Annotated in this window: 50 protein-coding genes and 2 tRNA genes (1 of these 52 running past the window's edge); 16 read left to right on the top strand and 36 right to left on the bottom strand. The window is 66.5% G+C overall.

The window, feature by feature from the left end; all coding sequences use genetic code 11:
• From Q0568_RS03500 to Q0568_RS03480, 5 genes are all read right to left on the bottom strand, one after another.
• Nucleotides 1–5: the 5' end (the start) of a GDP-mannose 4,6-dehydratase gene (locus Q0568_RS03500; protein ID WP_298862308.1), read on the bottom strand. It extends 1,021 nt beyond the left edge of the window; only the first 5 of its 1,026 coding nucleotides appear in the window; it begins with the start codon at nucleotides 3–5; the stop codon falls past the left edge of the window.
• Entirely contained in the window at nucleotides 2–787 is a 786-nt protein-coding gene (locus Q0568_RS03495) for a sugar phosphate nucleotidyltransferase (RefSeq protein WP_298862482.1), read from the bottom strand. Before Q0568_RS03495 ends, Q0568_RS03500 begins: the two co-directional genes overlap by 4 nt.
• Before the next feature lie 281 nt (nucleotides 788–1,068).
• Nucleotides 1,069–2,205, bottom strand: coding sequence for a UDP-N-acetylglucosamine 2-epimerase (gene neuC / locus Q0568_RS03490; RefSeq protein ID WP_298862305.1), 1,137 nt, complete (start codon nucleotides 2,203–2,205; stop codon nucleotides 1,069–1,071).
• The gene (locus Q0568_RS03485) at nucleotides 2,205–3,236 is read right to left on the bottom strand and encodes an N-acetylneuraminate synthase family protein (RefSeq protein ID WP_298862302.1); all 1,032 of its coding nucleotides are present in this window, start codon (nucleotides 3,234–3,236) and stop codon (nucleotides 2,205–2,207) included. The genes neuC and Q0568_RS03485 overlap by 1 nt, the downstream gene beginning before the upstream one ends.
• 15 nt (nucleotides 3,237–3,251) lie before the next feature.
• On the bottom strand, nucleotides 3,252–3,872 hold the full coding sequence (locus Q0568_RS03480) for a NeuD/PglB/VioB family sugar acetyltransferase (RefSeq protein WP_298862299.1): 621 nt from the start codon (nucleotides 3,870–3,872) through the stop codon (nucleotides 3,252–3,254).
• 71 nt (nucleotides 3,873–3,943) lie between these two features.
• Here Q0568_RS03480 and Q0568_RS03475 point away from each other — a divergent pair, with 71 nt between their 5' ends.
• The 3 genes from Q0568_RS03475 to Q0568_RS03465 are packed head-to-tail and all read left to right on the top strand — an operon-like array spanning nucleotide 3,944 to nucleotide 6,386.
• Complete coding sequence (locus Q0568_RS03475; RefSeq protein ID WP_298862295.1) at nucleotides 3,944–4,903, top strand: Gfo/Idh/MocA family oxidoreductase; 960 nt, start codon at nucleotides 3,944–3,946, stop codon at nucleotides 4,901–4,903.
• A gap of 2 nt (nucleotides 4,904–4,905) precedes the next feature.
• Entirely contained in the window at nucleotides 4,906–5,610 is a 705-nt protein-coding gene (locus Q0568_RS03470) for an acylneuraminate cytidylyltransferase family protein (RefSeq protein ID WP_298862292.1), read from the top strand.
• Nucleotides 5,607–6,386 (top strand): SDR family oxidoreductase, encoded by a 780-nt coding sequence (locus Q0568_RS03465; RefSeq protein WP_298862289.1) that lies wholly within the window; start codon nucleotides 5,607–5,609, stop codon nucleotides 6,384–6,386. The genes Q0568_RS03470 and Q0568_RS03465 overlap by 4 nt, the downstream gene beginning before the upstream one ends.
• A gap of 6 nt (nucleotides 6,387–6,392) precedes the next feature.
• On the opposite strand, the gene Q0568_RS03460 is transcribed toward Q0568_RS03465, so the two are convergent.
• Entirely contained in the window at nucleotides 6,393–7,517 is a 1,125-nt protein-coding gene (locus tag Q0568_RS03460) for a hypothetical protein (protein WP_298862286.1), read from the bottom strand.
• A gap of 79 nt (nucleotides 7,518–7,596) precedes the next feature.
• On the opposite strand from Q0568_RS03460, the gene Q0568_RS03455 reads away from it, so the two are divergent.
• On the top strand, nucleotides 7,597–9,129 hold the full coding sequence (locus Q0568_RS03455; protein ID WP_298862283.1) for a DUF6418 domain-containing protein: 1,533 nt from the start codon (nucleotides 7,597–7,599) through the stop codon (nucleotides 9,127–9,129).
• An 81-nt stretch (nucleotides 9,130–9,210) separates the two neighbouring features.
• On the opposite strand, the gene Q0568_RS03450 is transcribed toward Q0568_RS03455, so the two are convergent.
• The gene (locus Q0568_RS03450) at nucleotides 9,211–10,605 is read right to left on the bottom strand and encodes a hypothetical protein (RefSeq protein WP_298862280.1); all 1,395 of its coding nucleotides are present in this window, start codon (nucleotides 10,603–10,605) and stop codon (nucleotides 9,211–9,213) included.
• 200 nt (nucleotides 10,606–10,805) lie between these two features.
• Between Q0568_RS03450 and Q0568_RS03445 the strand changes: the two genes are divergently transcribed.
• Nucleotides 10,806–11,870, top strand: a complete 1,065-nt coding sequence (locus Q0568_RS03445; protein ID WP_366941332.1) for an acyltransferase — start codon at nucleotides 10,806–10,808, stop codon at nucleotides 11,868–11,870.
• On the opposite strand, the gene Q0568_RS03440 is transcribed toward Q0568_RS03445, so the two are convergent.
• Together Q0568_RS03440 and Q0568_RS03435 are read right to left on the bottom strand one after the other, a co-directional pair.
• Complete coding sequence (locus tag Q0568_RS03440; protein ID WP_298862274.1) at nucleotides 11,867–12,913, bottom strand: hypothetical protein; 1,047 nt, start codon at nucleotides 12,911–12,913, stop codon at nucleotides 11,867–11,869. The genes Q0568_RS03445 and Q0568_RS03440 overlap by 4 nt on opposite strands.
• A gap of 359 nt (nucleotides 12,914–13,272) precedes the next feature.
• Nucleotides 13,273–13,809: a VanZ family protein gene (locus Q0568_RS03435; protein ID WP_298862272.1), complete on the bottom strand. Its 537-nt coding sequence runs from the start codon at nucleotides 13,807–13,809 to the stop codon at nucleotides 13,273–13,275.
• A gap of 190 nt (nucleotides 13,810–13,999) precedes the next feature.
• On the opposite strand from Q0568_RS03435, the gene Q0568_RS03430 reads away from it, so the two are divergent.
• From Q0568_RS03430 to Q0568_RS03415, 4 genes are all read left to right on the top strand, one after another.
• Complete coding sequence (locus tag Q0568_RS03430) at nucleotides 14,000–14,443, top strand: adenylyltransferase/cytidyltransferase family protein (RefSeq protein ID WP_298862269.1); 444 nt, start codon at nucleotides 14,000–14,002, stop codon at nucleotides 14,441–14,443.
• A gap of 226 nt (nucleotides 14,444–14,669) precedes the next feature.
• Nucleotides 14,670–16,202 carry a sugar transferase gene (locus Q0568_RS03425; RefSeq protein WP_298862266.1) on the top strand — a complete coding sequence of 511 codons (1,533 nt, stop codon included), beginning with the start codon at nucleotides 14,670–14,672 and terminating at the stop codon, nucleotides 16,200–16,202.
• 4 nt (nucleotides 16,203–16,206) lie between these two features.
• Nucleotides 16,207–17,394 (top strand): DUF1972 domain-containing protein, encoded by a 1,188-nt coding sequence (locus Q0568_RS03420; RefSeq protein WP_298862263.1) that lies wholly within the window; start codon nucleotides 16,207–16,209, stop codon nucleotides 17,392–17,394.
• Between the two features lie 97 nt (nucleotides 17,395–17,491).
• A complete protein-coding gene (locus Q0568_RS03415) occupies nucleotides 17,492–18,595 on the top strand; it encodes a glycosyltransferase (RefSeq protein ID WP_298862480.1) in 1,104 nt (367 codons plus the stop codon).
• Here Q0568_RS03415 and Q0568_RS03410 read toward each other — a convergent pair.
• From Q0568_RS03410 to Q0568_RS03380, 7 genes are all read right to left on the bottom strand, one after another.
• Complete coding sequence (locus tag Q0568_RS03410; protein ID WP_298862257.1) at nucleotides 18,588–20,342, bottom strand: right-handed parallel beta-helix repeat-containing protein; 1,755 nt, start codon at nucleotides 20,340–20,342, stop codon at nucleotides 18,588–18,590. The genes Q0568_RS03415 and Q0568_RS03410 overlap by 8 nt on opposite strands.
• Before the next feature lie 180 nt (nucleotides 20,343–20,522).
• Complete coding sequence (locus Q0568_RS03405; RefSeq protein ID WP_298862254.1) at nucleotides 20,523–25,538, bottom strand: PKD domain-containing protein; 5,016 nt, start codon at nucleotides 25,536–25,538, stop codon at nucleotides 20,523–20,525.
• Nucleotides 25,539–25,726: 188 nt separating this feature from the next.
• Nucleotides 25,727–26,362 (bottom strand): hypothetical protein, encoded by a 636-nt coding sequence (locus Q0568_RS03400; RefSeq protein WP_298862251.1) that lies wholly within the window; start codon nucleotides 26,360–26,362, stop codon nucleotides 25,727–25,729.
• 47 nt (nucleotides 26,363–26,409) lie between these two features.
• The gene (locus Q0568_RS03395) at nucleotides 26,410–27,552 is read right to left on the bottom strand and encodes an O-antigen ligase family protein (RefSeq protein ID WP_298862248.1); all 1,143 of its coding nucleotides are present in this window, start codon (nucleotides 27,550–27,552) and stop codon (nucleotides 26,410–26,412) included.
• Nucleotides 27,553–27,655: 103 nt separating this feature from the next.
• Complete coding sequence (locus Q0568_RS03390; RefSeq protein ID WP_298862246.1) at nucleotides 27,656–29,029, bottom strand: hypothetical protein; 1,374 nt, start codon at nucleotides 29,027–29,029, stop codon at nucleotides 27,656–27,658.
• A gap of 76 nt (nucleotides 29,030–29,105) precedes the next feature.
• Nucleotides 29,106–30,308: a hypothetical protein gene (locus Q0568_RS03385; RefSeq protein WP_298862244.1), complete on the bottom strand. Its 1,203-nt coding sequence runs from the start codon at nucleotides 30,306–30,308 to the stop codon at nucleotides 29,106–29,108.
• Nucleotides 30,305–31,786 (bottom strand): hypothetical protein, encoded by a 1,482-nt coding sequence (locus Q0568_RS03380; protein WP_298862241.1) that lies wholly within the window; start codon nucleotides 31,784–31,786, stop codon nucleotides 30,305–30,307. The genes Q0568_RS03385 and Q0568_RS03380 overlap by 4 nt, the downstream gene beginning before the upstream one ends.
• Nucleotides 31,787–31,994: 208 nt before the next feature.
• On the opposite strand from Q0568_RS03380, the gene Q0568_RS03375 reads away from it, so the two are divergent.
• The 5 genes from Q0568_RS03375 to Q0568_RS03355 all read left to right on the top strand — a co-directional run bounded on the left by Q0568_RS03375 (nucleotide 31,995) and on the right by Q0568_RS03355 (nucleotide 36,714).
• A complete protein-coding gene (locus Q0568_RS03375; RefSeq protein WP_298862238.1) occupies nucleotides 31,995–32,750 on the top strand; it encodes a CDP-alcohol phosphatidyltransferase family protein in 756 nt (251 codons plus the stop codon).
• Between the two features lie 145 nt (nucleotides 32,751–32,895).
• A complete protein-coding gene (rfbA, locus tag Q0568_RS03370; protein WP_298862235.1) occupies nucleotides 32,896–33,768 on the top strand; it encodes a glucose-1-phosphate thymidylyltransferase RfbA in 873 nt (290 codons plus the stop codon).
• A complete protein-coding gene (gene rfbB, locus Q0568_RS03365) occupies nucleotides 33,765–34,760 on the top strand; it encodes a dTDP-glucose 4,6-dehydratase (protein ID WP_298862232.1) in 996 nt (331 codons plus the stop codon). The genes rfbA and rfbB overlap by 4 nt, the downstream gene beginning before the upstream one ends.
• Nucleotides 34,757–36,172 (top strand): bifunctional dTDP-4-dehydrorhamnose 3,5-epimerase family protein/NAD(P)-dependent oxidoreductase, encoded by a 1,416-nt coding sequence (locus tag Q0568_RS03360; RefSeq protein ID WP_298862229.1) that lies wholly within the window; start codon nucleotides 34,757–34,759, stop codon nucleotides 36,170–36,172. Before rfbB ends, Q0568_RS03360 begins: the two co-directional genes overlap by 4 nt.
• Nucleotides 36,173–36,483: 311 nt before the next feature.
• Entirely contained in the window at nucleotides 36,484–36,714 is a 231-nt protein-coding gene (locus Q0568_RS03355; protein WP_298862477.1) for a hypothetical protein, read from the top strand.
• A gap of 37 nt (nucleotides 36,715–36,751) precedes the next feature.
• Here the strand turns inward: Q0568_RS03355 and Q0568_RS03350 are convergent, their stop codons facing one another.
• The 6 genes from Q0568_RS03350 to rplM all read right to left on the bottom strand — a co-directional run bounded on the left by Q0568_RS03350 (nucleotide 36,752) and on the right by rplM (nucleotide 40,228).
• Nucleotides 36,752–36,979, bottom strand: coding sequence for a hypothetical protein (locus tag Q0568_RS03350; protein WP_298862224.1), 228 nt, complete (start codon nucleotides 36,977–36,979; stop codon nucleotides 36,752–36,754).
• Between the two features lie 2 nt (nucleotides 36,980–36,981).
• On the bottom strand, nucleotides 36,982–37,461 hold the full coding sequence (locus Q0568_RS03345; protein WP_298862221.1) for a hypothetical protein: 480 nt from the start codon (nucleotides 37,459–37,461) through the stop codon (nucleotides 36,982–36,984).
• Nucleotides 37,462–37,477: 16 nt separating this feature from the next.
• Nucleotides 37,478–37,795: a hypothetical protein gene (locus Q0568_RS03340; protein WP_298862219.1), complete on the bottom strand. Its 318-nt coding sequence runs from the start codon at nucleotides 37,793–37,795 to the stop codon at nucleotides 37,478–37,480.
• Between the two features lie 92 nt (nucleotides 37,796–37,887).
• The gene (glmM, locus tag Q0568_RS03335; protein ID WP_298862216.1) at nucleotides 37,888–39,249 is read right to left on the bottom strand and encodes a phosphoglucosamine mutase; all 1,362 of its coding nucleotides are present in this window, start codon (nucleotides 39,247–39,249) and stop codon (nucleotides 37,888–37,890) included.
• Between the two features lie 17 nt (nucleotides 39,250–39,266).
• The gene (gene rpsI, locus Q0568_RS03330) at nucleotides 39,267–39,752 is read right to left on the bottom strand and encodes a 30S ribosomal protein S9 (protein WP_298862213.1); all 486 of its coding nucleotides are present in this window, start codon (nucleotides 39,750–39,752) and stop codon (nucleotides 39,267–39,269) included.
• 29 nt (nucleotides 39,753–39,781) lie between these two features.
• Nucleotides 39,782–40,228 carry a 50S ribosomal protein L13 gene (rplM, locus tag Q0568_RS03325; RefSeq protein ID WP_298862210.1) on the bottom strand — a complete coding sequence of 149 codons (447 nt, stop codon included), beginning with the start codon at nucleotides 40,226–40,228 and terminating at the stop codon, nucleotides 39,782–39,784.
• 420 nt (nucleotides 40,229–40,648) lie between these two features.
• Here rplM and Q0568_RS03320 point away from each other — a divergent pair, with 420 nt between their 5' ends.
• Nucleotides 40,649–41,629 (top strand): hypothetical protein, encoded by a 981-nt coding sequence (locus Q0568_RS03320; protein ID WP_298862207.1) that lies wholly within the window; start codon nucleotides 40,649–40,651, stop codon nucleotides 41,627–41,629.
• Between the two features lie 406 nt (nucleotides 41,630–42,035).
• Here the strand turns inward: Q0568_RS03320 and Q0568_RS03315 are convergent, their stop codons facing one another.
• Both Q0568_RS03315 and truA read right to left on the bottom strand, forming a co-directional pair.
• On the bottom strand, nucleotides 42,036–42,704 hold the full coding sequence (locus tag Q0568_RS03315; RefSeq protein WP_298862204.1) for an endonuclease/exonuclease/phosphatase family protein: 669 nt from the start codon (nucleotides 42,702–42,704) through the stop codon (nucleotides 42,036–42,038).
• Nucleotides 42,705–42,741: 37 nt separating this feature from the next.
• Nucleotides 42,742–43,584, bottom strand: a complete 843-nt coding sequence (truA, locus tag Q0568_RS03310; RefSeq protein WP_298862201.1) for a tRNA pseudouridine(38-40) synthase TruA — start codon at nucleotides 43,582–43,584, stop codon at nucleotides 42,742–42,744.
• 55 nt (nucleotides 43,585–43,639) lie between these two features.
• On the opposite strand from truA, the gene Q0568_RS03305 reads away from it, so the two are divergent.
• The gene (locus Q0568_RS03305; RefSeq protein WP_298862198.1) at nucleotides 43,640–45,487 is read left to right on the top strand and encodes an acyltransferase family protein; all 1,848 of its coding nucleotides are present in this window, start codon (nucleotides 43,640–43,642) and stop codon (nucleotides 45,485–45,487) included.
• A gap of 24 nt (nucleotides 45,488–45,511) precedes the next feature.
• Here the strand turns inward: Q0568_RS03305 and Q0568_RS03300 are convergent, their stop codons facing one another.
• The 12 genes from Q0568_RS03300 to Q0568_RS03245 form a co-directional block, all read right to left on the bottom strand.
• The gene (locus Q0568_RS03300) at nucleotides 45,512–48,844 is read right to left on the bottom strand and encodes an ATP-binding protein (protein WP_298862195.1); all 3,333 of its coding nucleotides are present in this window, start codon (nucleotides 48,842–48,844) and stop codon (nucleotides 45,512–45,514) included.
• Nucleotides 48,841–49,458 carry a DUF4194 domain-containing protein gene (locus tag Q0568_RS03295; protein ID WP_298862474.1) on the bottom strand — a complete coding sequence of 206 codons (618 nt, stop codon included), beginning with the start codon at nucleotides 49,456–49,458 and terminating at the stop codon, nucleotides 48,841–48,843. The genes Q0568_RS03300 and Q0568_RS03295 overlap by 4 nt, the downstream gene beginning before the upstream one ends.
• Before the next feature lie 175 nt (nucleotides 49,459–49,633).
• A complete protein-coding gene (locus tag Q0568_RS03290; RefSeq protein WP_298862191.1) occupies nucleotides 49,634–51,109 on the bottom strand; it encodes a DUF3375 domain-containing protein in 1,476 nt (491 codons plus the stop codon).
• Between the two features lie 106 nt (nucleotides 51,110–51,215).
• Nucleotides 51,216–51,536, bottom strand: a complete 321-nt coding sequence (locus tag Q0568_RS03285) for a hypothetical protein (RefSeq protein ID WP_298862187.1) — start codon at nucleotides 51,534–51,536, stop codon at nucleotides 51,216–51,218.
• A 304-nt stretch (nucleotides 51,537–51,840) separates the two neighbouring features.
• Nucleotides 51,841–51,914: transfer RNA gene (locus Q0568_RS03280), tRNA-Met, on the bottom strand.
• Nucleotides 51,915–51,944: 30 nt separating this feature from the next.
• Nucleotides 51,945–52,016: transfer RNA gene (locus Q0568_RS03275), tRNA-Thr, on the bottom strand.
• 67 nt (nucleotides 52,017–52,083) lie between these two features.
• Complete coding sequence (locus Q0568_RS03270) at nucleotides 52,084–53,244, bottom strand: peptidoglycan DD-metalloendopeptidase family protein (RefSeq protein WP_298862184.1); 1,161 nt, start codon at nucleotides 53,242–53,244, stop codon at nucleotides 52,084–52,086.
• Nucleotides 53,245–53,489: 245 nt separating this feature from the next.
• Entirely contained in the window at nucleotides 53,490–54,290 is an 801-nt protein-coding gene (locus Q0568_RS03265; protein ID WP_298862181.1) for an inositol monophosphatase family protein, read from the bottom strand.
• Nucleotides 54,287–55,390 carry a hypothetical protein gene (locus Q0568_RS03260; protein ID WP_298862176.1) on the bottom strand — a complete coding sequence of 368 codons (1,104 nt, stop codon included), beginning with the start codon at nucleotides 55,388–55,390 and terminating at the stop codon, nucleotides 54,287–54,289. The genes Q0568_RS03265 and Q0568_RS03260 overlap by 4 nt, the downstream gene beginning before the upstream one ends.
• A gap of 87 nt (nucleotides 55,391–55,477) precedes the next feature.
• Complete coding sequence (locus tag Q0568_RS03255; protein WP_298862173.1) at nucleotides 55,478–56,275, bottom strand: enoyl-CoA hydratase/isomerase family protein; 798 nt, start codon at nucleotides 56,273–56,275, stop codon at nucleotides 55,478–55,480.
• Nucleotides 56,276–56,327: 52 nt separating this feature from the next.
• Nucleotides 56,328–56,819 carry an FBP domain-containing protein gene (locus Q0568_RS03250; RefSeq protein WP_298862170.1) on the bottom strand — a complete coding sequence of 164 codons (492 nt, stop codon included), beginning with the start codon at nucleotides 56,817–56,819 and terminating at the stop codon, nucleotides 56,328–56,330.
• 74 nt (nucleotides 56,820–56,893) lie between these two features.
• Nucleotides 56,894–57,559 carry a GntR family transcriptional regulator gene (locus Q0568_RS03245; RefSeq protein ID WP_298862167.1) on the bottom strand — a complete coding sequence of 222 codons (666 nt, stop codon included), beginning with the start codon at nucleotides 57,557–57,559 and terminating at the stop codon, nucleotides 56,894–56,896.
• Between the last annotated feature and the right edge of the window lie 112 nt (nucleotides 57,560–57,671).

Here is a 57,671-nt window from a genome sequence, read left to right as displayed (position 1 = left end):
GTCATGCCTCTCCCTTCGCCCGCGCCAGGTCAGCGGGCGTTCCTACGTCGATCCATTCCGATGCGATCGGCCAGGCGAAGACGCCCTGCCCCTCGTCCAGACATATCTGCGCGAGCTCCGGCATCGTGCTCGGCTCCCCTTCCGGCAGCTTGCGCACGAGCGCGGCATCGATGCAGTAGACAGCCGCGTTCACTTCCACAGCCAGCTCCGGCTTCTCTGCGATGCCCTGCACACGGCGATCCGTCGCGACTTCGACGACACCGAACGGAACCGTGTGCTGGTACAGCTTCGTGCCCATCGTCATCACAGCTCCCGAAGTCTCGTGCGAGCGCAGCAGAGATCGAGCATCGAAGTCGACCATGATGTCGCTGTTGAGCACGATGATCGGCTCGGAGGCATCCGTGACGAGGTCGTTCGGCAGAAGCGTCAGCGACCCCGCGGTGCCCAGCGGATGACCGACATCCTCGTGCAGATACTGGATCTCACAGCCCAGAGCACTGCCGTCGCCCAAGCGGTCCATGATCTGGTCTGCCATGTGGTTGACGCTGACGAAGATGCGGGTGACGCCGTCGCCCACGAGCCCGAGGATCACCCACTCGATGATCGGGCGCCCGGCGACCGTCATCAGCGGCTTCGGCGTGTTGCGCGTCAGGTCCCCGAGGCGCGTGCCCTTCCCTCCGGCCATGATGACCGCGTAGTTCGGCAGCGAGTGCCCCCCTACGATGTCCGACAGGGTGTGCAGTGCGACGAGCCGACCCTCCGCGTCGACCTCGGGAACTGCACTCACTCGAAGCGATTTCATGAGGTCAAGCACGCCGGCTCTGGAGGTACCCGACGGAACGGTCCGGGGGTGACGCTGCGCGACCGGCAGCGCAATGTCCGAGAGCTCGCCTCCGGCAAGGAGCGCGCGGCGAACATCACCGTCCGTCAGCACAGCGACGAGTCTCGCCTCATCGTCGACGATGCAGCAGATGCCTGTAGCACTGCGATCGATCACTTCCAGAGCATGAAGGATTGTTGAGCCCGGCCCGGTGCAGGCCACTGCGAGAGTGTCTTTCAGCTTCACGTCTAGTCCTGATCCACGAATTCCTTCTGCACGGGAAATGTCCCTACGAGAGATGCGGCCGCCACGATCCGCCGCGCGGAGTCTCCCTCGCCGTATGGGTTGACGACGCCGACGAGCATGCCATCACTACGCGCAAACTCCAACGCGCGTTCGACGGCTGAACGTATCTCCTCCTGAACGTCGCCCGCGTGCACCACACTAGCGGCTCTCAGCCTTCCCGCCTGGCGCGACCCGATATCCACAGCGGGAACCCCGGCGGACGCAGCCTCGATCACACCGGACGACGAGTTGCCCACGACCACATCAACCGCGCGCAGCGTCATCGGGTAGCGAGCACCCAGGCTCGGGATCCGAACGATGCGATCGTCCGACACCGCCATCTCATCAAGCGTCGCGAGAATCCTCTCACGCCCTTCGTCGACACCAGGATCAGTGACGATCACGGTTCCGCACACCGCGAGCGCGGCGCCCAAAGCCGCCCGGGTCCACTCCTCGAGTGGAGCATCACGCGTTGCCGTCGGCGGATGATATGTGAACAGGGCGAGCGGGCGGACCACCTCCCGACCAAGAAGTGCCGAGAGTTCCGCATCCGTTGCAGGCGCGGCGGAGGCGATCCTGTCGAGGCCCGGGGCTCCTGTGACGAAGATGCGATCACGCGGCTCCCCCATCTGAGCGATCCTCGAGGCCGCATCGGCGGAGGCGGCGCAGTGGATGTCGGCGAGCTTGGTCACCGCGTGCCGAACCCGCTCGTCGATGGCGCCCTCCGTCACCTCTCCGCCGTGAATGTGAACAATCTTGATTCCGGCCAAGAACGCCGCAGGGACGACGGAGAGAAGTTCCCACCGATCACCGAGCACGACGCAGACATCGAAGGCGATATCCGCGAAGAGGTCGCCGAGGCTCTTCATGATGGCCGCGCTCTGCTGCGTCATGGCTGCCGGGGTCAGCTCAACCACCGGCTGAGTCAATGAGTGGATTGTCGTCCCGGGGATATGCTCGGTGCGCGCTGCGAGCGAATCCGCGTCGAACGCCACTCCCGTCAACAGGTGCGTATCATGACCCGCCTCGGCGAAGGCGGCGATGACCGGCTCGAGCGGACCGAGATCCGCTCGAGTGCCGACGAAGATCGCGACGCGCATCACGCACTCAGCGAGATGGCATCGACCGTGATTGCACTGCCGCCGGAGATGCTCGTCGTCACGGTAGCACCGACCAGATCGATGTAGGGGCTCACGCCTGCTTCCGGCCGCAACGCGATCAGGTCATCCGCCGTGATGACGTGCCCGGCGGCGAGCGGCCTGGCGGCGTGCCACGAGCGTCGCACCAGCGTCGCGTTGACTTCTTCCGCCGGCATCCGACGCTTCACACCGTCACCGAGCATCAAGGGAACCGCGCGCAGACCATCGACGTAGTCGGTCAAGGCCGACGGTTCCAGACTCGCCTGGTGATCGGGGCCCTCCATGGTGCGATCCAACGTGAAGTGCTTCTCGAAGAGGCGAGCTCCGAGAGCCGCAGCGACCATGGCCGACTCGATGCCGGGCGTGTGGTCCGACCAGCCGACGGGCCGCCCCAGCAGATTCGCGAGCGCGGGGATGGCCGTGAGATTGCACTGTTCGACGGGCGCAGGGTACGAGGAGACGCAGTGGAAGAAGCCGACGAAGTCGGCGGCGGACGTCGCGTCAGCTGCTCGCAGAACCTCATCCTCGGTTCCCATCCCCGTCGACACAAGCATGTCCACACCCATATCCGCAATCGCACGCAGGAACGGAATATTCGTGAGCTCGCCAGAAGACACCTTCATGGCCCTGACTCCGAGATCGGCCAGGAGATGCGCGCTGTCCAAATCGAACGGCGTCGAGAGGAATCCGATTCCCTGCGATTCAGCATGGTCCTTGAGCTCGCCCCACACCGAAGGCGCCAGCGCCAGCTGCTCCAGCAGGTCGCTCTGAGTGGTCGCGCCGCGTTCCTTCTGATAGGGAGCCGCGGCAGTTCCCTTGGCCACGAGCTTGCTCGGCTCGAAGGTCTGGAACTTCACGAAGTCCGCGCCGGAGGCGACCGCGACATCGATGAGTTGATGCGCCAGCTCGGCGGACCCGTTGTGGTTGACGCCGGCCTCGGCGATGACGATCACATCGTCACCGCCGTTGACTGCCCTTCTCAGATCGACCATGGGTGTCCTCTCCTCTCAACGAAGGCGTCGGGCGGGTACTCCCGCAACCGTCGCCCCGTTCTCAACATTCCTGGTTACCACTGCACCAGAGCCGATGACTGCTCCGGCTCCGACAGTGACCCCCGGAAGCACCGTTGCCCCCGCTCCGACGAAAGCCTCTCGCATGACAGTCACGCCGCCGAGCAGTACGGCTCGTGGGGCGACGTGCACATAGTCCCCGACAGAGCAGTCGTGCTCGATGATCGCGCCGGTGTTCACGATGCACCCCTGACCGACGGTGCTGTTCGGCCCGACGTGAGCATGCTCGAAGACTATTGTCCCGGCTGAGATCCGCGAGACTTCGCCCGTTGCCGTCGAAGCGAGCACCGCGGCCGCAGGAGACAGCAGTTCTGGTTGCAGCCGCGCTCGCGCGGAGTTGGAGCCTATCGCGACGATCGACGGCAATAACTGCAGACGCTCATCCGCCGCGTACACACCCGCCCGGATCACCACGTCCGAATCATCGCCCACAGCGTCGTCGACGAATACCTCCACCCGGGAGCCGAGCCGCCCGATGACATCTGCCACGCTCGCAGCATGGCCGCCTGCGCCTATCAGCACATAAGACGTGCCAGACTGGACGATATCGCGGGCCACGGACCAATCCTAGGTCACCCCATCGACGCCCCGTGGGACGCCACCGCTCGGCGGTGTGGGAAGGGCAGACCGTGCGCGCATACATCACCGGACACGGCTCCATCGCCCGTCGGCACGCCGACAATCTGCTGGCGCTCGCTCCGGACGCGGAGATACTCCTCCAGCACACGGATCGTCCCCTTTCGGGCGCGCTGTCCCGCGCTTCGATTGTCCGCTCCGCTACGGATGCCATCGAGCAGGGCATCGATGCGGCCATCGTCGCGTCCGCTACCGCGGCCCACCCCACAGCGTTGATGCCTCTCGTCCAAGCGGGCGTGCCGATGTACGTCGAGAAGCCAGTCGTGGCCGACCGAGAGAGTCTCGACTTCCTGTCAGCGTCTATTGCCGAGCATGCGTATGACGCTCCGACGATCGTCGGATGCAACCTTCGTTTTCTGCCCTCGCTGCAAGCACTGCGGTCGGACCTCATCAGTGGTCGCATAGGCCGGGTCGTGCGAGGACTCTTCGAAGCCGGACAATGGTTGCCTGATTGGCGACCGGATCGCGATTATCGCACCGGCTACAGTGCCCACGCCGACCAGGGCGGCGGAGTGATCCTCGACCTCGTGCACGAGATCGATGCGGCCCGCTGGCTGCTCGGTGAATTCCAAACGGTGACGTCGGACTTCGGTCACCGTTCGTCTCTCGACCTGCACTCCGAGGACACCGCAGGCATCCTCATGTCCCGCCCTTCCGGTCCCCTTGCGATCATCAGCCTCGACTACGTCTCCCGTCGCCCTGTGCGCCGATACAGCATCGTGGGCGAGGAGGGGACCCTGGTATGGAGCCTTCAGGAGAAATCACTCGCGCTGCACTCCCCAGCGGGCGTGGAGCATATCGACCTGCCTGACGGCTCGTACGACGTATCGTCGACCTATGTGGTCGCGATGAGCGAATTCCTCAAGGCGGTACACGACCACAAGCAGACATCCCAACCATTGAGCGAAGGAATCCGCTCGATGGATCTGGCGCTTCGCAGCAAGGGGCTTTGACAATGAGTACTATCGCAACGATCTGCGCCCGCGGCGGATCCAAGGGCGTACCGGGAAAGAACTTCCGCCCAATGCTCGGGCGCCCACTTATCTCCTACACGATCGAGCAGGCGCTCAGCGCACCGTCGATCGACGAGGTCTTCGTATCGACGGATTCCGAGGACATCGCGACAGCCGCGACCCAGGCCGGCGCGAAGTTCCTGGGGTTCCGCCCCAGCGAGCTCTCCGGCGACTCCGTGCCGAAGGTCCCCGTGATCGAGCAGCTCGTCGAGTCGGTCGAAGCCTCCGGAATCTCCGTCGACCGAGTCATCGACATCGACGCCACCTCGCCATTGAGGACAGTGGACGACATCGAGAGCGCCATCGCGCTTCTCGACCGTCAGACTGACGTCGTGATCACGGGTTACCTGGCCGACAAGAACCCCTACTTCAACATGGTCGAAGACAAAGGCAACGGGCTATACGGGCTGGTGAAGCCTCCCGCGAGCGCGGTGGTGGGACGTCAGTCCGCACCTCAGGTGTATTCGATGAATGCGTCGATCTACTGCTGGTGGAGATCCACGCTCTCGCTGGGGCTCTGGTCGGGACGAGTTCGACTGCACGAGATGCCCCGCGAGCGTTCGATCGATATCGACGACGAGCTCGACTGGAAGCTCGTCGAGATGATCATGCGCGCGAACGCGGACAAGAATGGAGAACGAGCATGACCGAGACATCCGTCGTAGTCCTCACCGGGGGTGCAGGCATCCTCGGCTCAGTGATGTCTGAGCGTCTTGTGGAGGAGGGCCACCCTCTGGCCGTCGTCGATCGCGGTCAGGCACTTCTGGACACCTTGATGGAGCGGCTGGGTCACCCCTCGAACGTGCGCGGATACGTCGCCGATGTGACTGATCGCGCGCGGATGGAAGAGATCAGGCTCGACGTCGAGAAGGAACTCGGAACGGTCGAGGTGCTTATCAATGCCGCGGCGGGGAAGACGGACAACTTCTTCGACCCATTCGAGGCGTTCCCACTCGACGACTGGAACGAAGTCATGCGGCTGAACGTCACCAGTGCGATGACCTGCGCACAGGTCTTCGGCAAGCCGATGGCCGACCGGGGCGCCGGCACGATCATCAACATCCTGTCGATCTACGGCATCGTCGCCCCCGACCAGCGGATCTACGAAGGCTCTGAGTACCTCGGCCGCCCGATCAACACTCCGGCGATCTACAGCGCATCGAAGGCAGCCCTCTGGGGCCTCACGAAGTACCTGTCCGCCTATTGGGGTGCGAACGGCGTCCGCGTCAACGCTGTCACCCCGGGAGGTGTCTTCAGCGGGCAGAACGACACATTCGTCGAACGCTACTCCGCCCGCGTGCCGATGGGCCGAATGGCTCAGCCGAACGAGATCGCTGATGCAGTCGCATTCCTGGCGTCGTCGCACGCGACGTACATTTCGGGCCAGAACATCATGGTCGACGGTGGCCTGAGCGTCTGGTGAACCGCCTCACCCAGCCTCGACAACCGCCTTCTCCGCGCCCATCACAGCTGCGGGGAAGGCGGTTTCGTCGATAGGCGACAGCACCTCCACGGCCAAGGACTGCGTCACGGCATAGTCACCCGCCACAAGATCATCCGCAGTCGCAGGTTGGATCGCCAGCTTCTCGTAGACATGGAAGTAGGCCTTCGTGGCCTTCTCATCCGCGTAGAACACGACTCCGTGGCCCAGGAAGATCGCCTCGAATGCGAGCGTGGAGAGGGGCGCGATCAGAACGTCATCGTCGCTGAGGCCCGCCAGAAAATCAGACGGCAGCGTCCTATCGATGTAAGTCCCGGCGAAAGCCGGGTCTGCCTCATAGTCGTGGTGGTCGCGTGGGTGCACGCGCAGCGCGAACCGCTGTGAGCCATGCCACTCCGACGCAAGCCGACGCGTGAGTGCAAGTTGCGCCTCGTGCTCCTCGAGCATCCCATGTGCCTCCCACGCGCCCGTGATGAAGTACGCGCGAGGCGACCTCTCAGGCGAGGGTGCGTCGTGCTGCGCTCCTTCCAACCAGACGGGGCCGGAAACGTATACGGCGTCAGCCGGAATGCCCCGTCCGACGAGAAATTGCCTGTTGACCTCTCCGACCGTGACCACAGCGTCAGCGGAATATGTGGCGACGACACGAGAGGGAATCAGCTTCCGAAACGCCCCGAAACGAAGTTTGTCCGAGATTCCCACAGAGACCGCGGGGTCGAAAGCGACGCCCCGGATGTAGGCGACGTGGGGAATCTTGAGAATTCCGCTTACAACTCGGTGTTTCATCATGCTGAACCCTGAGATCAGCAATTCCGAGCGAAAGCGAGCCAGCCTCCAGAAGAATGACAATAAACCCGCGAGCTTCCCCACCACGTTGATCCCCACCCGATGGCTGTACGGGAACACCCGGACAGGGATGCCGTTCACCTGATCGGGGATCGACATCCCCGCCAGGACCATCGCCGGGGCATCGATCCGCAACTGAGACCACCGGCGTTCCGATCGGGCGATCATCAACAGAATCTCAGAGATCTCCTCCCGAATCTCGGCGCTGACCCACACCGCCCCCGCGGAAACCGAGCTCTGACCGCGTTGGTCGTACATCCCATCCATACTCAAACCCTACTTGGCGGCGTGATCCGTCGCCTCCGCATCACTGAGCATCGCCGCGCGAAGCCCATATACTCATCCTGTGGAGAACGAACATCAGCCCGCCGGTGAGAAGTTGGCTGATCGCGCCACGGCCCCAGAGCGCAAGACTCGACTTCAACTCACGCGGCGTGTGACACTCACCCGCGCGACGAGTCCTGGCCATCCAGCGACTGTCACCCTCGCTGGGGGGAAGTTGCTGGCGGGCATTCAGGTTCCTACCGCCGCGCTTCACATCACCGCTGCGCTGTCGGTAGTCTGCCTCGACTGGCTGGCTGGCGCCGTTGCGGGATACACCTGGTTTCACGCACTTGTTGCCCTCATACTCGTCGCCTATTCGCTCATTGCCTGGCTCATCTGCGACCCATTGGTATTCTTCCTTGGTTTCTCCCTGTTTGCGACTCTCGCACCAATGGTCACATCGGATTTCTATATCGAACTCGGGAACCGTATCTCAGAACAAGGCGTATCCGGATTTCCGTCAGGTGCAACCACACGCCTGGCCTTCTACTGCTTAATATATTTCCTGATTATCTACATCGCCTTGCGCACCGGCGCGAAGCGTCTTCAGCGAACAGCCGCTGATCTTCGAATCGAAACATTCACGAAGATCACATATGCGCTCCACGCAGCGGCCATCGTCGGCGGCGTCGGCCTGCTTCTCGTACACGGTTCACCGCTCCTGCGGAGAGAAGACCGTTTCGAGTACTGGGCAACCCTGCCAGACATATTCAATCGCTACCCATTCCTCCTTGCGATCCTCTCTTTCCTGACCGTGTGCATAGTCGCGGTGCGCCCGACCAGAACTTCGCGTTGGTGGACTATCGGGCTCTTGGGCTCGAGCGCGGTCGTTCTCGTGCTCTTCTCTGAGAAGTTCACCGGACTGTTCTCGATTTTCGTCCTCAGCGTCACGGCATGGTACGCAGCGTCGATCTACCATCGGGATGCGCCAGTGAGGCCACTCCGGCTTCTTGCCCTCTGCTCCGGGGTCGGCGTTATCCTGCTCGGGCTCGCAGCAGGCGGCTACATCGTTTTCTACGGTTACAACATCCAGACAGTGTGGGCGAAGCTGGCCGACCGCGCCTTGGCTCTCCACGGCCATGTCTGGTTTGGGATGGACCGCGCGCTTCAGGCTGGCGCCGCAAATGGGCCGATCTCAGCGCTCTTCCCTGCACCAGGTGCGGGGGGACTGACCGGAATCCAGCAGATGATGTACCTGGTTGCCCCGGACGACTTTGTTGACCGGATGATCGCACAGGGAGTCCGATTCGCAAACGTCGGATTCCCGCTCCCTGTTTGGGTGCTCGGATACGGGTGGGCGATCCCGTATTTCGTCCTTGCTGGAGCATTGACCGGCGCAGTTCTCACCTACCTGTTGTGGGGTGTCGCGCGCCTCCGCCCGATCACGATTCTCCTCGCGCTGAACTTGTTCCGTCAGATGACAAATGCGTTCCTTGTTGGGGACGTGAGTGACCTTTACAAGCCCCTCATGATCGCAACGCTCATCTTGGCCGTCATTGACCTGGGCTACGCATTCACACGCAAGCGCTTGCGACGACGCCAAGGTGCTGGCTGACTCCAACGCACCACTGCTTGTAGCCTGCCTCATCAGCACGACCGTTGCGCATCAACGCATGCCGTCCGTCATGAGATCAAGTCATTCGCGCAGCTGCGTACGTCTGCGCGCCAGGAACACCGCGACAATAGCTACCGCTGCAATCGCCGAGGCCAGTGCGCTCAGCAGCGGTTGAGGCGTCAGCCAAGCCCCCTGCACTGCGATTGCGAAACCAAGCGCCAGCACAGGCAGGGACCACCGGATTCGCACAGGCGAGAAAGGACCGAAGCGCGCCATCAGGTAGCTGAATACTGCCTGCCACAGGTAGAAGACCGGCCATACCATCGCGAACCCGATGATCGGCTCCTCAAGAATCTCGGACATGAGATATCCGACGATGATCGCCATGACTGCGGAGAGCGGCGTGAGCACCGCCAGGGGTGCTGTCCTCTTACTCACGAATGTCAGATGAATGTTCGCGAGGTACAGGACGTGGAATGCCGCCGCGGCGGCGATCACCATCGCGGCCTGCGTCGGCAACGAGTCCGTCACGACGCCACGACCGATAAAAGGGACCAGGAACCGGGCGACGACTGCGAACCCGGCGATGAGCACGACACCGAACATCGAGACGAAGAAGGTGGAGCTCTCGAGCGTGCGCGGACGCTCTTCAAGTGTGGCGTTGAAGATCATCGGCGCCCAGGCGTTATTGACCGCGTTAAGAACCGTTACGCCGGCGGTCCCGAGCATCACCGCCACCTGAAGCTGGCCAGCGAGCGCCACGCCCTGCGTATGAATCACGACCGACATCGTGACTGACAGCAGTGCCGGCACGGCGAGGCTGTGAGGCACCGTGGGCAATCCGACCAGGATCGCCTTCCACGTCTTCGCGATGTCGAGTGCCGGGGCTGCGTGGCGAATTGCGATGAGGAATGCCGCCGCCGCGACGACCAGATAACCACCTGCGAGACCCGCAGCATAGAACAGCGGTGATGGCGAGAGGAAGAAGATCAACGCCAGACCGATCGCCGGTGGCAGGAGCGCCGCGAATGTTGCGATCGCGACGAACATCCACACCCGCTCCGCGGCCCGCAGCACCGCCTGCGAGAGGGTGACGATACCGAGGCCGGCGCCCGCGATGAGACCGAACACTACAACCATCGGCTCGACGCCAGGGAACGCGGCAGGCACCCACAGGGGCGCGACAGCCGCCGCAATTACGGCGAGAATCGTCGCCAACGCCGTCCCCATCACCACATAGCCCGTCGCCCCGGGAAAGCCGCCCTCTTCCATGAGCGCATCCCGCGTCACCATACTGGGCAGGCCCAAGACGAGCAGCACGGAACCCAGTTGATAGATGCTGATCGCGACGGCCACTTCACCGTAGGAGTCCTTGCCGAGCAGAGTGGTGACCACGGGCGTGACAGCCAGCAGCGCCAGGATCGGCGCGACTGTGGCGAGCGTGTAGAGCCCGCCGCGCCCCAAGAACGACATCATCGGTGTTGCCCCGCAGAGATTGGTGAATGGCCGTGCGGCTTGACGCGCCAGTTTCGATGATCACTCGGTCGAAGAGGACGGCGGAGGTCGCGCGGCGACAGTGGGCCAGCTCCGCCCATGCGTGGTTCAGGTTATCTCATCCGATGATGCGTCGAACACGGCAGCGGTCGACGGTCTTTGCCGGTGGCTGATATCAATAGGTGGTGGCCATACGGCGTTCCCCCTCTCAGCACCTTCTCTTCCTCGATTTCGTCCGAGGTGTGTCGGCGTTCCTCGTCGTCGCGGGGCATGCCACCCTCTTCTCATTCCCGGAACTGATCGGGCAGAAGAACTTCTTCTATGTGCAGTCGTGGGCGGTCGTCGTCTTCCTGGCGTTGTCGGGCTACCTCATCACGCGGTCTGTCCTTCGTCGGATACAAAAGGGCACGTTCACGCTCTCCGGCTATGTCAAAGATCGTGCGGCACGCATCCTCACGCCCCTGATCCCGTTGATTCCTGTGGTCGTGCTCGGTGATCGGCTGTTCCTTGGCGTTCCTCCGACCACGCCTTATGTCCAGCATGTCGATGACGGGTGGGGCGCGATCCTCAGCAATGCACTCCTGCTGCAGGATAACTGGGTGGCGCAGGTTGCCGACCGCGTCCTCGGCGCAGACATCTCACGCCGCTCACTGGGAACCGCAGCACCCTGGTGGACTGTCGCGTTGGAATGGTGGGTGTACATCGCGTTCGGCTGCCTACTGGCAGTGCTGATCAGCTCCACACGGCACAAAGTGCTCGCGATGAGCGCCGGGCTCTTCGCACTCGCGACCGTCGCCGGAACGACATTGTCCGGCAACGCACTCATCCTGGCGTGGGTGGTGGGCGCGCTGTTCGCATGGGTGGACCCGAAGCTGTCCAAGACGGCATGGGCGGGGGTCGCGGTGGTCAGCGCTGCGGCACTCCTCGGCTTCGTGCTGCTCCGGCACAACTCCGTGTATTCGATTCCGGTCGTCACGTTCACCGCCGTCGGGATCTTCGCGGCATTCAAGGCTGCGTCGTGGGATGTTCTCGTTCCGGTCCATCGTCCCGTCGTCTTCGTCGCCGACTACTCGTACTCCCTGTACCTCATCCACTTCCCGATCCTGGTGTGGATGGCGGCACTGATTCCGACGCTTCGAGGTGTCGGCTTCCTCGCCCTGGGCTTTGTGCTCAGCAACGCCATCGCCATCGTCTGGTGGTTCCTGTTCGAACGCCATCACCGCAGGGTTCGAGCTCTGCTGCGCTAAGCGAGTGCGTACGTACCGACCAGGTGAATCGAACGCGCGGTGACAGCGCTCGAAACGGTGATCGCCCCTGTCGGCAGAATCGTGATCGGCGTCACGATTGCCTGTCCCGGCGTTGTGGCCGTCAATGAGGTCTGCCCCTCCGGGAGATACCCGCTTGGCAACTGCGCAATCGTCGTACCCGAGCCGACCGCCGGGCCAGATGCGGCAAGATCGAGCACGCCAAATCCGTCGGAAGTCCTGCGCACCGTCGGCTGCACGTACGGCTTCCCGAGTGGCTTCCATCCCGCCAACAGGCTGATCGGCACGGCGAGCGGCTTCGCCGAACCGACCCCTGTCGAATACGCGATGCCGGTGAATGAACTGTCCCCGGAAAGTGAGAAATCGGCGATCGCGCCGTTCAGGACGAGTCGGCCACTCGCCACTGTCTTGCGAATGGAGAGGCGAGAGATCGCCGAGGCTGTCAGCGCCTCCTTCCCTGTGGTGACGATCGACACGTTATCGATGAGCACATCCTCATTCAGGAAATCCGTGTCCTTCGTGCCCCAGAACGCCACACCCACGCCAACGTCTCTCAGGTCCATGTCGCGCAATACGACCCGCTTGCAGTCCGACTCGACAGTCGCGCCCCAGCCGTCCGAGTGCTCGACGACGATGCGTTCCCACACGATGTTCTCGACTCCGAACTGCGCGCTGATGCCTTTCCAGACCGCCGAGAGGGAGATATCCGCAGCATAGACATTCTTGAACCGAACGAATCCGAGGGCATTCTCGTCTCCTGAATGCGTTGTCACGATACGACCACCACGCCACATCGCTCGTTCTCGCTGCGGAGAGACAGCCTCGTTCGGTTCGAGCACGCCGTGTCCGATGAATGCCACCGCCGCTCCGACGGTGGTCTCATTCGTCACGTAGAGAACAGCACCGACGTGGCATATGACCTCGACGTCCTCGGCGTCAATGACCCATGTGTCGCTGAGATGGTATCCACCCGGCTTGTCGATGTAGATGGTGCCCTGACCCCCGTCGCGCACCAGCGCGTCCACGGCCGCATTGAAGGCAATAAGGTTGTCCGTTCCCGATCTGCCGTCGGAGTCAGCGACCGCTCCGTATGTCGATACGTGGTACCAGCCGGTCGTGGCGTCAGGGCCCGTCGGTTTCACCGAGGGCGTGGGAGTCGGAGTCGGAGTATGCCCCGGACCTGGCGTTCCCGCGACTGCGGCCGTCACACCTGCCCCCGCGGCAGCCCCGAGGACCACCGCCCCTGACAAGGCAGAAGTGAGAAGCGTTCGCCGTGGAACTGACTTCTTGTGAGGTGCTGCTTTCTCGTCGACCATCGCTCCAAACCTATCTTGCGAGATACAGTCTCCCTCCGCCTTCGCGAGTGGTCGGACACAGCAACGCGTCACCGCCTCCGGTGCCGAAGATCCCACTCCGCCTGTGCGATCACCTTCTCATCCCTGGAGTGCACCATCGCACGGATGATGAAGGCCGCCAGCAGGCCGCACCAGCCTCCGACGCTGTTGGCGATCACATCCTCGACCGTCGCGAAGCGCTGCGAGAGCATGGCGGCCTGCGTCAGCTCGATCCCGCCGGAGAACGCCGGCAGCAGGAACAGCCCCAGCCAGGCGACGCGCGTGGGCAGGGCGAGCCCCACCAAGAACCCGAGGGGCACGAACATCGCGATGTTGGCGGTGAACTCCAACTTGGAGTATCCGAACCACTCGGGAATGCCGTTGCGATGCAGCACGCCAAGCACCTTGTCGATCGAGCTCGCGTACCCGCGGTCGAGCGGCGTGGGCGACATCGTCATGGCCAGCACGACTCCTACATACAGCAAAAGGAGGATCAGGGCGATTCCGACGCGCACGTGGCTCTTCCCTGGCCGCTCGGCAGTGCGTTGCGGCGCAGCATTGAGCAGCCGCGTGATCTCGTCGGTCACGGTTTCCCCTGTCTTCGGCCCCGGTACTCCATGCTACCGGTGACCGACGATGAGCCACTGGATAATGCGCCACGCCGCAGTGCAATGATCGTTGCGCTACGCGGGTAACTCCCAGTAGACTCGCATCTACGGCATTGGGAGCCGTAGGCGGATGGGGATCCGCTATTGGGGAAACAGATCTGGGGAGATCATGGGGATGCGCATCGGGTATGCGGCAGGGGCTTTCGACCTTTTTCATGTCGGCCACCTGAACATCTTGCGAAACGCGCGCGAGAACTGCGATCGGCTCATCGCCGGCGTCGTCAGCGACGAGATGCTTCGCGCGGTCAAGGGCATCGAGCCCGTCATCCCGACCGCGGAGCGGGCGGAGATCGTCCGCAGCATCGTCTACGTCGATGACGTGTACGTCGAGACGAGCCCGAACAAGCTGGATGCCTGGGAAGACGTGCGCTTCACGCACTTCTTCAAGGGCGACGACTGGCGTGGAACCGAGAAGGGGCTGCGGCTCGAGTCCGACTTCAGGATGGTCGGGGTCGAAGTCGTGTACTTCCCGTACACCGCGCACACATCCAGCACCAGGCTGCGGCACGCGCTGGACGCGCTCACGCACAATCCACTGGCGGTGAGCGGATGACCCGCAACGCCACACGAAGCCCTCCGCTGCCCTGACAGCGGAGACAGCGGACCGGCTGGGGAGCCGAGCCCGCCGCGCGATCCGAGGATCGCTCAGCCCAACCGTCGAGGGGTCGATGAGGGCGAAGGTCACCGTCTGGGGCGGTGAGCACTGGGGAAACTGGGGAAACTGGGGAAATCATGTCGCACTGGGGAATGTGCACATCGAAAGCTCGTGAGGCTGCAGCATGACCTCCGTCGGCGAGGTCCTGAACCTCCATCGGGGCGCGGCGACGGTTCGCCATGCCTCAGCACCACGAGCCCTGCACGTCGTGCCCGAGACGATCGCGGCACCGCGTGCGACCATCACGCTGGAGCAGCGCCGCCGCTGGGAGCGGCGCTACAAGATGCTTCTCCACATCACGGATGCCGGGATGATCGCCCTCGCAGTGGGCCTCACCTCGGTCATCCAGCTCCAGCTGGGGGCGCTCCTGCTCGACACCACACTGCGCGCATCCCTTCTGTGCGCCCTGTGGTGGACGATGCTGGGGGGCACCCACACACGCGATGCTGCGCTCTTCCGCCCGAGTGTGGTCGAGTACCGCGGTGTCGCGCACGCCACCGGCTTGGCATTCGGCGTTCTGGCCATCGGCGACGCGCTCCTGAGCCTGCATGGAATGCAGCTGCTCCTGCTCGTCGCTCTCCCCTCCGGGCTGGGACTGCTGCTGCTGAGCCGGTGGTCGTGTCGTCGCTGGCTGACCGTGCAGCGCGGACGAGGTCGTTTCTCGTCACGCACGCTGGTCGTCGGGAACCGTGAGGACGTCGAGTATGTCGTCACGACGCTGAACAGATCCCGCGCCGCGGGGTTCGGCATCGTCGGCGTGACGCTGCTGGACGGCAATGCCAGGGAGCTCATCGTGGGCGACGGCGCCTATCCCGTGCTGGGGAACATCAACACCGTCGGCGGGGTCGCCCGAGACCTCGGGGCAGACGCCGTCGTGGTGGCCAGTCGTCCCCAGGGCGATGCCGAGTTCGTCAAGCGTCTCAGCTGGCAGCTCGAGGGCACGGCCGCAGAGCTGGTGCTGTCCAGTCGGCTCACCGACGTGGCCGGCCCCCGGCTGTCGTTCGAGGCACTGGACGGCCTGCCGCTGATCCGCGTGGAGATCCCGAGGTTCACCGGCGGACGCCACATCGCCAAGCGTGCCCTCGACATCGCCGTCGCCGCGATCGCGCTGATCCCGATCGCCCTGATCTACCCGCTGCTGGCGCTGCTGATCAAGGCCGACTCGCATGGCCCCGTCTTCTTCTTCCAGGAGCGGGTGGGCAAGGATGGCCAGTTGTTCAGGATGGCCAAGTTCCGCTCCATGCGCACGGATGCCGAGCAGCAGCTCGCCGCACTCCAGCGGCAGAACGAGGGTGCGGGCCTGCTGTTCAAGATGAAGGACGACCCGCGGGTCACACGTGTGGGTCGAATCCTGCGCAAGCTGTCGCTCGACGAGCTCCCCCAGTTCTGGAACGTGCTCACCGGTGACATGAGCGTCGTCGGGCCCCGTCCACCGCTGCCCACGGAGGTCACTGGCTACGACGGCAAGGTCTTCCGCCGCCTGTACATCAAGCCGGGCATCACCGGCCTGTGGCAGGTGTCCGGCCGCAGCGACCTGTCATGGGACGAGAGCGTGCGCCTGGACCTGCGCTACGTGGAGAACTGGTCAGTCGCCAGCGATCTTCAGATCATGTGGCGCACGGCGAAGGTCATGCTGCAGCCGAGCGGGGCATACTGATCTGATGAGGACACGGAGACGCCTCACCATTGCGATGGTGGGCACGAGAGGCGTGCCTGCGGCGTACGGTGGGTTCGAAACCGCCATCGAGGAGGTCGGGAAGCGCCTCGTCGAACGGGGGCACGACGTCGTCGTGTACACGCGTGGCTCGAAGAGCAGCGCCAAGGAGTATCTGGGGATGCGGGTGGTGCATCTGCCTGCCGTTCCAATTAAGCAGGTCGAGACGCTCAGCCACACCGGCCTGTCCACGCTGCACCTGATGCTGCACCGGCGCCCCGACGCTGCATTCGTGTTCAACGCGGCCAATTCCCCGTTCGTGCCGCTCTTGCGCATGCGGCGCGTGCCGACGGCTCTGCACATGGATGGGCTGGAGTGGCGCAGGTCGAAGTGGGGTCCGCGCGGACGCGCCTACTACCGCTGGGCGGAGCAGTTCGGCGTCCGCACTGCGGATGCGATGATCTCCGACGCTCCCGGCATCGCCGATTACTACACTCACCAATTCGCGGTGCCGACGGAGCTGATCCGCTATGGCGCACCGATCCTGGAGAGCTCGCCCGGCCGATCGCTCGTACAGTACGGCGTCGAACCCGGCGGGTATCACGTGGTGGTCGCGCGCTTCGAGCCGGAGAATCATGTGCTCGAGATCGTCGAGGGATACCACCGCAGCACCGCACAGAAGCCGTTGCTGGTGGTGGGATCGGCACCGTACAGCGCCGAGTACACCGACCGGATCGCCGCGGTCGCGGCATCGGACCCCCGCATCCGATTGCTGGGCGGCGTGTACGACCAGGAGCTGCTGGACACGCTCTACGCCGACGCCACCACCTATGCGCATGGTCACTCCGTTGGCGGCACCAATCCGTCCCTGCTGCGTGCGATGGGTGCCGGAACAGCCGTGATCGCATTCGACGTGCCGTTCAACCGCGAGGTGCTGAACGGGAACGGGTGGTTCTTCCGCTCGGTTGACGAGGCAACCATCGCATTCGAAGCGGCAGAGTCGTCGCCCGCGAAGGTGGCCGAGTTGTCGAGTGCCGTGCAGGAGCATGCGCGAAATCACTTCCGTTGGGATGACGTCGCCGTCGCATACGAGGATCTCGCCCGCAGGCTGGCCGAAGGTGCCAGTGTCCATCGAACCGCTCGCAAGGCACGCCGCCGATCCGAGGACTGGGTGTTCGCGGAGCCCAGCCCATGAGCGCATCCCTTCCGGAGCGATCGTGACGCCCAGGCGCGTATCAAGCGGAACCGTGCTCGTTGCGAATCCGTCTGCCGATCTCTACGGTTCCGACCGGATGATCATCGAGGCCGTTCGAGCACTGGTCGGAGGCGGACGACGGGTGGTGTTCACGAGCTCGGTGGAAGGTCCCCTGCTGGAGCAGATCATCAGCGCAGGCGCCGAGGTTCGGGTGCTGCCAGTTCCGGTCATCCGACGTTCTATCCTCAGTCCCCGCGGCCTGGTGAAGGCCGGGGCTGAGACCGTTCGTGCATGGCCGGCCATGATGCGCATGATCCGGGATGTCGACCCTGACGTCGTGATCGGCAACACTCTGACGGTCCCGCTGTGGACGCTCGCTGCGCGGGTGCGCCGCCGCGCAGCACTCGTCTATGTGCATGAAGCAGAAGCCGGGCTGTCCTGGGCGGCGCGGACCCTACTCACCGCACCGCTCATCACAGCGACCGGCGCGATCTTCAACTCGAAGACGAGCCGCGACGTCTGCGACTCGCGCGGACTGAGCAGACGCGACCGCACGCGCGTCGTTCCGAACGGCGTCGCGGGCCCGGATGCCGCCGTTCCGCCGCGAGATCGAGCCGAAGTTCCCTTTCGCCTGCTGTACATGGGGCGGCTTTCGCCGCGCAAGGGCGTTGATCTCGTGCTCCGAGCGGTTGCTCTCCTGCGCGACCAGGGAGTGGAATCCGTGCTCGACATCGTGGGAGACGTCTTCCCGGGTTACGAATGGTACGAAGACCAGTTGCGCGCGCTGGCAGAAGAACTCGCGATAACCGATCACACCAGGTTCCATGGTTTCCAGCCGAGCGTCTGGGCGACAGCCCAGGCGGCCGATGCCATCGTGGTCCCCTCCCGCGCAGACGAATCCTTCGGAAACGTCGTCATCGAGGCGCTGCTCTGCTCGCGTCCTGTCGTGCTCGCCGATCACAGTGGCCTCCGCGAGGCCGGCGAAGGCTTCGCCTCAGTCATCGCCGTGCCCGTAGACGACCCCCAGGCGATCGCAGACGCGGTCCACGATCTCATCAGCAGATGGCCGGAGTATGCGAGACGTGCTTGCTCCGACGCGGCGCGCGCCGCCGTGGACTACGGACTGGCGCTGTACGGCTCCAGGTTCGTCGCCGCGGTCGACGAATTGGGAGAAGCGTCACGGGGTGCCATCGTCACCTGAAAGACGCACCGACTCGCGTCGCCGCGCCCAGCGCCGCGACAGCTTCAGGCGGGTTTACGGGCCTCGTCGCGAGCCCTGCCAGCAGCCGGCCGGTCGAGTCCACTACGGCACGACCGTCGACGCTCAGCGAGGACGCATCCTGTCCGGTGGAATTCGTGTATGACGCGAGCGTCGTATAGACCGCGGGGTTGCGATTGATCGCCCCCCGAGACCACACGACGAGCCAGGCCGGCGCATCAACAGCAGCGCGTTGCAGCAGATTGCCGTTGGACGAGATCCCCATCTGCGCGGCAGTGAAACGGAGTGAGTAGTCTTCGACGCAATAGGTGCAGTCGCCCGACGACGCCGCGACGACGTTGTTACCCACCCCCACACCGTTCACGAGCCACGGCATGGCAGGGTCGGGGAACGGGCGGCGCTTGTCGTGGCCGGGCACGGATGAATCATCGGCGCGTCGAGCGTCCTGCACGATATTGAGCGGCCTATCGGCGCCCACGATGGTGTTGTTCCACAACTCGACGCTGCCTGTGTTGTTGATCTTCACGCCGCTGCCCCCACTGTCGAGCACGAGGTTGTCGATCACATCGGCACGCTGCGACAGTTCGAGAAGTATCCCTGAACCGGTGTTGCCCAGGATGTCATTTCGCAGAATATCGATGTCGTACACCGACTCATCCACCCATATTCCAGGGCCGTCGTTACCCAGGAAGGCGGAATCCGCCACGGAGAGCCTGCGGGACTTCGTGATCTTCAGACCGCCGGAGACGGGTGCCCTGTTGAAGCCCTCACTGTTGTTCTGCACCACCAGCAGACCGCCCACGCGCAGATTGTCTGCATTGTTGGCACCCACACCGAGAAGACCGTTGCGTGCCACGGTCAGGTTCATCAACGTCGCATCCGCAGCTCCGACGAAGACGCCCGTGGTCGCGGAATCGTAGACGGCGACGTTCTCGAGCGTGGCGTTCGGGGCCTCGATCGTCACAGCACCCATCATCCAGACCGAGGTCGCATATCTTCGGATGCCGATACCTCGGACGGTCACGCCGTCGCCTCGCAGTGACATCGCCTTGGTGAGGACGGCGGCACGGACCTCTCGGCCGACAGGACTGGACCCGATGTAGAGCCGCTTGGCTGCTGTGTCTGCGAAGAACGTGCCCGGCTTGACCTGCGCGAAGCTGCCCACTTCCTGCAACGGGCTGCCGTCGATCCAGATCTGCTCGGGATGAGCCGCCATCGGCTTCGCAGGGTTCACCCACTGCCATCCGGCGCTTGTGCCATCCGGCGCACCCTTGGTGTCGGTCGGCGACGAGTCGAAGTGATGGTTCCATCCCGTCGAATACCACGCCGTCCCGAGCCGGTGCCAGCTCGTGAGCCGCTTGGACCCGTCGAACCAGACGGCCTCGCCGGGGTAGGACTGGATCGTCAGACGCTTCCCGGCGGGGACCGTGAGCGACTGGTTGTAGGTGCCGCCGCGCAGCACGACCGTGCCGCCGGAGGACGCTTTGTCGATGGCCTTCTGAACACTCGCGAACGGTGCACCGACTGCCCCGGTCGCGTGAGTCGACCCATGTGAGCCATCCACGTAGATCGCGCCCGCGGGTACGGCATACCGAGCGGTGCCGACCGGCGCGGAGCCCCGCCCGGCGCGGACCCCGCTGGTGTTCCAGGCGGGCATCGGCTCCGGAGCACTGGTCCCGGCGTCAGGTGCGAGCGTCAGTGCGGCCAGTGCGAGCGCGAACGCGCTCACTGCGACGATGAGTCGAGCAGGAACGGAGAATCGTCGTCGCCTGGGGCTGAAGCGGCCTCCCCTACAGGGCACCACCAGGCGGTGTCTGCCAATTGTCACAGTACGTCCTCAGCCTCAGGCCAGGGGCTCGGCGAACGACCGCTCCTCACAGCCCTTCGTGCGTGTTGCCATTCGCTTGAGTCACTGCGGGCCGCCCACGCTCGGGCCGGCCCAGAGGTTGTCGAACCGGGTCACGAATGGGACATTCGTGGAAGCTCCGCCGAGGTACACCCCGAGACCGATATCGCCCGCGGCCTGCAGAGCAGCCGTCGAGTCCGTCGTCGACGCCGTCCACGTCGTCGGCACGGTTGCACCGACCTTCCACGCCTTCACCCGCAACGTCGTCGGCGAAGTACCCACCGCCTCCGTGCGCAGACGGATCGACTCACCCGCAGCAACCGTCCAGCCGGTCGCGACGTTCGAGAGCACCGTGTCGTTCCGCAGCAACTGCACGGTCACTGCGCCCGAAGGCGAGATGATCGTCTGCGACTTGTACTCGTCAGACCCCACACGACGAACGTGCACCGTCGTGTACGAGCTGCCGCCGACCGGGAGCGCCGGCAGCGCCACATCGACCTCGACCGCCGTGTCCGACGAAGACACGCTGGGCAGATACGCGAACCGCTGCGAACCCCCTGCCGGCTGCACGAACTCCGCAACCGAACCATTCACCCGATAATTCGCAGCACTCTGCTTCAACGACCACGCCCCACCAAGGTCCGCAGACCCCAGCCCCGACGCCACCGTCCGACCGAACGCATCCTGCGCGAACGCCACCGGAGCGGGCGGGGTGACGTCGGAGACCGTCACAGCCCCGGTCACGGAACCTGGAGCGCCCGCGTTATCGGTGACAGTGAGAGTCACGGTGTAGGTTCCCGCGGTCGCATAGGTGTGCGAGGCAGTCTTCCCGGCTCCGGCTGCGGTGCCGTCACCCCAGTTCCACGCATACGACGCGATCGTGCCATCGGCGTCGGCCGAACCGGATGCGTCCACGGATGCAGTCAGCACGGAGACCGTCGAAGTGAACGCGGCGGTCGGCGCCGTGTTCGGCGCCGGATCCGGTGCCGGACCGGGAACCGTCGCCGTCGATCCGGCCCAGAGGTTGTCGAACCGGGTCACGAATGGGACATTCGTGGAAGCTCCGCCGAGGTACACCCCGAGACCGATATCGCCCGCGGCCTGCAGAGCAGCCGTCGAGTCCGTCGTCGACGCCGTCCACGTCGTCGGCACGGTTGCACCGACCTTCCACGCCTTCACCCGCAACGTCGTCGGCGAAGTACCCACCGCCTCCGTGCGCAGACGGATCGACTCACCCGCAGCAACCGTCCAGCCGGTCGCGACGTTCGAGAGCACCGTGTCGTTCCGCAGCAACTGCACGGTCACTGCGCCCGAAGGCGAGATGATCGTCTGCGACTTGTACTCGTCAGACCCCACACGACGAACGTGCACCGTCGTGTACGAGCTGCCGCCGACCGGGAGCGCCGGCAGCGCCACATCGACCTCGACCGCCGTGTCCGACGAAGACACGCTGGGCAGATACGCGAACCGCTGCGAACCCCCTGCCGGCTGCACGAACTCCGCAACCGAACCATTCACCCGATAATTCGCAGCACTCTGCTTCAACGACCACGCCCCACCAAGGTCCGCAGACCCCAGCCCCGACGCCACCGTCCGACCGAACGCATCCTGTGCGTAGGTCGCAGTGACGGGGGGATCGGTCGCAGTAACGTCCTGGACCAGCACGCCGGTGGCTCCGTCATCATCGGTGACGGTCAGCTTGACCGAGTAGACGCCCGCCGTCGCGTAGGTGTGCGAGGCCGTCTTCCCGGCTCCGTCCGCGGTGCCGTCACCCCAGTTCCACGCATACGACGCGATCGTGCCATCGGCATCCAGCGAGCCGGATGCATCCGCGGTGATCTTCAGATCGCTTGGCGTGGTCGCGAACGCAGCGGTGGGCGCGACGTTGGCGACGGCACTGACCGGCGCGGATGCCGTTCCGCTTCCTCCGTCGTTGTCGGTGACCGTCAGAGTCACCGTGTAGTTCCCGCCCGCCGCGTAGGTGTGGGTCGCGGTCACTCCCGTACCGTCAGGAGTCCCGTCGCCCCAGTTCCACGCGTACGACGCGATCGTCCCATCGGGGTCGGTCGACGCCGATGCGTCCACGGCGAGGGCGAGCTTCGCGACCGATGAGGTGAACGAAGCGGTCGGAACGACGTTCGGAGCCTTCCCCGTCGTGCCGAGGGAGTAGTGCAGAGCGACGTCGTCGGCCGTGATCGGCACGGAGTAGACCGCAACCTCATCGACCGTGCCTGCGAAGGCATTTCCACCGGGCCCCCACGTGACGTCACCTCCGACATGCCAGTAACCGGTGTACGACTGCGCCCCTGTGGTCGTATTCGATCCGGCCTGCACGCCGTCGACATACAACCGCATACCCGCCGGGCCCTGCGTGGCGACGACCTGGTGCCACTTGCCGTCGTTGTAGCTCGCTGTCGTCGTCAGCCTCACCTGGGTGCCGGGATACGTCCCGTAAACGAGCTGCCCGGTGTTGGTCATGTACACGTGACGATCCGTGCTTCCGGAGTTCGTGGTCGAACTGCTCGAACCGAACCCGATGATCTTGCCCCCGGCCGTCGTGGTCGTCTTGAACCAGGCCTCCAAGGAGTATGTCTTCGGATCGACGAACGAGTTCTTGCTGACCAGTTGCCCGCCGGTGAATGTCACACCCGGGTTGTCCACACCGACGAGAGGTCCCGTGACGCCCCTGGTGCTGCCGCCCAGGTAACTGCCTGGCTGGTCGTTCCCGGAGTAGTCGTTCGCGAGGCTGCCTGTCGTCTCATCCATCCGCCAGTAGAGGTCGGGGTGCAGACCGAACACCGCCGCACCGTAGACATCGGCCGGGCTGACGGCTCCGGGCGCGGTGCGTCCAGCTGCCGTGTAGTGCGCTGCGATGCTCTGTGGCGAGAGCACGGAGTCGTACACGGCGACGTCTTCGAGGTAGCCCTTGAAGTAGGTGTTGCCGCCCCACGTGCTGTCGCCACCAACACGCCAGTAGCCGTAGTAGTACTGGCCGCTGTATACGTCAGTCCGCTGCGCGACGCGCACTCCGTCGACATACAGGCTCATCCCACTGTCGCTCAGCGTTGCCACCACGTAGTGCCACTTCGCATCGTTGTAGGAGCCCGAGGAGGTGATTGTCTGTGTGGAGCCTGGATACACACCGAATGTGATCCGACCGTTGGGCTCCATGTAGATGTGCCGATCGTAGTTCGATGAGAGCCCGGTCTGGGCATTGCCGAACCCGACCATCTTTCCTCCGGGCCCACCGTTGGCGTCGGTGCGGACCCACGCCTCGATCGTGAACACCTGGGGCGCGACGATCTTCTCAGAGGACGCGCCGTACGCGTTGCTGCCGTTGAATCGCGTGCTCGTCTTGCCGGTCTCGTCTGCGAGCGCACCGGACTGATTGCGCGTGTAGGACCCGTTCAGAGTCATATCCGATCCGCCCGCCCAGTCGTAGGCAGTCGCGCCGGATGCCTCACCGAGAGGCCAATAGTTCCGCGGCGAATCCTTCAGCACGGCGGCGCGATACGCACTGTCAGTGGACGCGCCCGATGCCGTCGCCGTGACCGTGCCGCTCATCGCTGCGTGCCCCTGCTGGTCTGTCGCTCGTACGCGATAGGAGTAAGAAGTCCCGCTCACCACGCTGGAGTCCACCCACCCGAATGCGGGTACACCCCAGTCCGCCTTCTTCGAACGCAATGAATCGAACGTCTTCACCACCACGCCGTCACGGAGCACTTCGTACTTCAGGTATTCGCTGTCGCGATCCCAGTTCGACGGCCAGGAGATCCGCAGGGCACCGCCCGCGACGTTCGTCGCGGTGGGCATCCAGTCGGCGTTCCACATCTGCGGCCCCTGCTGGTTGGTGGACTTCGCCGGAACGGCGAATCTCACCAGGCCCTGCTGGCCCTTGTCGTTCACTCGCGTGAACTCTCCGCCGTAGACGAGATATTCCGAGTTCCCGTTGACTGTCCACGGCCCCTGGTACGCGCCACTGACCGTGCCGGTGTTCATGGCGGGGAACCAGTGCAGAAGCTTCGGCTGAGGGTTGCCCGCGAACTCCGCATATCCGTTGTTCAGGCTGGGAGGAGTGATCCGCTGCACATCCTTGCTCACGGCCAATGCGCGGTAGAAGTTCCAGTCGGGGTCGCTCTGGGGGAAACCGTCCACGAGACTGCCGCAATAGTGGGAGTGTCCGGCCTGATAGAGCGCGTCGCCGAATGGCTGCACGTCGTATGTGTCACCGTGGCAGTCATTCACCCACACCAGGTTGCCCGACGCCCAGTCCGCACGGAAGCTCCCTTCCAGGTTGCCACCGTCCCCGAAGACGTAACCGGATCCGTAGAGCGATTCCCCATCGCTCTTCAACGAGAGGATGGCGGAGTCATTGCCCGCGTCGCGCACGATGCCGTTCGTGCTGAAGGGCAGCAGGGCCCCGGTCTGAGCGTCGACCATCCCCAGGCCATAACCCGGGTTGGCACTGCCGTTCAGTGTGGGGAATGCGCCTCCCAGCACCACTTTGCTCTGGTCAGGCGAGACCAGGACGACCTTTCCCTGTCGGTCACCGAGCACCGGAGCCCACGGCAACAGTGCTCCGGCTCTGGTCAGTGCCGCCGCTCCCTCTCGATCCTGTCCGGAGACCCTCCAGAACGATCCTGTGATGTAGACCGCCGAGTTCGTCGCATCGACGCCGGAGGCCGCCCCACTGACATTGGGGTTGAAATCGGAAAGCGCGCCGCTGGGCAGATCGAACGCCGCGACGCGGTTCCGGGTCTGACCGTTGACGCTCGTGAAGTCACCCACGATGTAGAGCCGGGTGCCGTCCGGCGATGCAGCGACCTGCCGCACCTGCGCGTTGATCGTCGGCGCGAACGACGTGATCAGTTCACCCGTCGTCAGGTTGTACGCGAGTATGTTGGACCGCGGGGTCTCGTTCGTGCCTGCTGCAGCACCCGCGGGGCGGGCAGAACTGAACTGCCCGACCGCGTAAACGACGTTGCCGACGATCTCCTGATCCCAGACGATGCCGTTGATCTGCACCGTGGGGAGGGCATCGGCGGTGACGGTGGATGCCTCGCCATCCGGCGGGGTCACGTCGGCCCGAGCCGACTCACCTACTGTGAGCAGAGCCGTGATAACAGCGACCACGGCCAGGAGCGCCAAGCCCACAGACACACTGCGCCGTCGCGCAGGTACGAAGAAATCGCCCACCAGCATTCCCCAGCTACTCAGACGTGCGACGCTTCCCAGGCGTCACCCGCAAATCCCCATGTGCCCTCGTTTTACGGGCGTGGCCCAACGAATACGACGTCGGGTCCCGACGGCAACAGGTCGACAGTAACACGAACATCCCCTGTCACCGCAAGAGGCACGGCGAAGAAATACACTGCCGTCGCCTTCTTCCCCGGCAGAATCCGAGCGGGCCAGTTGACCGCTCTCGCGTCGGTCAGGACCACCGCCGGCGTGCGGTCGTCACCGCCATAGGTCAGGGTCACGCCCGAGTTCCCGCTGTCGATCGCCTTGTCCGAGTCGTTCACGAGCTGGACCGCCACCTCGACTGCGGGACCGGACTTCTCGCCTGGGATGTCCCGTCCGGCGGTCACGGCCTGGATCGACGCAAGCGTCACGAACGCGCCCGGCATCGGCTGAGCCGTCGCCGTGGGAGACACTTCGATGGGCTTCGCCGATTTGTCGACGGGAGCGGTTCCTCCAGCCGTCGGCGTGGGAAAGACAGCCGGTGTGGTGGGAACTGGCGTGCCGGAGGCCGTGGGAATTGCTGAGGCGCCCGCATCCGCCGGGGTGCGCGCGCCTCCGGCGAGGACTGCCCAGGTGATCCCGCCGGCGACAAGCACCACGGCAATGACCGCGATTATCAGCCATCCACGTCGAGGACCCTTGCCAGCAGTCGAATCGGACACCGCGCCACCTCGTCTCAAGCCGCACAGGGTGCGCGACGTCGAAGATCCTACGCCAGTGGCGATGAGCGGGACCGGTGCGTGAGCACGCTTGCCGCAGTGAGGAAGACGACGAACGGGACCGCGCTGTCGACCAGGCCGCTCTCCGTGAGGGATCCCACGAGGATGAGCGTGAGCAGCGGCAGCATCAGGCCGCGTCTCTCACGAGAGAGCAGGGCATTCAGCGCGCACCATACGAGCAGTGCTGCCGAGAGGACGAACCCGATGATCCCGCTCTGGGCGAGAAGTGACACCCAGCTGCTGTCGAGCACCTGCACGGGCACCCACTTGTCATCGACCGCGACCTCCTTCACCGAGAGGCCGACGCCTATCCACTTCTCCCAGGAGGCCCACGCCCACGCGAGTACCGGCCGCCATGCGTTGAATCTCGAATCCAGAGTCCCCGTCGCCTCCGTCGCACCGCCCCGGGACGCGAGGCTCTCGAAGACGTCGGTGAACGAAGCGATCGCATACGAGAACGGAAGCGCGACCAGGAGTGCTATGACGACGCCGCGCCCTAGTCTGCCGTTCGACAGCAGTGCGACGACGACGGCCAGAGCGACCGCGAGCAGCGCCGTCCGGGAGCCGGAAGCGACCACGATGGCGAACAGCACCACCACGACAGTCAGCGCCCACAGCCGCACCCCTCTGCGAAGCACGAGCACGATGCCTCCGATCAGCGGCACCGCCGAAAGCGAAGCCAGCTCGTTCGGATGGATCTCGGGTAACCCGCCGCCGAGTCGCCCCTCGCTGAGAATCGTTCCGACACCAGTCGAGGCTGCGAGCACGGCCACCAGCGCCATCGCAGAGAGCAGGCACGACACGGCGTGCAGCCATGGCACAGCAGAGAGGAGGAGGAGCACCGTGAGCATCACGATGAACATGCGGACGACCAGTACCGAAGTCGCCGTCGCATTCCCCGCGACGACCGAACCGAGCAGCGAGATCAGAAGCACCAGGGAGATCGCGAAAGCGGGCCCGATACCTATCGGCACGCGTACGCGGGTGCGCAGCCAGAGCAGCACCGCGCCGCCCAAGGTCACGAGGGAGACCCCGGCCTTGATCACGACGACCGGGTCGACTCCGCCCGTGTAGATGGAATCCTTGCGCCAGGGGACCACGGCGACCACCAGGAGCAGGAAGAGCAATCCCACGACCGCGATGCGGTCACGACTCGGTGCGCGCGCGTCTCCGTGTCGTGGTGACGGCAGCCGCTCTGGAACTTCTCCCCCCGCGGAATCCGGAGGAGTTCTGACGTCATGGAGTCGGTGCATCGCCCTGCGACGCGGACGCGTAGCGGTCCGACGCCCTCCAGGATTCCGCGACAGCACCATCAGTCCCGTTCAAGGCCCCCGTCATGAGAACGCCCAGAGCGCGGATCCCCATCACCTGCAGCCGCATGCTGACGGAGATCAAGTCGGTCACCGTCGTCTCGCCGGCACGGCAGCTGATGATGATCGGGATATCGTGCGCAGCGAACTCCGCCACTGCGCCCGTCATGCCCGGCTCCAGAAGAGCGATCGCGATATCATCTGCGGGATCAAGCGCGTCGATCCTGCTCAGGACGTCGGCGACGGGAACGGCTGCGTGCCGCGGCGCGGAATCGGGATAGGCCTCGACCTCCGGGTAGGCCTCGACCTCCGGGTCGGCCTCGACCTCCGAGTCGGGCTCGACCTCCGGGTCGGGCTCGACCTCCGAGTGGGGCTCGTCATCCTCCGCCCGCAGCGCGACCTGCTCGGCGGGACTCCGCAGATCCTCGATCTGCGCGTTCCGTCCCAGCTCGGCGTACGCGAGAGCCAATCCCTCCACAGCCTGGGGCTCGAGCGGCAGCGGTGAGGCCGACATGATCGCTATCCCCCGGTGGTCGGCGCCCGCAAGCGCCACCACGTTACTGACGGTCTCCGCATATGCCGCGTTCTGCACTTCCTGCGAACGTCGCCCGCTCGGACTTATCCGGGAACGACGCGGAACCCGACCGACGACCGGAAGTCCGCAGGCCTTGCGCACGTCGGAGATCGTGTGAAGCCGTCGATTCGTCGTCGTACGGTACACCGAAACGATCGCGCCGATGGCAAGGCCGAGGATGAGCCCGAGCCCGACGATCGGCAGCGTCTGCGGCGAGATGGGGGACACCGGCGCGGTCGCCGGCAGCACCTGTCGCATCGTCACGGTGTAGCGCGTATCGCCTGGCGTGTTCTCTGTGTCCTCGATGAGGGCGGACGTGTGCTTCGCCGCTGAATTCGCCATCTCCTCCGACATCTTGGCCGTCGGCGCCTGCGCCGACACGACCAGGAGCACTGTGTCGGTGGTGTTCTCCGCTGACAGCATCTTCATGATGTCGCGGTCGCTGTATTTCGCGGGATCGAGCTCAAGATCCCGGCGGACACCGTCGACGACCTCTGGGCTGTCCACGAGCGGCGGATAGGACTTGATGCGCGCCTGACTGAACTGGTTGCGCTCGAACAGGGAGGCCTGCTCGGACTCGACCTGCAGGATCAGCGTCGACGACGCTGCATATGTTCGCGGCATAGGCACTGTGATGCCGTAAGCGACTGCCGCCCCCAGTATCGTTGCGAGAAGGATGATGGCCCACCCTTCTCGCAGGATGCGGCCATACGGAACGTCCTCCAAGAGCCCTCCCCTAGTCGGCACAGGTGTCATACGGCACTGGCTGAATCAACTTAGCATCCAGCGACAGGCCCGACCTTCACGCCCCGCGCCCGGCTTCACCTCTGGCTGCGACCACCCTGAGGCCGACGCCTCCGAGCAGTGACGCAATCGCCAGGAGGAATGGCACCAATGCGAACGGCACGCCCAGTGCCAGCGCCAACGCCGAGAGGAGGATGCCGAGCATCGTGTCGCCGAACCGGATGAGGAACACGACCATCTGCCGACCCGAAACAGCGCTCAGCGCACCGTACGGCGTCACCATCGCCACCGACATCCCGTATGCGACCCAGCTGATGACGGAGGCCAGATCGAGATCCACGTTGAATACCACGGGTCCGACCACTGGAGCCGCTGCGAGTGCAACACCTCCCAGCACAACCGACAGCAGCAGCAGCAGGATCACGACACGATCCGCTTCCCGAAGCGATCCGCGACGGCCGGCCTTCGCGCGGTCGGCAAAGCGGACGAAGAGCAGAGACGAAAAGCTGCCTACGACGAGGGTGAGCGGTGAGACGTAAGTGCGCGCTGCCTCCAGGAGTCCCACCGCGGCGATGCCCGCGAACGCCTGGACGAGCATCCGGACAACGGTGAAAAGACCCGGCCGAAGCGTCTGCTGGAGAGCACGCCAGAATCCGTACCGCCAGACCGTGCCGAAATCAGGTGACCTCGGCAGCACCAGGAACCGTTCCTCCCTCGGCAGCATCGATACACCGACGATGATCGCAACGGCCTGCCCCATCGCCATGGCCAGCAGGAACGTCGACAAGGCAAGCCCTCGCCCGTGCCAGAACGGGATCACCACGGCCATCGCGCAGATGAAGCCGACGACGTCGCCCAGCGCGGCACGGATGAACCTCATATGAGCCACCAGCAGCCGCCGCACGACCTCCATCACGGTGAACAGAATCAGCGCGACTCCGAACGCCGCGGCCTCGGCTGCGTCGACGAACCCAGTGAGCAGTGCCGCACTCGCAGCGAGGATCGCCATGCCTGCACTCGTCCACAGCGTCATCAGCTCCAGGGCCGCCCTGATGTCACGATGCTCGCGATGGAGGACGACCAGAGAATCTCCGACGAGCCCGGAGACCAGGGCCATCGCGAGCACGATGACGCCGTACAGGATGGCGAAGCGGCCGTAGTCGCTCACACCGAGCAGTCGCAGGACGAGGATCTGCAGTACGAAGCTGACGACGGCCTGAACGCCCTGCGCTGTCACTGCCGCGAGAGCGAACCGCTTCATCCCGCGTCAGCCGGGTGGGGTGACACTTCGCGACGACGACGGAACCGCGGCGCGTAGGCCGATCCGTCTATGGTCTCAATGCCCCCGGCGATGTTCAGAGTGTGCAGGCGGGTTCCCCGCCACGCCTCACCGGGAGCAAAGCGACGAACGACGCGCTGCTCGAACGCATCGTCATCCAGTCGAGTGATCTCCGCGATCGCAAGCGCCGCGCCATAGCCTGCACTGCAATCCTGCACCGGGCGAAGGAGGCGTCCCTCGTGACGAACCACTCTTCCTGCGGGGCGCGCGCTGGAGATGTCGACGAGAACCGGGTTGTTGCGGTGCGCCACCCACGGCCCCCTCAAGTCGGGAGCCGACCAGACCCAGAGACTGTCGGACAGCGATCCGCCATCGCCCACTGTGGCGGTGAGCCACCAGCGCCCATCATGTTGGAACGGTGTGCTGTCACTGGCCTCCACGCCGGTCACCAGAACGCTGTGCCGTTCCCATGTCGACGGAAACTGAACAGCTCGGTACAGCTCGATGGTCCTTGCGCCGGAAGTCTCCGGAATCATCCAGATGTCGCCATCATGCTCGAGCACGAAGGGGTAGGACAGATGCACGTCGTGTGCGAGGACGCGCACCGGTGCACCGTCAGGGCCCTCCGCCGTCCAGGGCACGACCGAGATCCCCGCGCGGCCGACCGCGTGGTCGAAATCCTCGACGAACAGATATGTTCGTCCCTCATGCTCAAAGGGGAAAGGGTCTGCGTAGAAACGACGCCCGTCATCGGGGAGATCGTGCCACGGACCCTGCGGAAGCGAGTCCTGGACGATCGCACCGGCATCGTCGATGCTCCGCCATCCGACACGCCAGTGCGGTGCGCGATACAGAATGCTGTACGCCTTGCGCACCAACGCACCGGCCACCCGACGGATACCGACCTCCACCAGGGAGCGTGGCCGGCTCGGAGCGCGGAGAGCGTCCGCCGGGGGCGCGAAGCGTCGTCCGGCGACCGCGCCGACGATCAACGTCACCACTCCGGCGCTCAGGTCGGCGAGTGCCGAAGCGTACAGCCCTGGCAGTTCGCTGCCAGGGCGGCCCTGGGCACGAACGGCCCCCGCGCCGTCGACGACGGTCACGATCGGAAAACCCCCTGCACGCAATGAGGAAGCAGCCGCGGGTTCGCCGTAGCCGTCCTCGTAGCGCACAGTCCAGGCACCTGAGATCGGCGCCGTGGTCAGATCGAGAATCGTGTCAGGCTCCCAGCCATCGCGCGCAGTGGACCTCACCTGCGTCGCTGCCAGCAGCCCCTCCTCGAGACCATGCAGTCGCCGCTCCAAACGGAGCAGCCTCTCCCAGCTGGCCTGCATCGGCCACCGGGGTTCATCGACGACGCGTACCGCGACCTCGACGTCATCCAGATCAGACAGCCGTCCGATCAGCACCTGCTGCCAGCGCCTCAGCGTGCGCCGTCCCAGCCGTATTTCCAAGCGCATTAGCGATCCCCTCATGTGCCTGTCCGCAGGGGATCAGCACAAGCCCAGACGACCGGCTCAGCCGATTCCCCTCGCGACGCCGATCAGCGCAAGCGTAACAGCCACCTCGTCATCGGGGACACATGGATCGATATACTCGCGATGATGCCGTGATGAGCCACCGCGTGATGAGCGACAGCCTACGGCAACCTGGGGAGGATGCGTGAAGATGAGTATTGGCACGTCCGGAGGCTTCTTCACCGCGCACCGTGCTGCCGTTCAGCGGCTCGAAGCTGCACAGAAACCCTCAGCCGGCACCCCCGCGTACTCGCGCTATGTCAACCGCCCGCTTGGCCGCCAGATTGCAGCGTGGGCGTACATCGCCCGGCTCACGCCGAACGGAGTGACCGGCATCAGCGCACTGCTGACATTCTCCGCGGTCGCCGTGCTCGCGATCATGCGTCCGGAGTGGTGGGTGGGCGTGACAGTGTGCATACTCCTCCTGCTCGGCTACGCCTTCGACTCTGCAGACGGACAGCTCGCACGCTTGCGTGGAGGAGGGTCGCCTCAAGGAGAATGGCTGGACCACACGGTCGACGCCGCCAAAGTCACGGCACTCCACATGGCAGTGCTGATCACGGCGTACCGAGACTTCGATCTTCCGGTCGTGTGGCTCCTCGTCCCGATGCTCTATGTCTTCGTCGACAACCTGACGTTCTTCGGCATGGTCCTCAAGGATCTGCTGTCCGTGCGTGAAACGGGTGGAAAGACAAGAGCCTGGACCACGTCTACGAGCGCGCTTCACGCCATTGCGGTGATCCCCACCGATTACGGCGTCTTCTGCGCAATGTTCCTCCTGCTCGGACAGCATCTGCTGTTCTTCGGTGCGTACACGCTGATGGCATTCTGCAATGCGATCATCCTCGTCCTCGTCCTCGTCAAGTGGTATCGCGATATGGGAGCGCTGCGGCAAGCGGATCGATGATGCCCGGCGAACGGCAGATGCGTCCACCGACAGAACCGGCTGGCGAGGCCGTTCCAGCGGCAGGATCCTCACTATGCTGGAGACGCGCGGTGTGGGGCCGTGTCGAGTTGCTGCGGAGAGTCGCGCGCCGCGTCGAGAGGAATTCATGAAGGGCATCATCCTTGCAGGGGGTTCCGGCACGCGTCTGCATCCGATCACACTGGGCGTGTCCAAGCAGCTGATCCCGGTTTACGACAAGCCGATGGTCTACTACCCGCTGTCAACGCTCATGCTCGCGGGCATCGACGACATTCTCGTGATCACCACGCCGCACGACGCCGCGCACTTCGAGCGCCTGCTGGGTGACGGATCTCAGTTCGGTGTGCGGATCACGTTCGCGCAGCAGCCGTCGCCGGATGGTCTCGCGCAGGCGTTCACGATCGGCGCCGACTTCATCGGCGATGACTCCGTCGCGCTGGTGCTGGGTGACAACCTGCTTTACGGCCCAGGCCTCGGCACGCAGCTCAAGCGGTTCTCCGGCATCGACGGCGGCGCGGTGTTCGCCTATTGGGTGGCGGAGCCTTCCGCCTACGGCGTGGTCGAGTTCGACGCATCCGGCGCCGCCGTGTCCCTCGAGGAGAAACCCGCGCAGCCGAAGAGCAACTACGCGGTGCCCGGTCTGTACTTCTATGACAACGACGTGGTCTCCATCGCCGCATCGCTGCAGCCGTCGGCGCGCGGTGAGTACGAGATCACCGACGTGAATCGCGAGTACCTGCGTCGCGGCAAGCTTCAGGTGGACGTGCTGCCACGCGGCACCGCCTGGCTGGACACCGGAACGTTCGATCAGATGACGGATGCCGCAGACTACGTGCGCACGATCGAGCGCCGCACCGGCATGAAGATCGGCGTGCCGGAGGAGGTCGCGTGGCGTCAGGGCTTCCTCTCGGATGCCGAGCTGCGCGAGAGGGCGGACAAGCTGGTCAAGTCCGGCTACGGCACGTACCTGCTCGAGCTGCTGGAGAGGGGCGCGCGTTGAGGCTTCTGGTCACCGGCGGTGCCGGGTTCATCGGATCCAACTTCGTGCACCATGTCGTGGCGCGCACCGACCACCATGTGACGGTGCTGGACAAGCTCACCTACGCCGGCAACCTGGCGTCGCTGGCGGGACTGCCCGAGGACCGGGTCAAGTTCGTGCAGGGCGACATCGCGGACGCGGCACTGGTCGACTCCTTGTTCAGCAGGACGGATGCCGTGGTGCACTACGCCGCGGAGTCGCACAACGACAACTCGCTGAACGATCCGTCGCCGTTCCTGAACACCAACATCGTCGGCACGTACACCCTGCTGGAGGCCGCCCGCCGGCATGACGTGCGGTTCCACCACATCTCGACCGATGAGGTCTACGGAGACCTGGAGCTGGACGACCCGAACAGGTTCACCGAGCACACGCCGTACAACCCGTCCTCCCCGTACTCGTCGACGAAGGCAGGGTCGGATCTGCTGGTTCGGGCATGGGTGCGGTCGTTCGGTGTGCGCGCCACGATCAGCAACTGCTCCAACAACTACGGGCCCTACCAGCATGTCGAGAAGTTCATCCCGCGTCAGATCACGAACGTGATCCGCGGCATCCGCCCCAAGCTGTACGGCGCGGGACTGAATGTGCGCGACTGGATCCACGCCGACGACCATTCCTCGGCGGTCCTGACAATCCTCGAGAAGGGCGAGATCGGGCAGACCTACCTGATCGGCGCCGACGGCGAGAAGAACAACAAGGACGTCGTCGAACTGATCCTCACTCTGATGGGGCAGGATCCCACGGCGTACGACCATGTCACCGACCGCGCCGGGCACGACCTGCGCTACGCGATCGACTCCACACGACTGCGCACCGAGTTGGGTTGGCAGCCGACCTACCGCGACTTCGAGGCCGGCCTCGCCGCGACCATCGAATGGTACCGGCAGAGCGAGGCATGGTGGGGGCCGTCCAAGGATGCCACCGAGGCGTTCTACGCGGGGAAGGGCCAGTGAGCGTCGAGTTCGGCAAGCGGCTGGTCGTCGCCGAGACCCCGATCCCCGGCCTGCTCATCGTCGACCTGCCGGTGCATGGCGATTCCCGGGGCTGGTTCAAGGAGAACTGGCAGCGCCAGAAGATGACGGATGCCGGTCTGCCCGACTTCGGACCCGTGCAGAACAACATCTCCTTCAACGACGCGGTGGGCACCACGCGCGGCATCCACGCCGAGCCCTGGGACAAGTTCGTCTCCGTGACCACCGGTCGCATCTTCGGCGCATGGGTGGACCTGCGCGAAGGCCCGTCATACGGCACCGTGTTCACGACCGAGATCGACCCCTCGCGCGCGGTCTTCGTGCCCCGCGGTGTCGGCAACTCGTACCAGACACTCGAACCCGACACGGCATACGCCTACCTGGTGAACGATCACTGGTCGCCCGACGCGGAGTACGCGTTCCTCAACCTCGCGGACGAGACGGCGGCGATCGCCTGGCCGATCCCGCTCGCAGAGGCCGAGATCTCGGAGAAGGACCGGAACCATCCGCGGCTCGAGGGCGTCACGCCGATCGCTCCGCGCAGGATCCTCGTTCTGGGCGCGAACGGACAGCTCGGACGCGCACTGCACGCCGAGTACGGCGAAGCAGCACACATCGAGTACGCCACCCGCGCAGACCTCGACGTGACCGCACCTGGACTGGACTCCGTACGCCGCTGGCGGGACTACGGCGTGATCATCAACGCCGCCGCCCACACCGCCGTCGATCAGGCCGAGACGCCCGAAGGCCGGGCATCCGCTTGGGCAGCCAACGCGACCGGCCCCGCGGCTCTGGCCCGCATCGCCGCCGAGCACGGGATCACGCTCGTGCACGTCTCCAGCGACTACGTGTTCGACGGATCCTCCGCATCGCCGTACGGCGAGGACGCCGCGTTCAGCCCGCTGGGTGTGTACGGGCAGTCCAAGGCTGCCGGTGACATCGCCGTGGCCACCGCACCGCGGCACTACATCCTGCGCACCTCGTGGTTGATCGGTGCTGGCAGCAACTTCGTGGCGACCATGGCATCGTTGGCCGAGCGCGGCATCGATCCGCGCGTGGTCGACGACCAGACCGGGCGGCTGACGTTCACAGCCGACCTCGCCCGCGGCATCCGGCATCTGCTGGAGGCCGACGCCGCCTACGGAACGTACAACCTCACCGGCTCAGGTCCCGCGCGAACCTGGGCCGACATCGCGCGCGACGTGTACCAGGCCACAGGCCACGATCCGGCCCGGGTGCACGGCGTCTCAACCGCGGACTACTTCGCATCGGCGGCGGGCCCGGTCGCACCGCGACCGCGGAACAGCATGCTGGATCTGGACAAGATCACGGCAACCGGTTTCACCCCGAGCGACGCGAACTCAGCACTGAACGCATACCTCGCCGCGCGGTGATGAGCACCAGTGGGAACGCTCCCACTCCTATACTGGCCACGTGGCATCGTATACACGTGCCACTGGCGCGGAACAGCATCCCCAGTGCACCGCGTCAGGTGCAGAGCATCCCCAGTGCCTGTGCCGGAGGCCCCGGCGAGTCCCCACTCGCCGGGGTCTCATCACATTCGGGGTCTGCACTCAATCTTCTCCACAATCGCTGGCGAAGCATGAGTTATGCACAGGAGCCGGGAATCGGGCCTTCTGCCACAGCGACGACGGCTACGGTCGATGACAGCAGCCGATCATCGAGGCAGAATGGAGACGTGTACATGTCACCCGAACTCATCGCGATCCTGAGCGCGTTCGTCACGCTCGGCTTCGGCATAGTCGGGGGCTTCGCATGGATGCTGCACCAGATGGACGCGCGCTTCGACAAGGTGGACGAGCGGTTCGACAAGGTTGACGAGCGCTTCGCCGAGATGAGCCGAGACGTCACCGATCTCAAGGTGGCCGTCGCCCGACTCGAGGGCGGCCGCCCCCAGCTGCTCACCGGCAGGTGAACCCGTAACGCAAGAAGGCGGACACCCGCGCCCAAAGCTACGCTGAGAGCAGTTCCTGCTCGACGAGGAAGTATCGCGAGTGGGTCTTCTTCAGCACGTCAAGCGATGAGCTGTTGAGAGACACGATCTCCACGTCCGGGTCGGTCCGCTCCGCCTCGAGCTGGAGTCGGTAGCGCATGGCGTCGAGATGCCCCTCGGCTCCGGGGAACTCGTGCACGCGGTGCGCACCCGTCGGCCGGTGGTACTCGATCACAAATCCCGGCATGTTCATCCCCTCCGTTGCATCGCTCTGAATTGATCATGAATCTGCATCAAACGGTCGCGAAACCTGAGTTCGTCCTCGCGGCGCCGATTCCACTCGGACTCGAGTCTATCCCGCACCTGCTGGCCGAAGATCGGACTCTCTCCATCAACATCCTCCTGAAGTCGCAGAAGTTCACGCGCCTTCAGGTTCCGCTCCTCCTCCATGCCGGCGATCGCTTCGGTCGACAGGCTCTTCAGAGCATCGACGACCTCACTCGCCGCCGGGTCCTTCGGGTTCTGCCCATAGCGGATCTCTCGGCCGAACATGTCTGCCGCTGCTTCGTACACGTTCGCCCACGCGCCCTGCACATGAGTGCGTATCTGAACCTCCACACGCACAGGCAGGCGAAGACACACATGTACGGCCCGATAGCCGCTGTGCGGATCAAGCCTGAGGTCTTTGATCTCGGTCTGACCAGACTCGAAACGACCTGCGACCGCCATCGCGACCGCATCCTGCTCATCGAGCGACCATCTCAGCCTCGAAACGCACACCGGCCACATCCTGCACCGAGGAGAGCGGGGTGGACCGATCTCGCTGAAGTTTCTGGCGGAGCGTGTCGATCGTCTTCGATCGTGACGTCACATCGAAAGGCCGATCCCCCAATAGCGGCGCCCAGTTCAGGGACTCGATCACCTGCTGCACACCAGCAGCCACTCCCGCATACCAGAGCATCACCTCTTGGTAGTCGGGGACCCCGGCAGGCACCGGCGTTTCGTCACGGATGTGTCGTCCGAGCACCCTCAGCTTGTTGTTCGACCAGGGCATCTCAAACATGCTGAAGAGCGTAACTTGTGCCACAGACACCCCGTCACGCAGAAAGGCGGCCACCCGCAGGTGACCGCCTTCCAGGGCGCGGACGAGATGAACTACAGAGCGAGGTGCTGGCGCACGACCTCGGCCAGCTCCTCGGCGTGGGCGTTGGCAGTCTCGGCATCCGCCGCCTCGACCATCACGCGCACGAGCGGTTCGGTTCCCGACTTGCGCAGCAGCACGCGGCCGGAGTCGCCCAGCTTCTGCTCGACGACCTTGACGGCGTCCTGCACGCCGGCGTGCGTGGAGACGGCGTCCTTGTCGACGCCCTTCACGTTGATCATCACCTGCGGGTAGACCGTCATGATCGAGGCGAGCTCGGCCAGCGTCTTCTTCTGGCGGGCCATCTCGGCCACCAGGTGCAGGCCGGTGAGCACGCCGTCGCCGGTGGTGGCGAACTGCCGCATGATCACGTGCCCGGACTGCTCGCCGCCCAGCGAGAAGCCGCCCTTGTTCATGTCCTCGAGCACGTAGCGGTCGCCGACGCTGGTCTGGCGAACGGTGATGCCGTGCTCGCGCATGGCGACGTGCAGGCCGAGGTTGCTCATCACGGTCGCGACGAGCGTGTCCTCGGCGAGCTTGCCCCGGCTCTTCATGGCCACCGCGAGGATCGCCATGATCTGGTCGCCATCGATGATACGGCCCTCGGCGTCGACCGCCAGGCAGCGGTCCGCATCGCCGTCGTGCGCGATGCCCACGTCGGCCCCGACGCGCACGACCTCTGCGGCCAGCTTGTCGAGGTGCGTGGAGCCCACGCCGTCGTTGATGTTGATGCCGTCGGGGTCGGCCCCGATGACGGTCACCTTCGCGCCGGCGCTGCGGAACGCCTCGGGGGATGCCCCGGATGCTGCGCCGTTGGCGCAGTCCAGCACCACGTGGATGCCGTCGAGCCGGTGCGGCAGGGAGGCCAGCAGGTGCAGGACGTAGCGATCCTCGGCATCCGAGAATCTGCGCACGCGACCGACGTCACCGCCGGTGGGCTGCAGCTTGGCGCCGGTCATCGCATCCTCGATGCGGTGCTCGACCTCGTCGGGGAGCTTCACGCCGCCGCGGGCGAAGATCTTGATGCCGTTGTCGGGCGCGGGGTTGTGGGATGCCGAGATCATCACGCCGAAGTCGGCGTCGATGTCCGAGATCAGGAACGCCGCAGCCGGTGTCGGCAGGGTGCCGGCGTCGAGCACGTCCACACCGGAGGAGGACAGGCCCGCCTCGACCGCTGCGCTGAGGAAGTGACCGGAGATGCGCGGGTCGCGGGCGACCACGGCGGTGAGCCGCTTGCCGGCGGCCCTGCGGGCCTCGGCAATGCGGCCCTGGCCCAGGACGACAGCGGTCGCCTGGGCCAGGGTGAGTGCAAGGTTGGCGGTGAGGACCTGGCCGTTGGCCAGGCCCCGCACGCCGTCGGTACCGAACAGTGCCATCTGGGGAACTGTGCGGATCAGCGCTTCGAGTACTGAGGAGCCTTGCGGGCCTTCTTGAGACCGGCCTTCTTGCGCTCGATGACGCGGGCGTCACGAGACAGGAAGCCGGCCTTCTTGAGGGCGGGACGGTTGTTCTCAGCGTCGATGTTGTTCAGCGCACGGGCGATGCCCAGGCGCAGCGCGCCGGCCTGGCCGGAGTCGCCGCCACCCGAGATGCGGGCGATGACGTCGTAGGCGCCGGCGAGGTTCAGCGTGGTGAACGGGTCGTTGATCAGCTGCTGGTGCAGCTTGTTCGGGAAGTAGTCCTCGAGCGTGCGACCGTTGATGGTGATGGTGCCCGATCCGGGGATCAGGCGCACGCGGGCGATGGCCTGCTTGCGACGGCCCACGGCGGCGCCCGGCACGGAGAGCACGGGGCGGGGAGCCGACTCCACGACCTCGGCCTCAGGGGTCGAGGTGGAGAAGTTCTGCGGGAATTCGGTGGTGTCCTGAGTGTCAGCCACGAGTATGTCCTTTGAGATCTGAGGGGCGCTTACTGGGCGACCTGGTCGAGGGTGTACGGCGTGGGCTGCTGGGCGGCGTGCGGGTGCTCGGCACCTGCGTAGACCTTCAGCTTGGCCAGCTGCTGACGACCCAGGGTCGTCTTGGGGAGCATGCCGCGGACGGCCTTCTCCACGGCGCGGACCGGGTTCTTCTCGAGGAGCTCGGCGTAGGAGGTCGCGGTCAGGCCGCCCGGGTAACCGGAGTGGCGGTAGGCGATCTTCTTCTGGAGCTTCTGGCCGGTCAGGGCGACCTTGTCGGCGTTGACGATGACGACGAAGTCGCCGACGTCGACGTGGCGGGCAAAGGTGGGCTTGTGCTTGCCCCGCAGGATGGCGGCGGCGTGCGAAGCCAGGCGGCCGAGAACGACGTCGGTGGCGTCGATGACGATCCAGTCACGCTGGACCTGCCCGGCCTTCGGGGTGTAAGTGCGCGTCACAATAGTGCTGCTTTCTTGATTCGAACGGAGAGGTTCGTGAATCCCACTCCGGGGTGGTTCTCCTGGGCGGATGCCCGAGGTGAACACGCCAGTGGAGGGCTCACGTTCGTCGTACCGGCGCCTCGGCAGGCCGAAGCACAGGCACCAAAGGTCGAGCTTACAGCATCCGGCCCGTGGTTCCCAAGTCCGGCCACCCCGCCTCTCCTCGCGCCCCGCCCTCGCGCCCCCTCCCCTCGCGCCCCCCACTCTCCCGCGGGTCGCATATGGCTGCCTCAACGCCCGTGAGACCACCATTCGCGACCCGCGACACGCACGGGATGCCTCGCCAGTCCTGCTGCACATCTTCGAGATCTGCGGAGTTGTGCACAATCACTGGGATCCACGGCATCCGCTGTCCCCTCCAGACTGCATTGTGGATGGATGCCGTTCTCACCTGCCCCGCTGCCGAAGGACATCGGCGCGCAGTTCAGCACCGCTGCTGCCTTGCGCGCCGGAGTCAGCCGTGCACGGTTGAGGGCCCTTGACCTCACGTCGCCCTTCCATGGCGCCAGGCGCACAGCATCCGATATTGCCGAGCAGGAGAAGGAGATCGCCGAGGACACCTCTCCCCTGGCACGCACGCGGGCTGACGCACAGCGGATGAAGGCGAAAGCCAGGACATTCCTCACGGTCATGGCGCCCGGTGGCTTCATCTGCGGTCGCAGCGCCGCCGTGATCCGCGAGTATCCGGTGGATGCTCCCGACGAGCTCGAGGTCGCTGTGCTGTCCCCGAGCCGGGCACCCCGCGGCGCCGGTGTGAAGGGAAGGCGGATCGAGCCGTGGATGGTGGCGATCGACGAGCTCGACGGCATCCCGATCACCTCACCAGCAACGACCTGGACGATGCTCGCGAAGCACCTGAGCGTGCGCGAGCTGATCATCGTCGGCGATGCCATCGTCCAGATCCCACGCGACGATCGCGGGAGACAGCGCCCTCAACTGGTCGCAGCCACCGTCGAGCAGCTGCGTGAGGCCGTTGGCGCAGGGCGCCATGTCGGCGTGCGCAAGCTCCGCCGAGCGCTGGAGAGGATCCGCGTGGGCAGTTCGTCGCCGCTGGAGACGGATTTCCGGTTGGATGCCGAGGATGCCGGGCTTCCCGAGCCTGAACTCGACGTCGAGGTCTACGACGAGCACGGCCGTCGGCTGGGCATATCGGAGTTCGCGTATCCGACGGTGAAGATCGCCATCGAGGTGGAGGGCGACCACCATCGAACCTCGAAGAAGCAGTGGAACCGCGATATGCAGAAGTACCGCGACTATTCGGCCGCGGGCTGGGAGACCGTGCGACTCACGTCACAGGACATCCGCTGGACCCGATGCGCGACCCAGATCGTCCGCGATGCTCTCGCTCGCCGCATGTGAGTCGACCTTCAGGAGCCCTTCGCCAGCCCGTTGTGCGCCCGGTCCGCGGGCTCGTTTGTGCGCCCGGTCTGCGGGCCCTGGTTCGCGGGGCCCGAATGGCTGCCTCCAGCCCCGCGAGGCCACCATTCGCGACCCGCGACACACCCGGAGCACGGAGCAACCACTCCCGCGGGTCGCATATGGCTGCCTCCAGCCCCGCGAGGCCACCGTTCGCGCCCCGCGACACACCCAGAGCACGGAGCAACCACTCCCGCGGGTCGCATATGGCTGCCTCCACCCCCGCGAGACCACCAGTCGCGCCCCACGACACACCCGGAGCACGGAGCAACCACTCCCGCGGGTCGCATATGGCTGCCTCCACCCCCGCAAGGCCGCCATTCGCGACCCGCGAAAGCACTGGGTCCGGCTAGCCGGCCTCGGCGGTGACCAGGATCGGGCGGTGGTCGCTGGTGCCCTGCGGCAGTGTGGTGATCCGGGAGATGTCGAAGCCGTTGGAGGTCGCGAAGTCGTAGTGCCCGCGGAACACCCGGTACCGCGTGTACGTGCGGTCGTCGCTGAGCGTCAGGCGGTAGCCGTGCTCGCGGACGGTCTGGCCCAGGTTCTCCTTGAACACCGGGTAGTTGTAGTCGCCGACCATCAGCACCGGCATGCCGGGGGCGAGCTCCTGAAGGGCATTCAGCCCGGCGCGGATCTGCGTGCGGCGCAGCGAGTTCAGCGCGGTCAGCGGCGCCGCATGGAACGACGCAACCACCACGTGCCGGCCTGTGTCGATGTTCAGCAGCCGCGCCCCCAGCACCCGCTCGTTGGCGGGCTTGAGCACTCGGTCGTGCAGCGACTTCTTCAGCCCGATGGTGCGCACGCGCTCGACCCGGTACTGGTTGCTGCGCAGATACATCGCCAGGCCCAGCCGGTTGCCGGACGTCGCCCTCACCAGCCCCAGGCCGCCGATGGCATCCGGGAGCAGCGTCGTGTCGCACTCCTGCAGGCACAGGATGTCGGGGTCGTGCGTGGCGACCAGCGCGTTCAGCTCGCCCGCGGCGCGATGCTTGCGCAGGTTGTACGAGATGAGCCTCATGGGGCCACGTTACCGCCGCAGGATGAACGTCGGCCGACTACTCCCGGTCGCGTCGGGCTCGGGTCTGCTCGGCACGGGCCGCCAGCAGATCGTCGGCGGGGTATCCGACCTCCGCGAGCGTCAGCCCCCGGGCAGGAAGGACCTTGAAGGCGCTGGTGCGGGTGAGCTCCTCGCGCAGCCGCACGACGTCGTCGACGGACAGCCTGCCCTCCCCCACGGCCGCGCAGGCGCCGACCAGCGCGCGCACCATGCTGTGGCAGAACGCGTCGGCCTTCACATCCGCGATGAGCACGCCGTCGGCATCCCGATGCCAGCGATAGTCCAGCAACGCGCGGATGGTCGTGGCCTCCTCGCGCGGCTTGCAGTACGCGGCGAAGTCGTGCAGCCCGATGAGGGTGCGGGCGGCGGCATCCATCTGGTCGACGTCGAGCGAGGCACGCACGGCGGTGGTGTCGTTGCGACGCATCGGGTCGTAGCCCACACCCGCGTCGGCCAGGCGATAGCGGTACCGGCGCCACACCGCCGAGAACCGCGCGTCGAAGCCGTCGGGTGCGAGAGTCGTGCGGCTCACGGTCACGTCGGGGTACTGCCCGAGCACCCCGCGGATGCGGCGGGCCAGCGACCCGGCGGGATCGGATGCCGCCTTCCCGTGCCGCGCTGTGACGCGCGACCACTGCGCCTCGTCCAGATCGACATGCGCCACCTGACCGGACGCATGCACGCCGGCATCCGTCCTGCCCGCCACGATCAGATGCGCCTCGGACCCGACGATGCGGGCGAGTCCTGCCTCGAGCACTCCTTGCACGGTGCGCAGTCCCGGCTGTTTCGCCCAGCCCCGGAAGCCGGTCCCGTCATAGGCGATGTCCAAGCGAATGCGCACCTGCTCAGCCTAGACTGGAGGGTCAAGCCCCCTCTGAAACGTGCCTTCCTCCGCTATGCCTGCATCCCCCTCGCCGTCCCGCTTCGCGGGGCTCGACGGACTCCGGGCGATCGCGGTCGGCCTGGTGCTGATCTATCACCTGTTCCCCGGCGCGGGCGTGCACAGCGGACTCGTCGGCGTGGACGTGTTCTTCGTGGTGAGCGGATTCCTGATCACCTCGCTCATGCTGCGTCCGTCGACGCATTCGCTCGGATATCGGATGCTGGACTTCTGGCGCCGCCGCGCGCGCCGGCTGCTGCCCGCACTGGCCGTGGCGCTGACGGTCTGCGCAAGCGTCGCATGGGCGATCGGCGGTGACGTGCTGGTGGGGATCGGCCGGCAGCTGCTGGGCGCCTCGACGTTCAGCTACAACTGGGTGGCGCTGGCCGGCGGCTCGGACTACTTCGCCGCCACCGAGCCGGAACTGTTCCGCAATGTGTGGTCGCTGGCCGTCGAGGAGCAGTTCTACCTGCTCTGGCCACTGCTGCTGCCCCTGCTGCTGGTGGTGCTGCGGGCGCGCTGGCTGCTGGTCGCGTTCGCCATCGTCGCGGCGGGCGCCTCGGCCTGGTGGATGTCGGTGCTGGTCGGCGAGGGCGCCGTCACCCGCGCGTACTTCGGCACCGACTCGCACGCGTTCGGACTGCTGTTGGGCATCGCACTGGCATTCGCGCTGCGGGACATGCCGGATCGGGCATGGATGCACTCCTCGGCTGCCCGGGTGGGCGGTTTCGCGATCGGGATGCTGGGCATCGGGCTCATCGTGGTGGCCGCACTGCAGCCAGGGCACCCGGCGGGCTCCGGCTTCCCCGGAACGCTGCTGCTGGCATCCGTCGGATCACTGCTGTCGATCCTGGCCGGAGTCCTGCCCGGCTCCTGGTTCGGCCGGGCCGTCGACGTGCAGCCGCTGCGCTGGATCGGCGACCGGTCATACGGGATCTACCTGTGGCACTGGCCGCTGCTGGTGCTGGTGCTCGCCGCGACAGGGCAGGGCGTCTCCGCCGGTGCCGCCGGGGTTCCCGTGCTGTCGGGGTGGGTGACGCTGGTGCTGGCCGTGGTCATCGCGGCCGTCTCGTTCCGGATGCTGGAGACGCCCGTGCGGAGGCTCGGACTGCGCAGGTCGCTGCGCGCGATCGGCGCGCGTTTCAAGCGCAACCCGCTGACGCGCTTCGCGACCCTCAGCGCGCTGGTCGCCGCACTGCTGGCGCTGGGCGGGACCACCGCGGCCGTGGCGATGGCCCCGCCGATGACCACCGCCGAGGCGACCATCCTGGCCGGACAGAAGGCCCTGAAGAATCGGACGGCGAAGCCCGCTCCGCATCCTGAGCCGACACCGACCGCGATCGATGGGAACCAGATCACCGCCGTCGGGGACTCGGTGATGCTGGCATCCGCGCCCGCCCTGTACGAACGCTTCCCCGGCGCGTTCGTGGATGCGAAGGTCTCGCGCTCGAGCTGGAAGGGGCCGGGGATCATCGACGCGCTGGCGGCCTCGGGCGCCCTGCGACAGCATGTGGTGGTCGCCCTCGGCACCAACGGATCGATCGATAGGCGCGTGCTGCAGAAGATGGCCGACGAGGTCGGGCCGAACCGAGATCTGGTGCTCGTGAACGCCTACGCGCCGCGGGACTGGATCCCCGGGGTGAACGCCGAGCTGCAGGCCTTCGCCTCGGTGCGCAGCGGCGTGGTCGTCGCCGACTGGTCCGGAGCCATCGCGCCGCACGAGGATCTGCTGGCCGGCGACCGCATCCACCCCGGTGCCGCCGGTGGGCGGATCTTCGCGGAGGTCGTGGAGAAGGGCATCCGCGATTCCGAGGCCGAGCGCGCCGCCCGCCCGCACCGCACTCCGGAGCCGATGGGGTACTGACACTGGCGACGCTTCGGCCGAACCTCAGTCCACGGCGACCTTCGCCTTGGCCCAGGAGCGGCCGCGGGTGTCCTTGAGGATCGTGTACTCCACATCCACGTGCGGCTCGATCGCGCTGTACTTGTCGTTCGGGGCGCCGATCACGAGCTGGAAGCCGAGCCCGCGCCAGGCTCCGATCGCGCGCTTGGTGAAGTGCGCGTCGGCCTTGATGAGGGCTTCGTCCATGAACACCGGCGCATAGCGCGGGCGCTCGGCGCCGGCATCCCCCAGCTGGTAGCGCAGGGCCGCGCCGACGATGAACGCGACCAGCTCCTGCGACTCGCCGCCGGACTTCTCGCCGATGTGGTCGTACAGCGCGACGTGCTCGCCGGTGCCGGCGTGCACGCGCTCGGCGGAGACCCGCACATGGTTGCGCACGTCGATGAGCTCGGCGAAGTCGGGGGCCGTGCGGCGCATGCGGCCGATCAGGCGGCTCATGCGGCGGTAGGCGTTCTCGCGCTCGTCATCCGTCGACGCCGCCTCGATCAGCCCGCGCACCTCGCGCAGCTCGCGGCGGAACCGCTTGCGCGCCTCGGACTGGTTCTCGCGCGGCGAGATCTGCAGCCGGTGCTCGTCATCGTAGAACGGCAGCTCGCGCATGATGGCGTTGATGGGCTCGATGCGATCGCGGATCTCGCGCACCGAGCGGCTCAGCGTGGAATCGAGGCTGGTCAGGTCGTTTCCGCTCAGCCCCAGCAGGCTGTCGCGCCACTCCCGCTCCAGCTCGTACAGGCCGCTGGTGCGCAGGGCAGCCAGAATGCCCTGGAACTCCGCCACCGACGCGTCCGGGTCCGGCAGCAGGTTCAGGTTCGGCCAGCGCTCGAGGAAGGATGCCATCAACTGGCGCATCCGCTCGCGCTGCTCCTCGTGCGCTTCGGCGGCAGCGCGCCGCTCGCCGACCAGCCGCGTCGCGGCGGTCTTCAGCGCCAGGTCCAGACGTGCGAGACGATCGGATGCCGCGTCGTCAGGTGCGTCGTCCAGCAGGAAACGGTCGTCCAGGAAAGCTGCCTGCGCCGAGGACAGCGAGAGGTCGTCAGCGGAGTCGATCACGCTCTGGCAGGCGTCGACCTGGTCGGTCACCTCACCCCACCGCTCCTGCGCGTCGGCGCGCTGCGCACCCAGGGCGCCGATCTCGTCGCGCAGCACGGAGGCGGTCAAGCGACGGCTCTCCGCCCGCCCCTTCAGCTCGGCGATCTCCGGGTTCTCCGCGGTGACCGCGGTCTCGACGGCGGCCCAACGGTCGCGCTCGGCGACGACGGCCTCGACGTCGAGCTGCTCCCACGTCACGTCCTGGACCAGGGCGAACGCCTTCAGACGGTCTTCGATGGCGTCCATGGCGTGCTCCGCCGCGTGCACGGCATCCGTCGCCTCCTGCACCTGCGCATCCAGACGCTCGACCCGCGACGACAGTTCATGCAGTCGCCGCTCGCTCGAGAAGCCCAGCACGTTCTCGCGGCCGTGGCCGCCGTGCGCGCCGCGGTTGCCCTGCGACATCTGACCGGTGATGGTCAGCGCCATCGTGTGCGCGGACAGCTGCGCCGAGGAGTCCACGCACACGAAGCCGAAGCGCTCCTCGAGTCGCTGCTGCAGCCAGCCGGTGAACGGCGTCTCACGGTAGTCCAGGCGGCCAGGCAGGGTGCGCGAATCGGCTGCATCCGAGGTCGCGAGCCCGGTGTGCACGCCCTCGTACCGCAGCCGGACCGGCGTGCGCACCCGGTCGATGGCGGAGCGGAAGGCGGTCACGTTCGAGGCATCGATGAGCAGCGTGGTGGCGAAGCCGCCGAGCGCCAGGTTGAACGCCTCGCGCCACGGCTCGAACTCCGTGCGCACCTCGACGAGCTCGGCGACGAACGGCAGGTCGTCGGCGTCCAGCCCCGCAGCATCCGCCAGCATCATGCGTGCGCGATCCAGCGCGGCAGGGATGCTGCCGCGCCCGACGTTCTCACGCTCCTCGTCCAGTTCGCGGCGCTGCCGCACCAGCGCGTGACGGGCGGACTCCGCCTCGGCGAACGCGGCACGGGCCGCGCGGCGGGCGCCCGCATCTCCCCCGGAACGCGCGTCCTGCTGGATGGTCGCGAGTTCGTCCGCAGTCCCGGCCGTCAGCCCGAGCCCGGCGAGCACGGCGTCCACGCGTGTCCGCTCGCGCTGCACCTCGGCCAGACGCCGCTCCACCGCGCGCAGCTCGCGCTGCGCGGTCTCGAGGCGGTCGCCGCCGGACTGCCGCAGCAGGTCGAGCAGCCCGTCGCGCTCGGCCTCGGCGGCCTCGACGAGGGCCTTCTTCTCGCGCAGGCTCAGGTCGAGCGCGTGAGTCCGATCACGCAGCTCGTCCTCCACCTCGCGCAGCAGATCCAGCCGGCGCTGCGCCTGCCAGAGTGCGGCGCGGGACTCGGATGCCGAGAACTCGCCGACCTCGTCGATCAGGCGCATCTGCTCGGCGGCGGCCTCGATGCGCTCCTGGATGCCGGCGATCGGCTCCAGCGCGTTCACCTGCTGCCGCGCCGTGATCATGCTGGTGCGCGTGCTCTCCAGCTCATCGAAGTGCGCGACCACGGCATCCGCCACGGCCATCGTCTCGGGCTCCTCGAGCACGAGACGCTTGTACAGGTCGTCGACCGTGGTGATCTGCTGGCCGGCCTGGATGCGGGCCAGCAGGCTCATGGCCTTGGCGCCGGAGCCCGCCGCGCCGATGCCGAGCACCGCATGCAGGCGGGCGGAGAACTCGCGATCGGTGCCGAGCGTCTCCAGCCCCAGTTCGCGCAGGCTCGCGTCGGTGAGGCGGTGGGATGCCGCCTGTTCGAGCCGTGCGAGGTCGAACGGCCCGTCGACGGTGGCGCGCACGCGCACGGTGTCCTCGAGGATGCGCGCACCGGCCGGGATGTACCAGGCGCGGATGGCAGTGAAGCGGGAGTCGTCGTGGTCGCGCCAGGTCATGGCGATGGCGGTCCAGGTGTCCTCGCCGTCACCGCGCAGCACGCGCAGTCTGGTGCCCTCGTCGGTGCGCGACTCGTCGATCTTGCCGCGGCCGTAGGAGAGGATGTTGCGCTGCTCATCGCCGCGCGGACGACCGGTGACGCCTCCGTTGGAGGCCCCGTTGAAGGGCGTGGTGTGCGGCATCATCAGGGCGATGTAGGCGTCCATCAGGGTGGACTTGCCCGAGCCCGACCCGCCGCACAGCAGCGTGGCATTGGGCGAGAAGCGCACCCGGTGCGGGCCGCCGTCGTAGCCACCCCAGTTGATCAGCTGCAGGTCCTCGGCCACCCACTGCTGCCCGCGGGAGTCGGCCGGGATCAGGCCGAAGAGCGTGTCGAGCATGGTCATTCGTCTGCCCCGTCCTTCGGGTTCTTCTCGGCCTGCGCGCGCAGCCAGGTGCGCAGTTCGGCGAGCTTCTCGGCGCTGAGCACCACCTCGACCAGCGAACTGATGCGGTAGCGGCCCGTGGTCTCCTCGTCGATGACGCCCTCGCGGTCGAGCCGGTCGAGCGCCGCGCGGATGGCCTTCTGCTGCCGGGCGGTCGAGCCGTCAGCATCCGTCAGATAGCTCAGCACGGTCTGCTCGACGTCCTCGACGTCGATGCGAGGGGCGGACTCGCCGGAGGCGGATTCCCGCAGGAACACGGTGCGCAGGTGCACGAGCACCAGCGTCTCGGTGCGGTTGTACGGGGTGTCCTTCAGCAGGACGGGCATCTCGAACTCGTCGGATCGGATCTGCTGCTTGTACGCCAGGCCGCGGCCCAGGTCGACGACCAGGCGGAGGTACATGTCGTGCAGGCGCGACTCGATGAGCTGCTGGTGCTCGAGCAGGAGCCTCCACTCGGCGCGGTTGCCCTCGGCGCTGAGGAACCGGCGCTGCAGCACGTGCACGAGCACGCGACGCACCTCGGCGTCGAGCGTTCCGCGGTCGCCCGGGAAGAGCTCGTCGAGGTCGTCCTCCATGGCGACCGGCGCGACGAACGGTGCGTCGTCGGCAGCCGCGCCTGGAGCATCCGTGCCTGCCCGGGAGCCGAATGCTGGTTCTGGCTTCTGGGAACCGACATCCGGCTCCCCGGCTGCGCCGCCGAATCCCGCGGTGGTCCGGTCAGCGAGGTGGGAGGCCTCATCAAGCTCGGTCTCAGGCATCCTGATCCTCCTTGGTCTCGGCGACGGCAGCGGTGACGGCCGTGAAAGCGAAGCGACGGGTCGTCCCGTCGGGGCGCAGGGTCTCGACGGTCGAGAGCGCATCCTGCTCGGCCATACCGGCCTGGTGCACGATCTCCAGCAGCCCCACCAGGTCGACCGGCCGGCGATCGGCATCCGGAGCTCCCTCGAAGGCCTCGCCGAGGTCGAACCCCCCGCCCAGCTCCGCGACGTACGCCTCGAGCTCGGCGTAGTGCGGCCCGCCCCACGAACGCTCATCGACATCGAGGTACTCCACGTCGTCGGCTTCCGTCAGCGGCGCGGGTGAACCCGGCGGACGGATGTCGCCGACGCTCTGTCGCAGGCGACCGAGGTCGATCAGCGGCAGGCTGCGGATCGGGTCGACGGATGCCGTTCGCGGTGCGTCGCCGGCCCAGTCGTGCAGGCCTGCGATCACGTCGCGCAGCAGCTCGTCGATCTGCCGGTCGCGCAGCGGATCGTGGCTCTTGACCTGCCCGGTGATGACGTGGGATGCCCGGCGCTGCGCGTTCAGCACCTCTTCGACACCCAGCTCCACACGGCGGCCGATGGCGTCGAACTCGACGCGCTGCGCAGGGTCGAGGAAGCGCGAGAACGGCTGCGCGAGCAGGTCGTGCAGCTGAGAGGTGAGCGCGTCGATGCGGTCGGGGTCGCCGATCAGGCGCAGCGCGCCGGCGAAGGCGCGGCCCTCGGGCGTGGACTGCATGACGTCCTTGGCACGCTGCAGGTACTCGCGCAGCACCTCGCCGGTGGGTCGGTCGTCGCGGCGCAGGTACGAGACCACGTCGCGCTGCATCTGCTTGAGCGACTCGGCCACGCGCGTGAAGTCGGCCGGCAGCTCGCGGGCAAGGTGCAGCACGTTCTCGGCCTCTTCGTACAGCTCCTCGTCGTCCAGCGGAGCGGTGCCGTCGGCCTGGATGCGCAGGATCTCGGCATCCAGAGCATCGCGCTCGGAGGTGAGCCGGGCGATGCGCTTGACGGGGTCGGCCTCGGCATCGTCGGCGAGCCGCTCGACGGCCTCGAGCAGCGTGCGCACGCGGGAGCTGGAGACACGCGTGCGGTTGCCGCCGGTGCGGCCGGTGATCTCCAGAGCTTCGACGGCATGCGCGGAGAGCCGGTACACCTCGGTGTCGTCGTCGATCTGCTGCACCAGCCAGCCCTGCTTGGCCCAGGTGCGGCACACCTCGCGGCCGGAGCCTGCGGGGATGCGGCGGTCTTCATCGTCGTAGCCGGCTGCGCGCAGCTCGGTGAGGGTCTCGTCGACCTCGGCATGCGCATCGGCGATGGGTACCGCCGGGCGATCGGCTGTGAAGAGCATCGACAGGGACGCGATGACGAAGGGCGCCTGGCGCCCGTGCAGCAGCCCGAGGGTCGGCGTTCTGAACGCTGCCAGGGAGCGGGAATATGCCGCCTCGGCACGCGTACCAGTCATCGGGACGAGTTTACCGGGCGCGGGGGGATCACCACGTTGCCGCAGCTCGTCGACGGACACGATCAGCAGGACGGAGCACACCGAGATCGCGGTGCTCCACGAGCGTTCAGCCCAGGCCGGACCCCGAGCCGCTGCCCGACGCGCCCTGCTGCAGGAGCCCGAGCGCGACGTACGCCAGTGATCCGACAGCCACCCCGATGCCGAAAGCCAGCAGCAGCAGTCCGAACGCGGATCTTCTGCGCATGAGAGCTCCGGCACCCGCTATCAGTGCTCCGGCCACGAGCCCGTAATAGGGACCGAAGATCGATCCGAGCAGCCCGAGCGCCACGCCGAGCAGGGCGACGAGCGCGACGACCGCCGTCGGCACAGCCCTGCGCGTCGGGCGCGCTGCACGATGACCGATCACGCCACGCTCCACGGCATCCATGCCGCCATGATCCTCCGCCGCGAGGAGGCGGACAAGGGGGGCAGCTCGGAACCGCTGCCCATGCCTTCGCTCGCGGGTCCCGAATGGCGGCCTCCCCCACAATGAGACGACCATCTGAGACCCGCGACACGCGCGACCGCACAGCGCCCTTATTCGCGGGGCCCGAATGGTGGCCTCCCACTCGACGAGACGACGATCTGCGACCCGCGAACCAGCGAACTGCGACCCGCGACCCGCGAACCGGCGTGCAGCAGGCCCGGCATACGACGAAACCCCCGGGCGAACCGAGGGTTTTCTGTTTCTGTAGCGGAGGCGGGACTCGAACCCGCGACCTCACGATTATGAGTCGTGCGCTCTCACCATCTGAGCTACTCCGCCGCATTCACACACTCCGAGAGTGGTGCTGCGAGCCCCGAGTCAGGATTGAACTGACGACCCCTTCCTTACCATGGAAGTGCTCTGCCACTGAGCTATCGGGGCGTGCTGCCCCTGTCAGGGCAACCAGATGAGCCTAGCATCCGCACGGCTCACAAATGAAATCGAGCCGTCAGTACGAATACCGTCCCGCATTCGCGCGCAGCCAGGGCAGCGGATCGATCCTCGAACCGTTGACGATCAGCTCGAAATGCAGGTGCGGGCCGGTCGACCGCCCCGTCGTACCGACCTTGCCGAGGGGCTGTCCGACCTTCACCTTGTCACCGGTGTGCACGAGCATGGAGCCGTGCTGCATGTGCGCGTAGTGACTCGTGATGAGCTTGCCGTCGATGATGTGGTCGATGTAGATCGTCACACCGTAGGCGCCGCCGGACTCGGTCGCCTCGCGCACGGTGCCGTCGGCGATGGCCTGGATGGTCGCGCCGTTGCCGGGCACCAGGTCGATGCCCTCGTGCATGCGGCCGTTGCGCATGCCGAAGGGGGAGCTCATCGCGACACCGACCATGAACGGCCACTGAATGGCCGCATTGGGGTCGTTGGTGTAGAGGCTGTCGGAGAACTTGATGTTCTCCTCGGCTGCGACATCCAGCAGCGAGATCGTCGAGTACGCATCGGAGCGCGCGAGCGACTCCCCTTGAGCGTCGTCGGATGCCACGTAGGCCTGGATCTCGCCCTTGTCGGCCTTCTTGGCGGTCGACGCGTTCGACGCGACCAGCGATGCCGTGGCCCCGCCGTCTCCCGCCTGCACGGCGGCGACTGCGCTGGCGGGGAGCGTCATCGACACGGCGATGAGCCCGGCGACGCCCATCACTCCGAGGCTCGCGCCGGCGGCTGCGAGACGACGCCGGATGCGACGACGAGGAGCCACGTGATTCGACGAGGCGGATGCCTGCACCGGCTCGTCGTGGTCGATGATCGCCGTCGAGGCCTCGACATGCTCGACGGGGGCGAACCCGAAAGCGCTGGAGGCCTGTGCGAACACGTCATCGGATGGCGCGGCCGGTGCGGCGAGCGTGGTCACGGCGACGCCGAGCTCAGGCTCCGGGACGGGCACGACTTCGGCTGCGGCGACCTCGGCGAATTCGACCTCGGCGACCGTGATGTGCGCTTCGTCGATCGGAGCCTGCGGGATGTGCGGTGCGCTCACAGCCTGTGCGGCCTTCGCCTGGGCGAGCCGGCGCGCACGCCGACTGAGCGGCTCGGGAGAACTCTGCGCGACCGCGGTCAGAACGTGAACGGCTTCCGCGCGCACAGCCTCAGGTCCGTCGATCACCGACGTCACAGGAGCTGCAGTCGCGAGAGGCCCGGATGCCGCCGGGGCGGCGTTGCGGAGTCGGTTGGCGCGCCGCGTCAGCGCGGGGCCATCCTCAGGACGTACAGGGGGCAAGTCACAACTCTCGAGTAATCAGCAAGCACGGGGGTACTTGGCCACTTCCGCTTTCGGGCCGCGAAAGTAACGAACAGATAAACACTGTACAGACAGTCCGCTGAAAAAGCCATGCACTCGAACGAACTCCCTCAGTCCGCTCGGCCGGCGGCCTCGATGATGCCACGCAGCCTGTCGTGCACCGCGCGTCCGCCGGCGATCAGCATGGGGCGCGGCGATGCGAGCTCCAGTCCGGTCACCGCCCCGCCGGCCTCCTGCACCAGCAGCGCCCCGGCAGCGAAGTCCCACGGCTTCAGGCCGCGCTCGAAGTAGCCGTCCAACCGCCCGGCTGCCACATAGGACAGATCGATGGCGGCCGATCCCATCCGGCGCACGTCGCGCGCCATGGTCATCACTCGACGCACCATCGCCAGGTCGCCCTCGTGCGTGGCGGGGTCGTAGCCGAACCCCGTGCCCAGCAGCGCTCCTGCCGCCGTAGCCTCGCCGACCGACAGCCGGCTGCCCGAGAGCCAGGCGCCCTCGCCACGCACGGCGGTGAACAGCTCTCCGAGCACGGGTGCGTTGACGGCGCCTGCGATGCCCTGCCAACGCTGCGGATCGGGTTCGCCCTGCACGACGGCGATGCTCACCGAATACGCGCCGATGCCATAGGCGTAGTTGACCGTGCCGTCGATCGGATCGACGACCCAGGTCAGGCCGCTGGTACCTGCCTCCGCGCCGCTCTCCTCGCCGAAGAAGCCGTCATCCGGCCGTTCGGCGTGCAGTCGGTCCCGGATGAGCTGCTCGACCTCGCGATCGGCCTCGGTGACGATATCGGCCAGCGATGACTTGGTCGCGGCCAGTGCGACGCCCTCCGACCGACGCTGTTTCGCCCGTGCGCCGGCTTCGAGGGCGATGTCCGCGGCGAGCGCGCCGAGCTCGACGTCGTTCACTCGGCGCCGCCGGGAGCCGCGGGAGGCGGCGGTGGGAAGGAGCCGCTCACCGGTGGGACCGGCGGGTGCTGTTCCTGCGGCGGAGCCGCGGGCTGGGCGGGGGCCGGCTGAGCGTACTGCTCAGGAGCCGGCACGGCAGGAGCCGCGAACTGCCCGGGCGCCTGCTGCTGCGCAGGGGCAGGCCGCTGCTCGGGTGTCTGCGGCGCGGGTGCCTGCTGCTGCGCGGGTGCCTGCGGCGCAGGGGCCTGCTGCGCGGGTGGAGCATCCAGCGTCGGGAAGCCCTGTGCGGGTGCCGGGTACGTGGGCTGTCCGGTGTAGTACGCGTTCCAGTCCGGCGATCCGTCGGGCATGACCGGCAACGGCGTGCGTCCATCGGCGTACGTCGGCCACTGCGGCTGCGGGGCCGGAGTGACGAACGACCCCTGGGACTCGACGTACGACGGCTGGTGCGTCAGCGGCGCCGGTCGCGGCCGACGGGGCGCGAACAGCGCGTTGAGCAGGGGGATCAGCGTCGTGCCGACGGCGGCGAGGATCGTCAGCGCGATCACGATGCGCCAGTACAGGTCGCTGTATTCGAACAGGTCGGGGAAGGTCAGGAAGAAGACCAGCATGGCGACCAGCAGCCCCAGGACGACCAGCGTGGCGATCGTGATCACACGGGTGAACGCGGTGACGTAGCGCTGCGACGCCTTCAGGAACAGCCGCAGGTGCAGCAGTGCCAGCTGCAGGATGCCGATCACGAGGATCAGCTGCCAGAAGCGCACAATGGCCCAGCCGCCGTAGCGCTCCTCCTCGGGCAGCCAGATCTTCACCGCGCCGACCAGCAGCACAACGATCCAACTGATCATGCTGGCCAGCGCCAGCCAGTCGGGTCGACTCGCGGAGAGATTGGACTCCAGGATCGCCACACCGGCGAACAGCGCCAGCAGCAGGATCGTCAGGAATGCGCGGCCGATGATGCCGTCCTGGTCGCCGATGAGCACCCACACCACGCAGACGAGCGCGGCGGCGATGAGCGCGCCGATGGCGATCCAGATGGCCCCGCGCATGAGCTTCGAGGTCATCTGCTTGGTATCGGCGTGCGGTGTCGTGTCAGACATGAGCATCCCCTCCGGCGGTCGTGCTCTCATCCTGCCATGCGCACCCCGCGCGCCGCCGGAGACTGTGGATAACCCCGTCGCAGCGGGTCAGTGCGCGGACTTGCGGGACGCCGCCGCGAATGCGGCGACCCGAGCCCTGGACTCCGCCGTGTCGAACGCCTCCCCGATGGAGCGGGCCTCCTCGGCCAGCTGCTCCGCATAGGTGCGGGACGGCTGCGAGCGGATCAGGCGCTTGGCCTGACCGTAGGCTCCTGCGGCGCCCGACAGCCAGAAGCGCGCGATCTCCTGCGCGCGCTCGCGCACGGCATCCGCCTCGGCCTCGGCATCCGCTCCCCCCACCGCCTCCGCGACCAGGCCCCACTCCACCGCCTCGTCGGCGGAGAGCAGGCGGTCCTGCAGCACCAGCTGCAGCGCACGGCGCTCTCCGATCGCGCGGGCGAGCTGCGCGGTGACCGACAGGTCGGGCGTCAGCCCGATGTTGGCGTACAGGCTGCCGATCTTCGAGCCTGCGCCGACCACGGTGTAATCCCCGCACATCATGATGCCCAGGCCCCCGCCGGCGGTGGTGCCGTGCGCGGCGACCACGACGGGGATCGCCGAGGTGGTCAGCGAGACGATGCCCTCGTTGATCACGTGCGCGAGCGCGGTGATGTCGGCGCCGCCACCCATGCCGGTCGCCATGGCCAGCACATCGCCACCGGCGCAGAAGGCCCGGCCGGCGGCATCCAGCACGACGGCGCGCACATCGTCGCGACCGACCGCCTCGGCGGTCGCATCGCGCCAGGCGTGCGCGAGATCCGCATCGAACGCATTCAGGCTCGCGGGCCGGTTCAGCGTGAGGTGCGCCAGCCCGTCGGCGACGCTGAGCAGGATGGAATCGGACATGGCTCTCCTTCGATGCGCAGATCTTCAGTCTCAGCTTATCCGGGACTCAGGCTCATTCCTCGCCGAGCACCCTGGCCACGAAGGCCTCCATGCGATGACGCGTGCCGTCCAGGCGCAGGTCGGCCTGGCCGGGGGCGCGCACCTCGTTCGGCGCCAGCGGATGCGCGAGGCGCGCGTTCTCGTGACAGGACAGGTCCGCGCAGATATAGGTGCCCGCGCTGTCGCCGCGGCGCCCCTTCGCTCCACCCCGGCGCGCGGTCAGCAGCGCCACCTGATTGCCGGGCTGCAGGGTGTGACAGATGTTGCACATGCCCGAGCGCACGCGAGAGGGGTCGGTCGCGCGGAGCACGATCCCTCGCGGGGCTCCTTCGTGCTCGACGATGACGACACCGCGCCGAGAGGACTCCGGATCGCGCCAGGCGAGGAAGTCCAGATAGTCCCAGTCGGTCAGGATGAAGTCGTGCGGCATCCCGAGCTGGGCGATCTCTTCGGCATCCGCGTTCCCGATGGACTCACGGATCTGTGCTTCGGTGAGTGGTCGCATCGGTTCAGTCTAAGAAGGTTCAGTCCGGGAAGGCGAACGGCCCCGAAGCGAGAAGGCGCACCGATCCCAACGCCTCAGCTGCCGCCGTCGCGGTCATCTGCCACCAGCAGGAAGCACGCCCGTGTCGCCCGGTCGATGGACGATGAGTCGCCGTCGAGCAGGGCGGACTGCAGCGACCGGTAGCCGTTCTCGACCGTGCGGAGCGCGTCGCCGAGGGCGTCGCGCGACAGAAACGCGTGGTATCCCAGCGATGTTCCGGACCTCTTGGTGAGACCGACCAGCACACTGTTCGGGCACCGCTCGATCAGCCGCATGAAGTATCTTCCCGACACCTCGGAGGATCCCTGCGCATCGCCCGCTGCGAGCCGGTCCGCCACCTCCCCGGCGATCCTCGCCAGCTCCACAAGCTCGTCCGGAGCGAGCTCCGGCACGGTGAGGGCGCTCACGCCCACCAGGAGAACGCCCACGGCCTGAAGGTTGGGCACGGCGTGCTCCGGCTGCGGGATGGCGACGATCGTGTGCGACTGCGGGGCCGACACGACCAGCCCCTCGATGGCGAGTGCATGCAGCGCCTGGCGGATCGGCGTGGCCGAGACCCCCAGCCACGCGCGCAGCGCCCCCTCCTCCAGCCGTTCGCCCGGCAGCAGGACGCCCGTCAGGATCGCCTCGCGCAGCTGCTCCCGCACGCGCTCGCGCACCAGGACGCGCGGCCGCGACGGTCCGATTTCATGCTGGGGCACTGGCACGGCGCATCCTCCTCCTGCGACGACGTGATCCGTCTCCGACAACGTCGAGAACTGACAGTGATGATGGTGGTGGGAGCCCCGCAGCGGTCTTCCTGACTCATGCTCT

It is taken from the genome of uncultured Microbacterium sp. (assembly GCF_937927635.1).
Taxonomy (GTDB): Bacteria; Actinomycetota; Actinomycetes; order Actinomycetales; family Microbacteriaceae; genus Microbacterium.
This window is presented reverse-complemented; position numbering and strand designations above follow the sequence as displayed.

Bases quoted from the DNA above. Each gene is read 5' to 3' on its own strand.
- neuC (WP_298862305.1), bottom strand. From the start codon at position 2,205: ATGCGCGTCGCGATCTTCGTCGGCACTCGAGCGGATCTCGGTCCGCTC.
- Q0568_RS03485 (WP_298862302.1), bottom strand. From the start codon at position 3,236: ATGGTCGATCTGAGAAGGGCAGTCAACGGCGGTGACGATGTGATCGTC.
- Q0568_RS03470 (WP_298862292.1), top strand. From the start codon at position 4,906: ATGAGTACTATCGCAACGATCTGCGCCCGCGGCGGATCCAAGGGCGTA.
- Q0568_RS03465 (WP_298862289.1), top strand. From the start codon at position 5,607: ATGACCGAGACATCCGTCGTAGTCCTCACCGGGGGTGCAGGCATCCTC.
- Q0568_RS03460 (WP_298862286.1), bottom strand. From the start codon at position 7,517: ATGGATGGGATGTACGACCAACGCGGTCAGAGCTCGGTTTCCGCGGGG.
- Q0568_RS03450 (WP_298862280.1), bottom strand. From the start codon at position 10,605: ATGATGTCGTTCTTGGGGCGCGGCGGGCTCTACACGCTCGCCACAGTC.
- Q0568_RS03430 (WP_298862269.1), top strand. From the start codon at position 14,000: ATGGGGATGCGCATCGGGTATGCGGCAGGGGCTTTCGACCTTTTTCAT.
- Q0568_RS03425 (WP_298862266.1), top strand. From the start codon at position 14,670: ATGACCTCCGTCGGCGAGGTCCTGAACCTCCATCGGGGCGCGGCGACG.
- Q0568_RS03420 (WP_298862263.1), top strand. From the start codon at position 16,207: ATGAGGACACGGAGACGCCTCACCATTGCGATGGTGGGCACGAGAGGC.
- Q0568_RS03415 (WP_298862480.1), top strand. From the start codon at position 17,492: ATGATCATCGAGGCCGTTCGAGCACTGGTCGGAGGCGGACGACGGGTG.
- Q0568_RS03385 (WP_298862244.1), bottom strand. From the start codon at position 30,308: ATGAAGCGGTTCGCTCTCGCGGCAGTGACAGCGCAGGGCGTTCAGGCC.
- Q0568_RS03380 (WP_298862241.1), bottom strand. From the start codon at position 31,786: ATGCGCTTGGAAATACGGCTGGGACGGCGCACGCTGAGGCGCTGGCAG.
- Q0568_RS03375 (WP_298862238.1), top strand. From the start codon at position 31,995: ATGAGTATTGGCACGTCCGGAGGCTTCTTCACCGCGCACCGTGCTGCC.
- rfbA (WP_298862235.1), top strand. From the start codon at position 32,896: ATGAAGGGCATCATCCTTGCAGGGGGTTCCGGCACGCGTCTGCATCCG.
- Q0568_RS03355 (WP_298862477.1), top strand. From the start codon at position 36,484: ATGTCACCCGAACTCATCGCGATCCTGAGCGCGTTCGTCACGCTCGGC.
- Q0568_RS03350 (WP_298862224.1), bottom strand. From the start codon at position 36,979: ATGCCGGGATTTGTGATCGAGTACCACCGGCCGACGGGTGCGCACCGC.
- Q0568_RS03345 (WP_298862221.1), bottom strand. From the start codon at position 37,461: ATGGCGGTCGCAGGTCGTTTCGAGTCTGGTCAGACCGAGATCAAAGAC.
- Q0568_RS03340 (WP_298862219.1), bottom strand. From the start codon at position 37,795: ATGTTTGAGATGCCCTGGTCGAACAACAAGCTGAGGGTGCTCGGACGA.
- glmM (WP_298862216.1), bottom strand. From the start codon at position 39,249: ATGGCACTGTTCGGTACCGACGGCGTGCGGGGCCTGGCCAACGGCCAG.
- Q0568_RS03320 (WP_298862207.1), top strand. From the start codon at position 40,649: ATGCCGTTCTCACCTGCCCCGCTGCCGAAGGACATCGGCGCGCAGTTC.
- Q0568_RS03315 (WP_298862204.1), bottom strand. From the start codon at position 42,704: ATGAGGCTCATCTCGTACAACCTGCGCAAGCATCGCGCCGCGGGCGAG.
- Q0568_RS03305 (WP_298862198.1), top strand. From the start codon at position 43,640: ATGCCTGCATCCCCCTCGCCGTCCCGCTTCGCGGGGCTCGACGGACTC.
- Q0568_RS03300 (WP_298862195.1), bottom strand. From the start codon at position 48,844: ATGACCATGCTCGACACGCTCTTCGGCCTGATCCCGGCCGACTCCCGC.
- Q0568_RS03295 (WP_298862474.1), bottom strand. From the start codon at position 49,458: ATGGAGGACGACCTCGACGAGCTCTTCCCGGGCGACCGCGGAACGCTC.
- Q0568_RS03290 (WP_298862191.1), bottom strand. From the start codon at position 51,109: ATGACTGGTACGCGTGCCGAGGCGGCATATTCCCGCTCCCTGGCAGCG.
- Q0568_RS03285 (WP_298862187.1), bottom strand. From the start codon at position 51,536: ATGGATGCCGTGGAGCGTGGCGTGATCGGTCATCGTGCAGCGCGCCCG.
- Q0568_RS03260 (WP_298862176.1), bottom strand. From the start codon at position 55,390: ATGTCTGACACGACACCGCACGCCGATACCAAGCAGATGACCTCGAAG.
- Q0568_RS03255 (WP_298862173.1), bottom strand. From the start codon at position 56,275: ATGTCCGATTCCATCCTGCTCAGCGTCGCCGACGGGCTGGCGCACCTC.
- Q0568_RS03250 (WP_298862170.1), bottom strand. From the start codon at position 56,819: ATGCGACCACTCACCGAAGCACAGATCCGTGAGTCCATCGGGAACGCG.